The sequence below is a fragment of the Chitinimonas viridis genome, assembly GCF_030409555.1.
Taxonomy (GTDB): Bacteria; Pseudomonadota; Gammaproteobacteria; order Burkholderiales; family Chitinimonadaceae; genus Chitinimonas; species Chitinimonas viridis.
This window is the reverse complement of the sequence record NZ_JAUFPU010000018.1, coordinates 490,009-545,521: the sequence shown is the minus strand read 5'-3', so window position 1 is coordinate 545,521 and position 55,513 is coordinate 490,009. Positions and strand designations below refer to the sequence as shown.

General features: G+C 62.6%; 46 protein-coding genes, 2 pseudogenes and 2 riboswitches (1 of these 50 cut by a window edge). Of the genes and pseudogenes, 16 read left to right on the top strand and 32 right to left on the bottom strand.

The window, feature by feature from the left end; translation table 11 throughout:
• Positions 1–608: 608 nt before the first annotated feature.
• From hslU to thiC, 9 genes and pseudogenes are all read right to left on the bottom strand, one after another.
• Positions 609–1,934, bottom strand: a complete 1,326-nt coding sequence (gene hslU / locus QWZ03_RS15710) for an ATP-dependent protease ATPase subunit HslU (RefSeq protein WP_290333581.1) — start codon at positions 1,932–1,934, stop codon at positions 609–611.
• Positions 1,935–1,943: 9 nt separating this feature from the next.
• Entirely contained in the window at positions 1,944–2,477 is a 534-nt protein-coding gene (hslV, locus tag QWZ03_RS15705; protein ID WP_284195232.1) for an ATP-dependent protease subunit HslV, read from the bottom strand.
• Between the two features lie 281 nt (positions 2,478–2,758).
• Positions 2,759–4,015, bottom strand: a complete 1,257-nt coding sequence (locus QWZ03_RS15700) for an STAS domain-containing protein (RefSeq protein ID WP_290333578.1) — start codon at positions 4,013–4,015, stop codon at positions 2,759–2,761.
• Between the two features lie 144 nt (positions 4,016–4,159).
• On the bottom strand, positions 4,160–6,235 hold the full coding sequence (gene pbpC, locus QWZ03_RS15695) for a penicillin-binding protein 1C (protein WP_290333576.1): 2,076 nt from the start codon (positions 6,233–6,235) through the stop codon (positions 4,160–4,162).
• 154 nt (positions 6,236–6,389) lie between these two features.
• Entirely contained in the window at positions 6,390–6,713 is a 324-nt protein-coding gene (locus tag QWZ03_RS15690) for a rhodanese-like domain-containing protein (RefSeq protein ID WP_290333575.1), read from the bottom strand.
• 90 nt (positions 6,714–6,803) lie between these two features.
• Positions 6,804–9,386, bottom strand: coding sequence for a sensor domain-containing diguanylate cyclase (locus QWZ03_RS15685; protein ID WP_290333574.1), 2,583 nt, complete (start codon positions 9,384–9,386; stop codon positions 6,804–6,806).
• Positions 9,387–9,470: 84 nt separating this feature from the next.
• Positions 9,471–9,551: pseudogene (locus tag QWZ03_RS20925) on the bottom strand (SEC-C metal-binding domain-containing protein); the annotation flags it as partial.
• A gap of 81 nt (positions 9,552–9,632) precedes the next feature.
• Positions 9,633–10,442 (bottom strand): annotated as a pseudogene (locus tag QWZ03_RS15680) (DUF1186 domain-containing protein); the annotation flags it as partial.
• Positions 10,443–10,578: 136 nt separating this feature from the next.
• The gene (gene thiC / locus QWZ03_RS15675; RefSeq protein ID WP_290333572.1) at positions 10,579–12,495 is read right to left on the bottom strand and encodes a phosphomethylpyrimidine synthase ThiC; all 1,917 of its coding nucleotides are present in this window, start codon (positions 12,493–12,495) and stop codon (positions 10,579–10,581) included.
• A gap of 37 nt (positions 12,496–12,532) precedes the next feature.
• Positions 12,533–12,628: riboswitch (TPP riboswitch) on the bottom strand.
• 164 nt (positions 12,629–12,792) lie between these two features.
• On the opposite strand from thiC, the gene QWZ03_RS15670 reads away from it, so the two are divergent.
• Positions 12,793–13,443, top strand: coding sequence for a protein-L-isoaspartate O-methyltransferase family protein (locus tag QWZ03_RS15670; RefSeq protein WP_290333571.1), 651 nt, complete (start codon positions 12,793–12,795; stop codon positions 13,441–13,443).
• Between the two features lie 81 nt (positions 13,444–13,524).
• On the opposite strand, the gene QWZ03_RS15665 is transcribed toward QWZ03_RS15670, so the two are convergent.
• Both QWZ03_RS15665 and QWZ03_RS15660 read right to left on the bottom strand, forming a co-directional pair.
• Positions 13,525–14,388: a lysophospholipid acyltransferase family protein gene (locus QWZ03_RS15665; protein WP_290333570.1), complete on the bottom strand. Its 864-nt coding sequence runs from the start codon at positions 14,386–14,388 to the stop codon at positions 13,525–13,527.
• Entirely contained in the window at positions 14,385–15,254 is an 870-nt protein-coding gene (locus tag QWZ03_RS15660; protein WP_290333569.1) for a lysophospholipid acyltransferase family protein, read from the bottom strand. Before QWZ03_RS15660 ends, QWZ03_RS15665 begins: the two co-directional genes overlap by 4 nt.
• Before the next feature lie 90 nt (positions 15,255–15,344).
• Here QWZ03_RS15660 and metK point away from each other — a divergent pair, with 90 nt between their 5' ends.
• The 5 genes from metK to plsB all read left to right on the top strand — a co-directional run bounded on the left by metK (position 15,345) and on the right by plsB (position 22,380).
• Positions 15,345–16,514 carry a methionine adenosyltransferase gene (metK, locus tag QWZ03_RS15655; RefSeq protein WP_290333568.1) on the top strand — a complete coding sequence of 390 codons (1,170 nt, stop codon included), beginning with the start codon at positions 15,345–15,347 and terminating at the stop codon, positions 16,512–16,514.
• Between the two features lie 61 nt (positions 16,515–16,575).
• A riboswitch (S-adenosyl-L-homocysteine riboswitch) is annotated at positions 16,576–16,642 on the top strand.
• A gap of 63 nt (positions 16,643–16,705) precedes the next feature.
• Positions 16,706–18,124: an adenosylhomocysteinase gene (gene ahcY, locus QWZ03_RS15650; protein WP_308446981.1), complete on the top strand. Its 1,419-nt coding sequence runs from the start codon at positions 16,706–16,708 to the stop codon at positions 18,122–18,124.
• A 154-nt stretch (positions 18,125–18,278) separates the two neighbouring features.
• Positions 18,279–18,794: a GNAT family N-acetyltransferase gene (locus QWZ03_RS15645; RefSeq protein WP_284195219.1), complete on the top strand. Its 516-nt coding sequence runs from the start codon at positions 18,279–18,281 to the stop codon at positions 18,792–18,794.
• 78 nt (positions 18,795–18,872) lie between these two features.
• The gene (metF, locus tag QWZ03_RS15640; RefSeq protein ID WP_290333567.1) at positions 18,873–19,700 is read left to right on the top strand and encodes a methylenetetrahydrofolate reductase [NAD(P)H]; all 828 of its coding nucleotides are present in this window, start codon (positions 18,873–18,875) and stop codon (positions 19,698–19,700) included.
• Positions 19,701–19,857: 157 nt separating this feature from the next.
• The gene (plsB, locus tag QWZ03_RS15635; RefSeq protein ID WP_290333566.1) at positions 19,858–22,380 is read left to right on the top strand and encodes a glycerol-3-phosphate 1-O-acyltransferase PlsB; all 2,523 of its coding nucleotides are present in this window, start codon (positions 19,858–19,860) and stop codon (positions 22,378–22,380) included.
• A 145-nt stretch (positions 22,381–22,525) separates the two neighbouring features.
• Here the strand turns inward: plsB and QWZ03_RS15630 are convergent, their stop codons facing one another.
• Complete coding sequence (locus QWZ03_RS15630) at positions 22,526–23,269, bottom strand: pseudouridine synthase (protein ID WP_284195216.1); 744 nt, start codon at positions 23,267–23,269, stop codon at positions 22,526–22,528.
• A gap of 166 nt (positions 23,270–23,435) precedes the next feature.
• Here QWZ03_RS15630 and QWZ03_RS15625 point away from each other — a divergent pair, with 166 nt between their 5' ends.
• The 6 genes from QWZ03_RS15625 (at position 23,436) to metH (ending at position 31,639) form a co-directional block, all read left to right on the top strand.
• Positions 23,436–24,206 (top strand): tRNA threonylcarbamoyladenosine dehydratase, encoded by a 771-nt coding sequence (locus QWZ03_RS15625; RefSeq protein ID WP_284195215.1) that lies wholly within the window; start codon positions 23,436–23,438, stop codon positions 24,204–24,206.
• A gap of 55 nt (positions 24,207–24,261) precedes the next feature.
• On the top strand, positions 24,262–24,582 hold the full coding sequence (locus QWZ03_RS15620; protein WP_284195214.1) for a YciI family protein: 321 nt from the start codon (positions 24,262–24,264) through the stop codon (positions 24,580–24,582).
• Positions 24,579–25,010 carry a DUF4124 domain-containing protein gene (locus QWZ03_RS15615; RefSeq protein ID WP_290333565.1) on the top strand — a complete coding sequence of 144 codons (432 nt, stop codon included), beginning with the start codon at positions 24,579–24,581 and terminating at the stop codon, positions 25,008–25,010. Before QWZ03_RS15620 ends, QWZ03_RS15615 begins: the two co-directional genes overlap by 4 nt.
• 266 nt (positions 25,011–25,276) lie before the next feature.
• The gene (glnL, locus tag QWZ03_RS15610; protein WP_284195212.1) at positions 25,277–26,341 is read left to right on the top strand and encodes a nitrogen regulation protein NR(II); all 1,065 of its coding nucleotides are present in this window, start codon (positions 25,277–25,279) and stop codon (positions 26,339–26,341) included.
• Between the two features lie 15 nt (positions 26,342–26,356).
• On the top strand, positions 26,357–27,760 hold the full coding sequence (gene ntrC / locus QWZ03_RS15605) for a nitrogen regulation protein NR(I) (RefSeq protein WP_290333564.1): 1,404 nt from the start codon (positions 26,357–26,359) through the stop codon (positions 27,758–27,760).
• Positions 27,761–27,934: 174 nt separating this feature from the next.
• Entirely contained in the window at positions 27,935–31,639 is a 3,705-nt protein-coding gene (metH, locus tag QWZ03_RS15600; RefSeq protein WP_290333563.1) for a methionine synthase, read from the top strand.
• Positions 31,640–31,692: 53 nt separating this feature from the next.
• Here metH and QWZ03_RS15595 read toward each other — a convergent pair whose 3' ends face one another.
• The 5 genes from QWZ03_RS15595 to QWZ03_RS15575 form a co-directional block, all read right to left on the bottom strand.
• Positions 31,693–32,709 carry a substrate-binding domain-containing protein gene (locus tag QWZ03_RS15595; protein WP_290333562.1) on the bottom strand — a complete coding sequence of 339 codons (1,017 nt, stop codon included), beginning with the start codon at positions 32,707–32,709 and terminating at the stop codon, positions 31,693–31,695.
• A 354-nt stretch (positions 32,710–33,063) separates the two neighbouring features.
• Complete coding sequence (gene pssA / locus QWZ03_RS15590; protein WP_284195208.1) at positions 33,064–33,681, bottom strand: CDP-diacylglycerol--serine O-phosphatidyltransferase; 618 nt, start codon at positions 33,679–33,681, stop codon at positions 33,064–33,066.
• A gap of 191 nt (positions 33,682–33,872) precedes the next feature.
• Entirely contained in the window at positions 33,873–35,162 is a 1,290-nt protein-coding gene (locus tag QWZ03_RS15585) for a phosphoinositide-specific phospholipase C-related protein (protein ID WP_290333561.1), read from the bottom strand.
• A gap of 268 nt (positions 35,163–35,430) precedes the next feature.
• Positions 35,431–35,634 carry a hypothetical protein gene (locus QWZ03_RS15580; RefSeq protein WP_284195206.1) on the bottom strand — a complete coding sequence of 68 codons (204 nt, stop codon included), beginning with the start codon at positions 35,632–35,634 and terminating at the stop codon, positions 35,431–35,433.
• Between the two features lie 479 nt (positions 35,635–36,113).
• Positions 36,114–36,557, bottom strand: coding sequence for a PACE efflux transporter (locus QWZ03_RS15575; protein ID WP_290333560.1), 444 nt, complete (start codon positions 36,555–36,557; stop codon positions 36,114–36,116).
• A gap of 79 nt (positions 36,558–36,636) precedes the next feature.
• Here QWZ03_RS15575 and QWZ03_RS15570 point away from each other — a divergent pair, with 79 nt between their 5' ends.
• Positions 36,637–37,056 (top strand): hypothetical protein, encoded by a 420-nt coding sequence (locus QWZ03_RS15570; RefSeq protein WP_290333559.1) that lies wholly within the window; start codon positions 36,637–36,639, stop codon positions 37,054–37,056.
• Between the two features lie 118 nt (positions 37,057–37,174).
• A complete protein-coding gene (locus QWZ03_RS15565) occupies positions 37,175–37,546 on the top strand; it encodes a DUF6463 family protein (RefSeq protein WP_290333558.1) in 372 nt (123 codons plus the stop codon).
• A gap of 93 nt (positions 37,547–37,639) precedes the next feature.
• On the opposite strand, the gene mtgA is transcribed toward QWZ03_RS15565, so the two are convergent.
• The 14 genes from mtgA to QWZ03_RS15495 form a co-directional block, all read right to left on the bottom strand.
• On the bottom strand, positions 37,640–38,332 hold the full coding sequence (gene mtgA / locus QWZ03_RS15560; protein ID WP_290333557.1) for a monofunctional biosynthetic peptidoglycan transglycosylase: 693 nt from the start codon (positions 38,330–38,332) through the stop codon (positions 37,640–37,642).
• Positions 38,333–38,388: 56 nt separating this feature from the next.
• Positions 38,389–38,565: a zf-HC2 domain-containing protein gene (locus QWZ03_RS15555; RefSeq protein ID WP_290333556.1), complete on the bottom strand. Its 177-nt coding sequence runs from the start codon at positions 38,563–38,565 to the stop codon at positions 38,389–38,391.
• Positions 38,566–38,569: 4 nt separating this feature from the next.
• Positions 38,570–39,142 carry a sigma-70 family RNA polymerase sigma factor gene (locus tag QWZ03_RS15550; RefSeq protein WP_290333555.1) on the bottom strand — a complete coding sequence of 191 codons (573 nt, stop codon included), beginning with the start codon at positions 39,140–39,142 and terminating at the stop codon, positions 38,570–38,572.
• Entirely contained in the window at positions 39,139–41,052 is a 1,914-nt protein-coding gene (locus QWZ03_RS15545; RefSeq protein WP_290333554.1) for a diguanylate cyclase, read from the bottom strand. The genes QWZ03_RS15550 and QWZ03_RS15545 overlap by 4 nt, the downstream gene beginning before the upstream one ends.
• Before the next feature lie 92 nt (positions 41,053–41,144).
• On the bottom strand, positions 41,145–42,200 hold the full coding sequence (locus tag QWZ03_RS15540) for a DUF1176 domain-containing protein (protein ID WP_290333553.1): 1,056 nt from the start codon (positions 42,198–42,200) through the stop codon (positions 41,145–41,147).
• 104 nt (positions 42,201–42,304) lie between these two features.
• On the bottom strand, positions 42,305–43,204 hold the full coding sequence (locus QWZ03_RS15535; RefSeq protein ID WP_290333552.1) for a hypothetical protein: 900 nt from the start codon (positions 43,202–43,204) through the stop codon (positions 42,305–42,307).
• Between the two features lie 94 nt (positions 43,205–43,298).
• On the bottom strand, positions 43,299–43,787 hold the full coding sequence (locus tag QWZ03_RS15530) for a DUF3291 domain-containing protein (protein ID WP_290333551.1): 489 nt from the start codon (positions 43,785–43,787) through the stop codon (positions 43,299–43,301).
• Positions 43,788–44,004: 217 nt separating this feature from the next.
• On the bottom strand, positions 44,005–44,742 hold the full coding sequence (locus tag QWZ03_RS15525; RefSeq protein WP_290333550.1) for a hypothetical protein: 738 nt from the start codon (positions 44,740–44,742) through the stop codon (positions 44,005–44,007).
• Positions 44,743–44,806: 64 nt separating this feature from the next.
• On the bottom strand, positions 44,807–46,639 hold the full coding sequence (locus QWZ03_RS15520) for an ABC transporter ATP-binding protein (protein WP_290333549.1): 1,833 nt from the start codon (positions 46,637–46,639) through the stop codon (positions 44,807–44,809).
• 182 nt (positions 46,640–46,821) lie between these two features.
• Positions 46,822–49,608, bottom strand: coding sequence for a DUF3857 domain-containing protein (locus QWZ03_RS15515; protein WP_290333548.1), 2,787 nt, complete (start codon positions 49,606–49,608; stop codon positions 46,822–46,824).
• Between the two features lie 173 nt (positions 49,609–49,781).
• Positions 49,782–50,039 (bottom strand): hypothetical protein, encoded by a 258-nt coding sequence (locus QWZ03_RS15510; RefSeq protein WP_290333547.1) that lies wholly within the window; start codon positions 50,037–50,039, stop codon positions 49,782–49,784.
• 146 nt (positions 50,040–50,185) lie between these two features.
• Complete coding sequence (locus QWZ03_RS15505) at positions 50,186–50,995, bottom strand: alpha/beta fold hydrolase (protein WP_290333546.1); 810 nt, start codon at positions 50,993–50,995, stop codon at positions 50,186–50,188.
• A complete protein-coding gene (locus tag QWZ03_RS15500) occupies positions 50,988–52,034 on the bottom strand; it encodes a M14 family zinc carboxypeptidase (protein ID WP_290333545.1) in 1,047 nt (348 codons plus the stop codon). Before QWZ03_RS15500 ends, QWZ03_RS15505 begins: the two co-directional genes overlap by 8 nt.
• 62 nt (positions 52,035–52,096) lie before the next feature.
• Complete coding sequence (locus QWZ03_RS15495) at positions 52,097–53,176, bottom strand: CaiB/BaiF CoA transferase family protein (RefSeq protein WP_290333544.1); 1,080 nt, start codon at positions 53,174–53,176, stop codon at positions 52,097–52,099.
• A gap of 181 nt (positions 53,177–53,357) precedes the next feature.
• Between QWZ03_RS15495 and QWZ03_RS15490 the strand changes: the two genes are divergently transcribed.
• Together QWZ03_RS15490 and QWZ03_RS15485 are read left to right on the top strand one after the other, a co-directional pair.
• On the top strand, positions 53,358–54,065 hold the full coding sequence (locus QWZ03_RS15490) for a M91 family zinc metallopeptidase (protein WP_290333543.1): 708 nt from the start codon (positions 53,358–53,360) through the stop codon (positions 54,063–54,065).
• 73 nt (positions 54,066–54,138) lie between these two features.
• Complete coding sequence (locus tag QWZ03_RS15485) at positions 54,139–54,909, top strand: substrate-binding periplasmic protein (RefSeq protein WP_290333542.1); 771 nt, start codon at positions 54,139–54,141, stop codon at positions 54,907–54,909.
• 12 nt (positions 54,910–54,921) lie between these two features.
• Here the strand turns inward: QWZ03_RS15485 and QWZ03_RS15480 are convergent, their stop codons facing one another.
• Positions 54,922–55,513: the 3' end of a sensor domain-containing diguanylate cyclase gene (locus tag QWZ03_RS15480; RefSeq protein ID WP_290333541.1), read on the bottom strand. The gene runs 860 nt beyond the window's last position; the window shows 592 of its 1,452 coding nt (coding positions 861–1,452); its start codon lies off the right edge, out of view; its stop codon occupies positions 54,922–54,924.

The window sequence follows — 55,513 nt, the reverse complement described above, 5'->3', positions numbered from 1 at the left end:
ACAGTAGCGGTCTTCGCTGCGTCCTGGGCCAGGCTGCGTTCGATGCGGTGCTGCGACACATTGCCTATGCCTTGCAGGGTAACCAGCATGACCATGGCAACGGAGGCAGCGGTGGTCAGGCGAACGATCAGGTCTTGGGTCTGGGTCTTCATGGTGTAGCTCCTTGGTAGTGGCGTTGTGTTTCGATAGGCGTATCTTGGCAAAAGCCAGCACGCAAGGAACGCGGAAGGCGACGACATGTAGAAATCGTGGTGCGAATAGCTGGCAGGCGGGATAAATGACAGAGGGTGACCCTTGCCACCCTCTGTTTGCCTATCTGTTTGCGCGATGAAACGGCAGCGCCGAGTGCCGTCCTGCGCCAGGGTTACCCTGGCGCCTGCGCTGCCCTCACCACCCTGATATGAATTGAGTCCAAAACAGGCGCTGAAGCTCATTCAGAAAGATATCGAGCGTTAGCGAGGCTCCCGCGCGGCGGCGAGGGCGGGGGAGTTGGAATAAATCAAGGAAGAGCCTACTGGTTCAGACTGCGCAGGCGTTTAGCGCCAGGGTTGCCCTGGCGCCTGCACTGCCCTCACCATCCAGCAATGACCTGAATCCCTAACGGGCTCTCACAATACGTAGCGGGCCAGATCCTCGGACTGCGCCAACTCACCCAGACGGCTATCTACGAAAGCCGCATCTACCGTGACCTGGCCTGCCAGGGCGCCAAAGGCCACTTCTTCCAGCAGTCTTTCCATCACGGTGTACAGTCGGCGGGCTCCGATATTCTCGGTTTTCTCGTTGACCTGGTAGGCAATCTCGGCCAGCCGGCGGATGCCGTCATCGGTCCAGTCCAGCTGGACCGATTCGGTGGCCAGCAGGGCCTGGTATTGGCGGGTAAGGCAGGCGTCGGTGCCGGTCAATATCTGCTCAAAGTCGGCCACGCTCAGCGAATCCAGTTCCACCCGGATGGGGAAGCGCCCTTGCAGTTCCGGTATCAGGTCGCTGGGCTTGGCCAGGTGGAAGGCGCCTGAGGCGATGAACAGAATGTGGTCGGTCTTGATCATGCCGTACTTGGTGCTGACCGTGGTGCCCTCCACCAGCGGCAGCAGATCGCGCTGCACGCCCTGGCGCGACACCTCGCCGCCCTGGCCCTCGCTACGGCTGGTGACCTTGTCTATCTCATCGATAAAGACGATGCCGTTCTGCTCCACCGCAGCCAGCGCCTCGGCCTTGAGGTCGTCCTGATTGACCAGCTTGCTGGCCTCCTCGTCCACCAGCAGCTTGAGGGCGTCAGCCACCTTGAGCTTCTTGGTCTTGCGCTTTTGCTGTGCCATGCCCTGGAACATGCTTTGTATCTGGTTGCTCAGGTCTTCCATGCCGGGCGGGGCAAAGATCTCGGTGCTCATCTGGGCATCCAGCACTTCAATCTCGATTTCCTTGTCGTCCAGCTTGCCCTCGCGCAGCATCTTGCGGAATTTCTGGCGGGTTTCGCTGTTCTCCGGCGTGGCGGCCGGATGGATGCCGAACTGGGCTGGCGGTGGTGGCAGCAAGGCATCGAGCACGCGTTCTTCGGCAGCATCTTCGGCCAGCGCCCGTACCCGGCGGGTAGCAATATCGCGGGTCTGCTTCAGCGCCATCTCCACCAGGTCACGGATGATGCTGTCCACATCGCGGCCCACATAGCCCACTTCGGTGAACTTGGTGGCCTCCACCTTGATGAAGGGGGCATTGGAGAGTTTGGCCAGGCGCCGGGCGATCTCGGTCTTGCCCACACCGGTCGGGCCTATCATCAGGATGTTCTTGGGGGTGATCTCGCTGCGCAGGGGTTCGGCCACCTGCTGGCGGCGCCAGCGGTTGCGCAGGGCGACGGCCACGGCGCGCTTGGCCCGATGCTGTCCGACGATATGTTTGTCCAGTTCGTGGACGATTTCCTGGGGAGTCATCTGGGTCATAGCGTGGCCTTACAGCGTTTCGATCAGGTGGTTCTGATTGGTATAGATACAGATGTCGCCGGCTATCTCCAGCGACTTCTTGACGATGTCGGCCGGTGCCAGTGCCGTATTCTCGAACAGGGCGCGGGCCGCCGCCTGGGCAAAGGCGCCGCCTGAACCTATGGCAGCAATGCCTTGCTCCGGTTCCAGCACATCGCCATTGCCAGTGATCACCAGGGTGGCTGTCTTGTCGGCCACGATCAGCATGGCCTCAAGCCGGCGCAGCATGCGGTCGGTACGCCAGTCCTTGGCGAGCTCCACCGCTGAGCGGAGCAGATGGCCTTGGTGCTTCTCCAGTTTGGCTTCGAACCGCTCAAACAGCGTAAAGGCATCGGCCGTGCCGCCGGCAAAGCCAACCAGCACCTTGTCGTGATAAAGCTTGCGTACCTTGCGGGCGGTGGATTTGATGACCACGTTGCCCAGGGTGACCTGGCCGTCGCCGCCGAGCGCGACCAGATCACCGCGGCGCACCGAGACGATGGTGGTGCCGTCGAATTGCTGCATAGGGGGAATCCCGTTGGTGTGAAACGATAGTTTCTAAGATGGGATTGGCCGGAGAAAATGCAAGCACTGCGTGACGTTGGGTAGGAGGAGCCCGGATCGGTCTACGCAATGCACACCACCTGCGCCACGGCGGCGTAGCGATGAGACTCCCTGCCGGTGGGCGGCAGGGATACAGGCGCTAAGACTCTTAGAATAAGGCGCTAAGCCTAGTATCCGGTTGCTACAGCTAGGCCATACCCCGCGCTGCGCCAGAAGGGCGCGGGCTTAGGGGTCGCTGCAGGCTACTTCTTGCGGACTATCGTTGCGACATCCGAGATGCCCATGATGCGGAACAGCGCTACGATCAGCTCATTGGCGCCAAAGATGGTGACGCGCTTGGACTGGGCTGTGAGACCTACCAGCACGTTCATCAGCATGCCTGCGCTGACAAAGTCCACCCGTGGCACATGGGAGAAGTCGATGCGGACTTCGTCATGGCTGTTGGCGTAGGTATTGAGCGCAGTAAACACCGCTTCGGTGGCGGAGATGATGGCGCCATCAAAACGGTAGGCATCCAGCACCGGCTCAGGCGGCGGGGCCTCGGCACGCAGCTTGGCTTCTTCGGCAGCGACTTCGGCGACGGTCTTGGTCTTGGCGGTGGCATCCCAGGATGGCGGCGACATCTCATAGGTCACGGCGTAATCCACTGCCGTGTTCTCGAAATCTTCCTGCAAGCCCAGCAACTGGAATATCTCCAGCAGCAACAGCCAGTAGGGGGCCTCGTCGTCGACCTTGCGCATGACCTCGATGCGGGCCTTGAGCTTTTCCGCCAGGGCTGGGCCACCGGTGGGCTGGAACTTGGCTTTCTTTTTCTTGAATTTTACCCAGCGCGCCACGATGGCGGCGGCGGCGGCCGGTTCGATGTCTTCAATACGGCCGAAATCCAGCCTAACCGCCACACCGCCTTGTGTGTGCTTTTCCAGCTGATCCAGCAGGACTTCGATGCCGTCGGCTATCACCTTCTGCGGGAACAGGAAATATGGGCCGCCAGCCTTGGCTTGCGGCGTGGCCGCCGGCTTGGGCTTGCTGGTGTCTGTATCGCGCCAGACCGGGGCGCTGCGCTCGTAGACCACCACGAACTTCATGGCCAGTTCGTCGAACTCGGCACGGCGATTGCGCATCTGGTACAGGTCGAACAGCATCAACCAGGTATCGAAGGCATGCTGTCCTTCGGTGGTCTCGATATCGGCCGCCAGGATGCCGATGGCGTCGTCTATCTGGTCATTGGCGAAGCTGATGGCAGCCTGCTCCATGGCCGGAGAGAGCTGATCGCTGGATTCGACGACATCGATACGGGCGCCCGAGATGGTGGTCGGCCCTATGGTGGTGAAATCCAGTATCGGTAATTCGCGCTGGTCTTCGGCCTCTTCCTTGCTGGACGACGAACCACCTGCCTGTGCGCCGGGAGGCGGCGCTACAGGCTTGGGCTGGATAATGCGCGGCTGCCTGGGCAGCGGCTCATCCGGCTCTGCATCTTTTTTCTTGAAGAAGGAAAACACCACAGATTCTGACCCCGATTACCTGTGCAAAGCCGCACGGTGTGCCGATTCTACTGCTTGCGCCGAACGATGTTTAGCCCGGAATTGTATCAAAGTATGCTTATTGCATCATTTGTCGGCGTTTTTTGCCTTGATGACTCTTCTTTATCGGCCATATTGACCGCGTACTTGAAATATAACCTGCCTTTTTGTGCGCCCCTGGGCATCTTGCAGCGCCAGTTGATGCTTGCCTGGGTTGGGGGTCCAAGCCAGATCGGTGTCGGCGCGCCCAAGCTGCTGACCATCCAATGACCAGTGTAAGCCTTCTGCATTACTGGCACGTAACCATATGCGTTGCCGCGCAGCGGGGATATCTGGGTCCAGCGCCACGATCATGCCCTCTGCGGGGTAGACAATGGCTGGGCCCGGTTGGTTGCCGGTCAATTCCACCGTATCGGTGGCGGTGCCGGCCAGAAAATACTCCTGCCTGGGGGCTTCGACGGCAGGCAGGTAGCGCAACGTCCTTTGCTCCAGCCCGGCTGGCGGGCCGGGTGGCTCGCCTGGCTGGCCCAGCAGGGCGATGATGGCCCGCCAGGCCGGCGCCGCACCGCTGACGCCGGAGACATCCCACATGGCTTCGCCATCGGCATTGCCCACCCACACGGCTACGGTATGGCGGGCGGTATAACCCACCGCCCAGTTGTCGCGCATGTCCTTGCTGGTGCCGGTCTTGACGGCCGCCCATACCGGGGTGGCGAGCGCGTTGTCGAAACCAAAGGCGGCGGCGCGGGCGCTGCGGTCGGCCAGGATATCGCCCACCAGCCAGCTGGTGGCGCGGTCGCTGACCTGCCTGCCAGGCACGGGCGCTGCGGCAACCAGGCGCCAGGGACTGAGTTGGCCGCCGTTGGCCAGGCTGCGATAGGCATTGGCCAGGTCGATCAGCCTGACCTCGGCCGAACCCAGTGCCAGGCCGTAGCCATAGTGGGCAGCGGGACGATCCAGCTGCAACCCCAACTGCCTGAGCCGGCCGTGGAAGTCGTCCAGGCCCACCAGCAGCAAGGTGCGTACAGCCGGGATATTGAGTGAGGATGCCAGGGAAGTGCGTACGCTGACCGGGCCGCGAAAACTGCGGTCATAGTTCTGCGGCACATATTGGCCGGCCGGGGTGGCCAGGGCAACCGGGCTGTCGTCCAGCAGGGTGGCGGCCGTGATCAGCTGCCGTTCCATGGCCAGGCCATAGAGAAAGGGCTTGAGCGTGGAGCCGGCCTGGCGGGGTGCCAGGACGCCGTCTACAAAGCGGGCGCTGCCGCCGGCGCCGGGTGTGCCTACCCAGGCCAATACCTCGCCGCTGGCATTATCGAGTACCACGGCGGCGGCATCGCGCACATTGCGGCCGTACAGCTGCGCCAGTTGTTCGCGCAACTGGGCGCGGACCTGGCGCTGCAAGCGGGCATCCAGTGTGGTGCGCAATTGCTGGCCGGCCTGCGGCTGCAATTGGGGTAGCAGCTCGGGGCTGTCTGCGGGGCCGGGCAAGGGCTGCTGTGGCGCATTCAACACGGCCAGGGTGTAGGCGCGTAGTGCCGGGCAGGCCGGTGGCCTGGGCAGGCTCAGCGCCAGGGCGCAGGCCCGTTGGGCTACCCGCTCCGGTCTGGCATTGGGGGCGCGCAGCAGGCTGGCCAGGATCAGGCTGTCGCGTTGATCCAGCTCGCTGGGCGCCTTGCCCAACAGCACCCGGCTGACAGCATCAATACCTACCAGTTCGCCACGGAACGGTGCCAAATTGAGATAGGCCTCTAGTATCTCGGGCTTGTTCCAATCGGCTTCCAGGTGGCCGGCCACCCGCATCTGCATAATCTTCTGCCAGAGGCTGCGGCGGCCGTCGGCGGGGCTGAGGCTGTCGTCCAGCAGGCCGGCGAGCTGCATGGTGATGGTACTGGCACCACGGGTATCGCCACCGGCGGTATCGCGGGCAGCCCCAAACAGAGCCAGCCAGTCCACGCCGCCGTGTTCCTGAAAGCGGCGGTCTTCTGCGGCAAGTACGCTGCTACCCAGTTCGGCCGGCAACTGCTTGAGTGGCACCCATGCCAGCCGCCGTGCCTGCTTGTCTACCCGAGTCTGTTGCAGGGGCTGACCATGCCGGTCCAGCAGCAGGGCCTCGGAGCTACGCCATGCCTGCTGCACGCTGGTGGGCGGCGGCGGGACGGAGCAAGCGGCCAGGCCCAGCAGAACCAAGCCCGTCATAAAATTACGGAACCCGGGCTGCCAGGCACGGTCGGAGGCAGTGTTGCGCGAAGTGTTGCTCCGCTTCATCGCGTACTGCTCCTCGTATCCTGTCTCCCCAACAGGATAAGCTTGTCGGCGTGATCTTTTGATCGCGCCGCTTTTTTTGCGGTTTTCAGTAGCGTGCCATGGCGGGTTCGACAGCATCCGCCCAGGCGGCAACCCCGCCTGCCAGGTTGTAGATGTCGTCGAAGCCGGCACGCTCCAGAAAGGCAGCAACCTGATAGCTGCGCATGCCGTGATGGCAGATCACCACGGTAGGCCGCTCGGCGTCCAGTTCGGTAACGGTGGTCGGTATGCTGTTCATCGGGCGGTTTTCCGAGCCGGCGATATGGCATAGCGCGTATTCCCAGGCTTCACGTACATCCAGCAACAGGGGCGCCGGTGTCTGGGTATCGGCCAGCCAACTGGCCAGCTCGGTGGGGGAGAGTTGCTTCATGGCTTGTCTAGGTAAAGTGCGGCGAAGACCGTGATGTTAACCGGGCTGGCCGTTCGGGGGCACGCATTAAAAATATCCCGTACCACCAGCCTACTCCGCCGCGCTATACAGCTCGCCCTGGCCATCGCGCAGTAGCGCTGTCAGGTTTCGGCCGGCATTCTTGGCCTGGTATAGCGCCCGGTCTGCTGCCTGCAACAACTCGGTGGCGGCCTGGTCGGTGGCTTCCGCTGGCAATTGGGCCGGTAAGGCGGCGCAGCCAAAGCTCATGCTGACGGCGATGGGCTGGTTCTGCCATTGGGTGGCATCGCTCAGTATCAGGCGGCGCAGCCGGTCGGCCACCTCGGCGGCACCGTCCACATCGGTTTCAGGCAGCAGGATGGCAAATTCCTCGCCGCCCAGCCGGCCTACCGTGTCTATGGTGCGCTTGTTGTCGTCCAGCAGTTTCGACACATGTACCAGTACGGCATCACCGGCAGCATGGCCCAGGGTGTCGTTGATGGCCTTGAAGTAATCGATGTCGGCCATCACCACAGCCATGGGCCGCTGGCTACGCTGGCTGCGGCGGGCCTCTGCATCCAGCGCGGCCAGGAAATGCCGGCGGTTGGGTATGCCGGTCAGGGCATCGGTGGTGGCCAGCTTGCGCATCTCGGCCTCTGCCTCGGCCAGCCGGGCATGCTGCTCCCCAAGGCGGGCATAGACGCGGGCATTGGAAACGGCCACGCCCACATAGGCACTCAGGGTGCGGAAGATCAGCTGCTCACGGGCGCCGTAAGCATGTTCTTCGGCTGATTGTATTGTCAGCACGCCTACCAGGTCTTCGCCCACCAGCAGGGGGCCGAACCAGGAGGCGTGCATCTCGCGGGTGCCAGGGATATGGGAAGCCGCCCGCTGCCCGGCCGCGTATTCCAGCAGTATCTCGCGCCGCTCGCGGGCGCATTGGGCTGCCTTGGAGTTGGGGTCGTCCAGCGAGACACGCCGTTCCGGCATGGGTCGTCCATCCTCCACGCCGCGCCGTATCAGCAACCGGCCCTGCGCATCGAGTACCGACAAGCCTACATAGCTGACCCGTGCCAGCTTGCCCAGGTGTGCCACCAGGGTTTGCAGCACGCTGGAAAGATCGAGGTTGACAGTGATCTCGCGACCGATGCGGCCGAGATTTTCCAGCACCTGCAGCGAGGTGCTCAGCTCCTGCGCCCTGGCTGCTTCGGCCTCGGCCAGCATGCGCTGGTGCTGTGCCTCTTCGCGCTGCTGCTCGCCGCGATAGCGCATTTCCAGGGCCGCCATGCGATTGCTCAAACGGCGCTGCTCCGTCACCGCCAGTCGCTCGCGCGCCCGGCGCTCGTAACGCAGGGCCCGGGCGTAATCGCCTGCGCGCTCGCAGGCGCTGGAGAGCGCATCCAGTATCTCCAGCTGCTCCTTGTCATTGCCCTGCTTGGCGGTTAGTTCCAGTGCCCGCTCCAGATAGGTCATGGGCAGCTGCTGCTCATTGGGCCTGGGATGGTTGCAGTGTATTTCGGCCAGGGCACGATAGATGTCGGGCTGCCACATCGGCAGCTCATGCTGTTCGGCCAGCAGCAGGGCCTCCTGCGCCAGCGAGCGGGCTGTATCAACCTCGCCCAGCATGGCCTGCGCCCTGGCGGCGACCGTCATGGCGTCGATCACGCCGGCCCAGGCGCCAACGGGCCGTCCCAGCTGCTCGGCCCGTTGGGCGGTCAGCAGTGCCTGTTCGGCATGGCCGGCATCGAGTTCCGAATGCGATAGATAAGCGTGGGCCAGTACATTGCCACGGGATTCCGGTGCAATGCCCAGCCATTCCACGGCCTCCTTGAGCAGCAGCAGCGAGCGATCCAGTTGGCCGGTCTCCCGCGCCAGGCTACCCAGCAGTGCCAGGGCATCACCTATGGCCAACGGCCAGCCGGCCCGCCGTGCCAGGGCCAGGGCCTGGTCGGTCCAGGCATAGGCGTTGTCGTTGTCGTCGACATTGGAAAGCGCGGCCGCCAGCGACAGGCCTATGCGTATGCGCATATGCACCATGCCGGCCTGGCCTGCCTGTGTGGCCAGGGTCATCAGCTGGGCGGCGGCCTGCATCTGTTCGCCGGTATCGAACTGCCGCAGCGCTTCGGCCAGACCTAGCAGGGTCGCCACCGGCGCCGATGGCCAAGGCGCGAGTGCCCGGGCTTCGGCCAGGCGCCTCAGCGTGCTGTCGGGGGCGGCATAGACGCTGGCTTGGGCGGCCCAGGCGGCAGCAATACGGCTGCGTTCCAGGTCTTCCGTCAGACCATAGGCCTGGGCGGCCAGGCCGGCAGCGGCGAGGTTGCCCCTATTGTCGCCCCGCAGGGCGGCCAGCAGGGCGGACAGCATATAGCTGTCGCCTACCCCCAGTGCGTCGTGCGCAGCCTCGAAGGCGCTCTTGGACTGCGCCAGTAGTTGCGTGGACCGCTCGAACTCGGCCAACAGGCCCGCTACCTCGGCCCGCAGCAGATCCAGCCTGGCATGGAGTGGATGGCCTGGTGGCAGGGCGGCGGCGGCCTCGTCTGCAAGCTGCAGTGCGCGACGGCTGTCTCGCTGGCGTAAGAACCAGGCCAGCTCCACCCGCTGCTCCAGCAGAAGCTGGCCAAGGCTAAGGCGGGATTCAAGTGTGGCGACGTGGCTGTCGTCGGCGTAGAAGTCCATCTGCGCAATCTGGGTAGAGGTTGCATTGGGTGTACACCGGCCAGGCGTGCAATACAATCGCCATGCGCGGCCTACTCCCTGCTATCAGGCGTTTGCACCACAGCACTTCTTGTATTTCTTGCCGCTGCCGCAAGGGCAGGGGTCATTGCGACCCACCTTGGGCGCATCGCGCTTGAAGGGTTGCTGTGGCTCGCGCTCGGTTTCCTCATCCTCGTCGTCATCTTCATCGGGGTGGAAGCAGGCCCAGCGGCCGATCTCGGCGGCGATGTCGCGGGGGTAGCCCCAGCCATGGTCCAGTTCCTCGGCCTGACAGGTGGCCCAGTCGCGCTGCATCCGCTGCTGGGATTCCTCCAGTTGCAGGAAGGCGTCATCCACCAGGCCGTCTTCAAACCATTCGGCTACCTGCTCAGCCAACTCGGCGGCACCGATTTCTTCCATCGTTACTACCAGCTCCGACAGGTAGTCAGTTGCGCTGCCCTGTTCCGGCTGCAAACCTTGGTCCACCATCCGCTCGGCTTCGCGCTGGCTGGCTTCCGTCAGCCAGGCCAGCAGGCTGGCGCGTGGGTAATCACCCTCCAGCGTGCGCAAGGCCAACGCCCGCAAGGCGGCCGAACGACTCCAGAAATACGCCTGGCTGTCGTCTGCCAGTGCCTGCAGGGCGGCTTCGTCGCCGGGGCAGGTGGCGGCCAGGGCGCGTGGCAGTCCCTCAGTCAGGTGATCGCCCAGCAATTCCTCCAGCGTCTCGCCGTCCAGGCGAGTCATCGCCAGCAGCGGGGCGAATGCCGCAGGTTCGCGCAAGGCCGCCAGCAGGTGCATGGCATACAGGTGCAGCATCCAGCCTTCATCGTCGTCTGTGCGCTTGCCTGGCTGGGCCGCGCAATCGGCCAATTCGGCCACCAGGCCGGGGATAGCCACGGCAGGCTGGCGCAGGGCGGCAGCCAGCGCCAGCAGCGGGAATTCGCCGTGGTAATGGCTCAGTTGTGCAGCAATGGTTGGCCAATCCTGCGGCAGACGGGCTTCCTGTTCGGCGGTCAGGGCGGGTAGGGGGGCGGTCATTGGGGGTTCACAAGCTTTCTGATCAATAGGGGCAGGGCCAATAGGCCCGCTGCAGCTTTCAATTGTAGCCGGCCTGTCAAAGAACAAGGGCCGCATGCGCAGCCCTGGTTCCATGACTTGATGTTCGGTAGCCGCCTTATTCTTTGTGGTACACCTCGGCCCCGCGCTGCACGAACTCGATGGATTTCACTTCCATGCCTTTTTGCAGCGCGGCTTCCGCCGCAATACCCTGCTTCTCCGCAAAGTCGCGCACGTCCTGGGTGATCTTCATCGAGCAGAAATGCGGCCCGCACATGGAGCAGAAGTGCGCCACCTTGGCACCCTGCTGCGGCAGGGTCTCGTCGTGGTACTCACGGGCACGGTCCGGGTCCAGGCCCAGGTTGAACTGGTCTTCCCAGCGGAACTCGAAGCGGGCTTTGGATAGCGCGTTGTCGCGTATCTGTGCGCCGGGATGGCCCTTGGCCAGATCCGCAGCATGGGCCGCAATCTTGTAGGCCATGATGCCTTCCTTGACGTCATCCTTGTCTGGCAGGCCCAAGTGTTCCTTGGGGGTGACGTAGCACAGCATGGCCGTGCCATACCAGCCTATCTGAGCTGCACCGATGGCGCTGGTGATATGGTCGTAACCGGGGGCGATGTCGGTGGTCAACGGGCCCAGCGTGTAGAAGGGCGCTTCATCGCACCAGTCCAGCTGCAGGTCCATGTTCTCCTTGATCAGTTGCATGGGTACATGGCCCGGCCCTTCTATCATGGTCTGCACATCGTGCTTCCAGGCCAGTTGGGTCAGCTCGCCCAGGGTCTTCAGCTCACCCAGCTGCGCGTCGTCATTGGCATCCCAGCCCGAGCCGGGGCGCAGGCCATCACCCAGCGAGAAGCTGACGTCATAGGCCTTCATGATTTCGCAGATATCCTCAAAATGCGTGTAGAGGAAGTTCTCCTTGTGATGCGCCAGGCACCACTTGGCCATGATGGAGCCGCCGCGCGAGACGATGCCGGTCATGCGCTTGGCCGTCATGGGCACATAGCGCAGCAGCACGCCTGCATGGATGGTGAAGTAGTCCACCCCTTGTTCTGCCTGCTCGATCAAGGTGTCGCGGAACAGCTCCCAGGTCAGCTCCTCGGCCTTGCCGTCCACTTTCTCCAGTGCCTGGTAGATGGGCACTGTGCCGATGGGCACGGGCGAGTTGCGGATGATCCACTCGCGCGTCTCGTGGATGTGCTTGCCGGTGGAGAGGTCCATGATGGTGTCGGCGCCCCAGCGTATGCCCCAGGTCATCTTGGCGACCTCCTCCTCGATGCTGGAGGTGACGGCCGAGTTACCGATATTGCCGTTGATCTTCACCAGGAAGTTGCGGCCTATGATCATGGGCTCGCTTTCCGGGTGATTGATGTTGGCCGGAATGATGGCGCGGCCACGGGCAACTTCCTGGCGGACGAACTCGGGCGTGATGTCCTGCGGAATGGCCGCACCAAAGCTCTGGCCTGGGTGCTGGCGGGTCAGCAGCTCCACCATCCGGTCACCCAGCTTGCCGCCGGCCTGGCGCAGCGATTCGATATAGTCCTTGCGCTTGAGGTCTTCACGCAGCGCGATGTATTCCATCTCGGGGGTGATGATGCCTCGGCGGGCATAGTGCATCTGGCTGACATTGCTACCGGCCTTGGCGCGCAACGGTTTGCGGGTCAGCTCGAAGCGCAGTTCGTCCAGGCTGTGGTCGGCCTCGCGGCTGCGGCCGTAGTCGCTGCTCATGCCGTCCAGTTGCTCGGTATCGTTGCGCTCGGCTATCCATTGCGCCCGCAGCGGGCTCAGGCCGCGACGCACGTCTATCTTCACCGCAGGGTCGGTGTAGGGGCCGCTGGTGTCATAGACATAGATAGGCGGATTCTTTTCGCCGCCAAAGCTGGTCGGCGTATCGGTCTGGCTGATTTCCCGCATGGGCACGCGGATATCGGGCCGGCTGCCTTCTACATAGATCTTGCGGGAGGCCGGGAAAGGCTGGACCGAGGCTTCGTCGACGTGGGCCGTCTGGGAGAGGAACTTGCTGGGCGCGTTCATGCGGGCTTCCTATGAACGGCGCAGGGGCGGAGACGGGGCAAGCCGTGCGACGCTTCCCTACGCCGGTGTTAACCGGATCAGGTGCTGAGGGTTTTTCTCATCCGCCGATCTGGCGGAACCCCTAGCGTCTTGGCGCCCGGCCGCGGTATGGACCGTCTCCAGGCACCGTCATGGCTGCCAAATGCAGCCAGAGATCGTGTGAAGCTAAGGCAAGTATGAAATAATTACAAGGATTTGATACAACACAAGCAGTCGCCACCCGTCCGGTGGCGCCTTCGTCTGGAAAGGATGCACGAGATGGATTGGGATCAAGCCCGCTTCAATATGGTAGAGCAACAGATACGGCCCTGGGATGTGCTCGACCTGACCGTGCTCCAGCTCTTGTCTGTCGTCAAGCGTGAGGATTTCATCTCCGCCGTGCACCGCGAGATGGCCCTGGTGGACATGGAACTACCCCTGGCCCCCGGCCGCAAGACCTGGTCGCCCAAGCTGGAAGCCCGCGTGGTGCAGGAAGTCGCCTTGACCGGCAAGGAGCGTGTACTGGAGATAGGCACGGGCACCGGCTATGTCGCCGCCCTGCTGGGCAAGCTGGCCAAGCAGGTCTACACCGTGGAGAGCGACGCCGCCCTGGCCGCGCAGGCCGCTGAACACCTGGCTGCCGCAGGTATCCAGAATGTGACCGTGGAAACCGGCGATGCCGTACGTGGCTGGAGCAAGCACGGCCCTTACGACGTGATCGTGGCCACCGGCTCCTACCCCGTGGCGCCCGAGTTCCTGTTCGAACAACTGGCCGAAGGCGGCCGCCTGTTCGCCATTGTTGGCGACGAGCCCGCCATGAGCGGCACCCTGTTCCAGAAACAGGGCGGCTCGGTGGTCGCCACCAAGCTGTTCGAGACCGTGGTGGCGCCGTTTGCCAATGCACCGCAGCCGGCGCGGTTTGTGTTTTGAGCGCCTTGAGCCGACGCTTATCCGCTAGACATGAAAAGCCCGGCTTGCCGGGCTTTTTCATGTGCATGGCCAGTGCAGCGGCTAGTCCCCGTAAAACCGCGCCTCGCCCTCGGGCCGGGTCTTGAAGCGCTTGTGCAGCCAGAAATACTGTTCGGGCGCCAGCCGTATGCGGGCTTCCAGCTCGGTGTTCATGCGCAGGGCGTCGGCTACGGCGTCGTCGCTGGGGAAGTTGGCCAGTGGGGCGTCGAGTACCAGTCGGTAGCCGTCGAGTTCGCGATAGACAAAGCAGGGCACCACAGCGGCGCCGCTGACGCGAGCCAGGCGTGACATGCCGGTGATGGTGGCGGCCTTGACGCCAAAGAAGGGCAGGAATTCAGCGTCGCGGGGGCCGTAGTCCTGGTCGGGCAGGTAATAGAGCCGCAGGCCTTCGCGCAGGCCCTTGATCATGGGGCGTACGCCTTCGGTACGTACCACCAGCCTACCGCCGAAGCGGCCACGGATGGCGGCCAGGCGGGCATCCAGGCCGGCATTGCTCTGGCGGGTGTAGAGATCCATCATCGGCACATCGGCCGATAGCCGCAGTCCGCCTATTTCCAACCCGACAAAATGGCCGGCGAACAGGATGACGGGCTGATCCTTGAGGGCGTCGAGATGCTGCATGCCTTCGACCCGCACCAACTGGCGCAAGCGCGTCGCCGGGGCATACCAGCAGTAGCCATATTCCAGCATGGCCGTGGCCATCAGCTGGAAGTGACGGCGCAGCAGTTGCGCGCGCTCCGCGTCCGAGAGGTGGGGAAAGCACAGCTGCAGATTGGTGGCTCCAACGCGGCGGCGGCGGCCGGCCACGCTATAGAGCAGGCTGCCGAGCACCTTGCCCAGCAGGGCGACAGCGCGGAAGGGCAGCCAGTGCAGCAGCCAGAGGAAGACGGAGAGTAACCAGATCATTGTTTGTCTTGTTCTACAGCGGGCGGTGCGCCTGCCGGTTGTTTGTAGCGGTTGTAGCTCCACAGGTACTGGCTGGGGGCCAGCCGTATCAGGGCTTCCACATTGGCATTGAGGGTGGCGGCATCGTCCTGCCGGTCGCCGGTGAACTCGCCTTGCATGGGTTGGATACGGACTTTATAGCCACGGCCCCAGTCCAGCCGCTCGGCAAAGAAGAACAGTACTGTGGCCCCGGTGGCCTGGGCCAGCCTGGGCAGGAGGGTCATGGTATAGGCCGGCTTGCCGAAAAACGGTGACCACACGCCTTCGCCAGCGCCGGGCGCTTGGTCGGGCAGGATAACGGTGGCCTCGCCGGCCTTGAGTGCTTTCATCAGCAGGCGTACGCCGGCCCCGGTGGCTGGTGCCGTGCGCGCATTGTCACGTGCGCGGCCGGCCTGCATCAAGGGCTCCAGCCAGCGCAGCTTGGGCGGCCGGTACATGGCGGTGATGGGGAAGGGCAGCAGGCCGCTGACATAACGGCCGGCGATATCGAAGGCGCCCAGGTGTGGGGTGACGAAGATCAGCGGCCGGCCGGCAGCCAGGGCGGCCTCGGCGTGCTCCCAGCCCTGGCACTCGCGCACCAGCCGGCTGACGGCGTCGGCCGGCCGGCCCCAGGCAGCCAGTAGCTCCAGCGCCCCCTTGCCATGCTGGGCAATACTATTGCGTAACAAGTCGTTATAATCGCCCAAGCCGGACTGACGCAGGTTGTCGGCCAGTTGGCGGTGATAGCGGCGATCCAACAGCCATGCCAGCCAGCCCAGGAGAATACCCGCAGCGTGGAGGACCAGCAGCGGGAATCGGGCGAGGAACTTCAGTAGTAGAGTCAGCATCCACATCACATTTCAAATCTAATCCGCTTATTTTAGCGGGTTGCCCATTTCGCCGCCGATCTGGTGGCATAGCGACAAGAGGAAAAATCCATGCGCGAGTTCCTGTTCTCTTCCGAATCGGTTTCGGAAGGCCACCCTGACAAGGTTGCCGACCAGATTTCGGATGCCATCCTGGACGCCATCCTGGCCCAGGACAAGCACGCCCGTGTGGCCGCCGAGACCCTGGTGAATACCGGTCTGTGCGTGCTGGCAGGTGAGATCACTACCCATGCCAATGTCGATTACATCCAGGTGGCTCGCGAGACCATCAAGAAGATCGGTTACGACAGTTCTGATCTGGGTTTCGATTACAAAGGCTGCGCCGTGCTGGTGGCCTATGACAAGCAGTCGCCCGATATCGCCCAGGGGGTGAACGAGGGACAAGGCCTGGATCTGGACCAGGGCGCCGGTGACCAGGGCCTGATGTTTGGCTATGCCTGCGACGAGACGCCCACCCTGATGCCGGCTGCCATCTATATGGCCCATCGCCTGGTGCAGCGCCAGTCCGAATTGCGCAAGGATGGCCGTCTGCCGTGGTTGCGCCCGGATGCCAAGTCGCAGGTCACCCTGCGCTACGACGCCGATACCGGCCGTCCGGTGGGTATAGATACCATCGTGCTGTCGACCCAGCACCATCCCGATATCGCCTACGACGTGCTGAAAGAGGCGGTGATCGAGGACATCATCAAGCCGGTGCTGCCGCCCGAGCTGATCAACGGCGACATCAAGTACTTCATCAACCCCACCGGGCGCTTTGTCATCGGTGGCCCGCAGGGTGATAGCGGCCTGACCGGCCGCAAGATCATCGTCGACACCTATGGCGGTGCTGCACCCCATGGTGGCGGTGCCTTCTCGGGCAAGGACCCCAGCAAGGTGGACCGGTCGGCTGCCTACATGGGCCGCTACATCGCCAAGAACATCGTGGCGGCCGGGATTGCCCGCCAATGCCAGGTGCAGGTGGCTTACGCCATTGGTATCGCCAAGCCGGTGTCCATCATGGTGGATACCTGGGAGACCGGCAAGATCAGCAACGAGAAGATCGTCGAGCTGATCCAGCGCCATTTCGACCTGCGTCCCAAGGGCATTGTGCAATCGCTGGACCTGCTGCGTCCCATCTACGGCAAGACCGCGGCCTATGGCCACTTTGGCCGCGAAGAGCCGGAGTTCAGCTGGGAAGCGACCGACAAGGCGGCGGCACTGCGCGCCGACGCTGGTCTGTAATACGCTGATATATCGGCACCACACCCCAGCCAGTCTGGGGTGTTTTGTTTTATACTGCTGCCTTACCGGGGAGCGTTGCGAGATCGATCGATCCCAGGCCCGGTATCTCAAAACTGCGCTCACCTGACCAACCCCCGTGCCGGGCACGGGATGCAAACAGGTGAGAACCGCATCCCGCATTACCCGGCCACATGCACAAGGAATACGCTGTGGCTGACTTCAACGACTATGTTATTGCCGATCTCTCCCTGGCCGATTGGGGCCGCAAGGAGATACGCATCGCCGAAACCGAAATGCCGGGCCTGATGGCCATCCGCGAGGAGTTCGCCGCGGTTCAGCCGCTCAAGGGCGCTCGCATTACCGGTTCGCTGCACATGACCATCCAGACCGCCGTGCTGATCGAGACCCTGCAGGCACTGGGCGCCCAGGTACGCTGGGCTTCGTGCAACATCTTCTCCACCCAGGATCATGCCGCCGCCGCCATTGCGGCCACCGGCACCCCGGTGTTCGCCGTCAAGGGAGAATCGCTGGCCGATTACTGGGAATACACCCACCGCATCTTCGAGTGGGCGGACGGTGGCTACTCCAACATGATTCTGGACGATGGCGGCGATGCCACCGTACTGCTGCACCTGGGTGCCCGTGCCGAGCAGGATGAGACCGTGCTGAGCAAGCCCGGCAGCGAGGAAGAAACCATCCTGTTCGCGGCCATCCGCGCCAAGCTCAAGACCGATCCACACTGGTACTCGACTCGCTTGGGCAAGATCCAGGGCGTGACCGAGGAAACCACCACCGGCGTGCATCGCCTGTACCAGATGCACCAGCGCGGCGAACTCAAGTTCCCCGCCATCAACGTCAACGACTCGGTGACCAAGTCCAAGTTCGACAACCTGTACGGCTGCCGCGAATCGCTGGTCGATGGCATCAAGCGCGCTACCGATGTCATGGTCGCCGGCAAGGTGGCCGTGGTGTGCGGCTACGGCGATGTGGGCAAGGGCTCGGCCCAGGCCTTGCGCGCCTTGTCGGCCCAGGTATGGGTGACCGAGATCGACCCCATCTGCGCCCTGCAGGCCGCCATGGAAGGCTACCGCGTGGTGACCATGGATTACGCTGCCGACAAGGCCGACATCTTCGTCACCGCCACCGGCAACTACCACATCATTACCCATGACCACATGGCACGGATGAAGGATCAGGCCATCGTCTGCAATATCGGTCACTTTGATAACGAGATCGAAGTGGCGGCGCTGGAGAAGTACCAGTGGGAAGAGATCAAGCCGCAGGTTGACCATGTGATCTTCCCGGACGGCAAGCGCATCATCCTGCTGGCCAAGGGGCGCCTGGTGAACCTCGGTTGTGGTACGGGCCACCCCAGCTATGTGATGTCGTCCAGCTTCGCCAACCAGACCATAGCCCAGATCGAGCTGTACACCCGCCATAGCGACTACCCGGTGGGCGTCTACACCCTGCCTAAGCACCTGGATGAGAAGGTGGCTCGCCTGCAGCTGCGCAAGCTCAATGTGCAGCTGACCGAGTTGTCCGATGCCCAGGCCGCCTATATCGGTGTGCAGAAGCAGGGCCCGTACAAGCCTGACCACTACCGCTATTGATCGTCTCGCGCTGTACCGATGGTGCTGGCCTGGCTGTGTCACTGCCGCAGCGGCGCAGCCTGGGGTAGATTGCCCCCTGGCGCCTGGATCACAAAACCCCGCCAAGTGCGGGGTTTTGTTTGGCCAGCGCAAGCAAGCCTATGACGGAGCGACCATGCAATTGCACATACCCGTACTGCAGACCGACCGCCTTGAGCTGGTGGCGCCGGCTGAATCCCACCTAGATGTCTATGCAGCCATGTATGGCGACCCCGAGCTCATGGCTCATATCCGGGGCGGGCAAACGTTTGACCGGGCTGGCAGCTGGAACAAGATTGCCGTGGCGCTGGGGCATTTTCTGCTGCGCGGGTATGGGCTGTGGTCGGTACGCGAGCGCGCCAGTGGTGAGATCGTGGGCCAGGCCGGGCTGATCAACCCGACCGGTTACCCGGCCATGGAAATTGGCTGGCTGATACACCGGGACTACTGGGGCCGTGGCTATGCCAGCGAAGCGGGCCAGGCGGCGCTGTCCTATGCGCTGGAGGTGGTACAGGTGGCAAGGGTGGAGGCGCATATCGAGCCCGCCAACCTGGCCTCCCTGGCGGTCGCTCGCAAATTGGGCATGGTGGTGGATGGGCTGGCATCCAGCCCGACGATGACCATACTGGAGAAAACACGGTCTGCTGCATAAGAACATGCATCGAATTCATTAGCTGGCTTGTTTTACGGTGTTAGCATTCATTCAACGATTGCATTGATTGGGTATCCCATGAGCCAGACCTTCAGTTTCGAATTCTTCCCGCCCAAGACGCCCGAAGGCGTGGAAAAACTGCGCAATACCCGCCGCCAGCTGGCGCAGTTCAAGCCGGCCTTCTTCTCCGTCACCTTTGGTGCCGGGGGTACCACCCAGGAGGGCACGCTGGCTGCCGTGCGCGAGATACAGGCCGAGGGTTTTGCTGCTGCGCCGCACCTGTCCTGTGTCGGTGCTACCCGCGCCAATGTGGCCGAGTTGCTGCAGATCTACCGTAATGAAAACATCCATCGTATTGTCGCGCTGCGGGGCGATATACCCAGCGGCATGGTGGAGTTCGGTGAATTCCGCTACGCCAATGAGCTGGTTGAATTCATCCGCCGCGAACACGGCGACTGGTTCCATATCGAGGTGGCGGCCTACCCCGAATACCACCCGCAGGCACGTTCGGCCCATGATGATCTGGCCAATTTCGTGCGCAAGGCCCAGGCCGGCGCCAACTCGGCCATTACCCAGTATTTCTTCAACCCCGATGCCTACTTTGCCTTTGTTGACGAAGTGCGAGCACGCGGCGTAACCCTACCCATCGTGCCGGGCATCATGCCCATCAACAATTTCTCGCAGCTGGCCCGTTTCTCCGACAGCTGCGGGGCCGAGATACCGCGCTGGCTGCGGCTCAAGCTGCAGAGCTACGGCGATGACACGGCCTCCATCAAGGCGCTGGGCCTGGATGTGATCACCGACCTGTGCCGCAAGCTGCTGGAGGGTGGTGCACCAGGCCTGCACTTCTACACGCTCAACGCCGCCGGCAATGTTTCCACCATCTGGCAAAGACTGGGCCTGTAGCCCGCCCAGGCGCCGTATTGCTGGCGCCGCCGCCGAGCGTGGACACGTGAATAAGCTGCTAAGCTGAAGGTCTATGCAGCACCGTTCGACCGGTCAAGCATGCGCTTGGCCGGTTGGCGTTTATAATCGCTCGCTTATTCCAGAATTTCCTCGCTACATGCTCAAGTATCTCGGCCTCGACAGGCCTTTTTTGTTGCTCGCCAAAAAGCTGCTGTTCAGCGTGGTGCGTACCCACGTCATGTCCGACGGCTTGCAAAGCCTGGGCTTGTCGCCAGACAAGCCGGTGGTCTATGTGCTGCAGCGGCGCTTTCTCAGCAATATCCTGGTGCTGGACAAGGAAGTCAGCGCAGCGGGCCTGGCCTCGCCCCTGGCCGAGCTGACGCACCAGGGCGTGCGTGAGTCGCGGGCCTTCTTCTTTACCACCCGGGCAGAGCGTTGGTTTGGCCGCAGCAGCAATGTCGGCTACTCGCCTCGGCTGGCCCGCCTGGTGCAGGCAGCACGCAATCGTGCCGACTTCGATGTGCAACTGGTGCCAGTCAATATCCTGTGGGGCCGCACGCCCGACAAGGAAAGCTCGATCTGGAAGCTTATCTTTTCGGAAAGCTGGGCGCCCCGTGGCAGCCTGCTGCAGCTGTTCACGATCCTGCTGCATGGTCGCCAGACGCTAGTGCGGTTTGGTCAGCCCATTTCCTTGAAGGAACTGGTGACCGACACCGAGGATGAGGAGCGCGCGCTGCGCAAGATCGCACGGGTGTTCCGGGTGCATTTCCGGCAACAGCGCGAAATGGCCATCGGCCCCGATCTATCGCACCGCCGCACGCAGGTTGAAGGCTTGCTGGAGACCGAGTCGGTGCGGGCCGCCATTTCAGCGCTGGCCGCCGAGCAGGGGGGCGGGGCGAGCGCCATGCTCAAGGCCGAAGAGAAGGCCCGCCACTACGCCTGGGAGATTGCTGCCGACTATAGCTACCCGGTGGTGCGGGTATTCCATCGCTTCCTCACCTGGGTGTGGACACGCCTGTACGACGGCGTTGAGCTGAGCAACTTCGAGACGGTGACCGGCGTCGCGCCGGACCATGAAATCGTCTATGTACCCTGCCATCGCAGCCATATCGATTATCTGCTGCTGAGCTATATCGTCTACCAGCAGGGCTTGATGATTCCGCACATCGCGGCGGGTGCCAACCTCAACCTGCCTATCGTCGGCGGCATATTGCGGCGCGGCGGGGCCTTCTTCCTGCGGCGTTCGTTCAAGGGTAATCCGCTGTACGGTGCGGTGTTCAACGAATACCTGCATATGGTGATTGCCCGCGGCAATCCCATCGAATACTTCGTCGAGGGCGGCCGCAGTCGTACCGGACGGCTGCTGCAGCCGCGCCCCGGCATGCTGGCCATGACGGTGCAGAGCTTCTTGCGTGATTCCAACCGGCCCATCGTTTTCATCCCGGTATATATCGGCTACGAAAAGCTGTTTGAAGGGCGCAGCTATGTGGGCGAGCTGATGGGCAAGCCCAAGCAGAAGGAATCGCTGTTCAGCCTGCTGATGAGCGTGCGCGAGCTGAAGAAGAACTTCGGCAAGGTGCATGTGAATTTTGGCGAGCCCATCAAGCTGGCTGAAGTATTGGGGCAGTCCCACCCCGAGTGGCGCAATGAACCGCCGCTGGAGGAGAGCCGACCGGCCTGGTTTACCCAGGGCATACGCGAGTTGGGCCAGCGTATCGCCGATGGTCTCAATAGCGCTGCCGTGGCCAACCCGGTCAACCTGGTCAGCCTGGCCCTGCTGGCCACACCGCGCCATGCCATGGATGAGGATCAACTGGTGGCCCAGCTGGATGGCTACCGCCGCCTGCTGTCTGCCGTGCCCTATGCTGCCCGTTCGCAGCTGACTGCCATGGATGGCCGCGCCATGGTGGATCATTGCGAGAAGCTGCGTCTGATACAGCGCCACCCCCATGCCCTGGGCGATGTCATGCACTTCTACCCGGAAGACGCAGTGCTGTGCAGCTATATGCGCAACAACGTGCTGCATTGCGTGGCGCTGCCGGGCCTGATTGCTTGCCTGTTCTCGCGCAATGCCAGCCTGAGCCGCGAGCAGCTGGCCAACCTGACCCGTACCGTCTATCCCTTCCTGCGGGCCGAGCTCTACCTGCGCTGGCAGCCCGATGAACTGGAGGCGGCGTTGGACAGCTATCTAGCTGCCCTGGTGGAGATGGGCTGGCTGTCCAGCAGCCCTGGGCGCGAGGGTATCTTTCATGCACCCAACCTCAATAGCGATGAGTACGCCCAACTGGCCTTGCTGGGCCAGGCGGTCAGGCCGGCGCTGGTGCGCTATTTCATCTCGCTGTCAGTGCTGACCCAGCAGGGCAGTGGTGTGGTCAGTACCGACGAGCTGGAAGGCCTGTGCCACCTGCTGGCCCAGCGGCTGAGCTTGCTGCGCGAGTTCAATGCGCCAGAGTTCTTCGACCGGGCCATTTTCCGTACCTTTATCACAACGCTGAAGCAGGCAGGCCTGGCGGCCGAGGACGAGGCCGGCAAGCTGACCTTCAATGGCGCGGTGCGTTCGGCTGCGGCTGAATCACGCTATGTGCTGTCGCCAGACGTGCGCCAAAGCGTGCTGCACCTGACCCGGCTGGACCGCCCCACGGTGGAGCAGGCCTTGGCCAGGTTGGCCAGCAAATCCTGATACACTGGCCGCACCAAGCAAAAGAGACGCCTAGGCGTCTCTTTTGCTTGGTGTTCAAGTGCAGTGGGGTGCGCCGAGGCGTAACAGCGGGTGTCAGCCTATGCCGGTACCGACCCTACACCGTTGGCGAGGGCACGCCAGCCCCTCAGAATTTCTCGAATGGTCCCAGGTAGCGCCATTGGCCCATGGGTAGGTCGGACAGCGGAATGCGGCCTATGCGTATGCGCTTGAGGCCGATGACCTTGAGCCCCACCAGCTCACACATGCGGCGTATCTGCCGCTTCTTGCCCTCGCGCAGTACAAAGCGCAGCTGATGCTCGTTCTGCCAGCTGACCTTGGCGGGCCGCAATGCCTGGCCATCCAGGCTCAGGCCATGGTTGAGCAGCTTCATGCCGGCTTCGTCGAGCTGGCCTTCCACCCGCACCAGGTACTCTTTTTCCACCTTGGTATCGTCGCCTATCAGGGCCTTGGCCACGCGGCCGTCCTGGGTCAGTACCAGCATGCCGGTGGAGTCGATATCGAGGCGGCCTGCCGGTGCCAGTCCATTGAGGTGGCGGCGCGAGAACTCAATGCCGGAGCGGTCGCCCACATAGCGGTTCTCCGGGGTGATCAGCAGCGAGGCGGGCTTGTAGCCTTGTTCGGCCTGGGCCGAGACAAAGCCTATCGGCTTGTTCAGCAGTATGGTGACGCGCTGGGTCTGTGCCAGGGCGGCGCGCTTGTCCAGCTCGATGCGCTGGGTGGGCAGCACCCGGCTGCCGAGCACATCGACCACGATGCCATCGACCTTGACCCAGCCGCGTTCGATGTAATCGTCCGCTTCGCGCCGCGAGCATAAGCCCAGTTCGGCCATGCGTTTGGATAGGCGTAGGGTTTCCTGCGCGTCGGTCATGATGGTGTTCCCTGCACTAAAACCCTATTTTAACCCCGGCTGCGGTGACTACCCAAGGAAGCCGGCGAATATGTCGCCGCCAGCGGCAGCGTGGCCCGGCGGCTTGCGGTGGCCACAGCTTGGATGCCGGCACGATATTCCCGCTATCACAGGGTAAAATACCGCCATGGAAAGCTCTGATGATCTGGAATACCAACGCCGTTTTGGCGGCATTGCCCGGCTGTATGGCGCCGCGGGCCTGGCGCGCTTCGAGGCGGCGCATGTTTGCGTCATCGGCATCGGTGGGGTGGGCTCCTGGGCCGCCGAGGCGCTGGCGCGCAGTGCGATAGGGCGCCTGACCCTGATCGACCTGGACCATATCGCACCTTCCAATGTGAACCGCCAGCTGCATGCACTCAGCAGCACCCTGGGGCAAGCCAAGGTCGAGGCCATGCGCGAGCGCATTGCCGAGATCAACCCGCGTGCCCAGGTGGCCGTGGTGGATGACTTTCTGACGGCCGACAATCTGGCCAGCCTGATTGCACCGGGGCGGTTTGACTACGTGGTCGATTGCATGGACCAGTTGCGTGTCAAGGTGGCACTGGTCGTGCATTGCAAGCGGCACAAGATACCGTTGGTGGTGTCGGGCGGGGCCGGCGGGCGCTTGGACGCCAGCAGGGTGGCCATAGCCGATATCGCCCAGACCAGCGGCGATGCCTTGCTGTCCAAGGTGCGTGCCGAACTGCGCCGCAACCATGGCTACCCACGCGAGGGCAAGAAGTTCGGGGTGGAAGCGGTGTACTCCACCGAGCCCATCATCCGGCCCAAGGCCGAGGCATGCGAACCGGTCTCTGGCGGGCTTAGCTGTGCGGGTTATGGCTCGGCCGTGGCGGTGACGGCCAGCTTTGGCATGACCATGGCAGGACGCGCTTTGGTAAAGTTGGCGAACCTGGCTTGAGCTTGACTGTCATAGCCCATGCTATGATCGCGAATATTCTTGCTACGCCATTGTCATGCAGTTTCTCTACCTAATACGCCCTACACGTACCGACATGCTGCGCACCGGCCTCACCGAGGCCGAGTCTGCTGCCATGTCCGCGCACTTTGCCTATCTGCAGTCGGCCCAGGCCGAAGGCCGGCTGATACTGGCTGGCCGTACTCTGGAGGCGGATGAACGCGGTTTCGGTATCGCGATCTATAACGCAGCTGATGCGATCGAGGCAGCGGACTTTGCCCGCCACGACCCCGCTGTGGCGGCAGGCGTGGTACAGGCCGAGGTTTACCCTTACCGGGTGGCGCTGATCAGCGCCGAGAACGTGGAGGCTGGGGCATGAAGCGCTATCTGATTCTGGCATTACTGGCCATGCCGGCCATGGCCGATATCTACAAGCATGTCGATGCCGAGGGCCGCATCACCTATTCGAACGTGCCCATCAAGGGTGCCAAGAAGCTGGATCTGGGCCCCATACCACTGAGTGTGCCGGCACCGCGCAGCAGTGGCGGCGGCAAGTCCAGCGGCGGCAGCAATGCCCGCCAGCCTACCCCAGCCAGTTTCCCTCGCGTGGATGCAGCCACCCAGCATAGCCGCGACCAGACCAAGCTGCAGATACTGCAGGACGAACTGGGCAACGAGCAACGCCTGCTAGCCCAGGCCAAGCAGAAGGCGGCCGCCACCCCTGCGGATACCAAGCAACGCGACAATGTGCTGATGCACGAGAAAAACATCGAAACCCTGCACAAGGAAATAGCCAGGGTGAAGTGAACAGCGGCCTGCGGGCCGCTTTTTCATGGGCGGTATCTGGTCGCCAGTCACGATCCCTGCCCTGAATTGGGGCGGTTCACTATAGCCCGCCTGTTTATGCACTAAAATGGTGCAGTGACCTGCCCGTTTTTTGTGCCTGGGCGGCGCACGCCGGTGGTTTGCCAGCTGGATTTAGGTAAGCCATTGATTCAGTTTGGCCTTTGCAAAGACCTAGGGCGTGGCCCAGTAATTGCTAAGACCCAACCAATGCTTAGCTGAATGACGCCATGTCCCACCCTGCCTTCCTAGGCCTGGAGTTGCTGGAAACCGCCGTAATGGTGCTGGATACCGCCCGTACGGTGCGTTACCTCAATCCTGCTGCCGAGACCCTGTTTGAGCTGCCGGCGCGCGAGACGGTGGGGCGGCCGCTGTCGGCCTGTTTTTCGGAGCCGGCCGAGATACTGGCGGCGCTGGATGCGGCCGAGAAGCAGAATGCCAGCGTGACCGAGCATGATGTGGCGCTGGCCGTCAGGCTGACCAATACCATCCATGTGGCGTTTACCGTGCGTGAGGTGGAGTCGCCCCCCTATACGGTGCTGGAGTTCCGCCAGACCGACCAGCAACGGCGGATTGCCAATGAGGAGCGGCTGGCGGCGCAGCAGCAGGCGAATCGGCAGCTGATACGCAATCTGGCGCATGAGATCAAGAACCCGCTCGGTGGCATACGGGGGGCGGCGCAATTGCTGCGCAAGGAGCTGCCCGACCCGGCCCTGCATGAATACACCAAGGTGATTACCGACGAGGCCGACCGGCTGCAAGGGCTGCTGGACAGGCTGTTGACGCCGCACCGCTTGCCGCAACTGGGTGAGTTGAATATTCACGAGGTACTGGAGCGGGTGCGCAGCGTGTTGCTGGCCGAGTATCCCAATGGCCTGGCTGTGCGGCGTGATTACGATACCAGCGTGCCGGACCTGTATGGCGACAAGGAGCAACTGATACAGGCGGTACTCAATATCGTGCGCAATGCGGCCCAGGCCATGCATGGCGCTGGGCAGATCGTACTGAAGACCCGTATTGCCCGGCAGGTGACACTGAACCGGCGGCGCTTTCCCCTGGGATTGACGCTGGAGATCATCGACAACGGCCCCGGCATACCCGAGCACATACGCGAGACGATTTTTTACCCGCTGGTGTCGGCCCGTCCCGGTGGCACCGGCATAGGCCTGCATCTGGCGCACACCTTTATCCAGCAGCACAACGGCACCATCGATTTCGAATCGCAGCCGGGCCGTACCTGCTTTACGCTGACCTTGCCGTTGAACGGCTGGACCCCGCTGGATGCCAGCAAATAACAAGATGACCGCTACATGAAACCTGTCTGGATCATTGATGACGACCGTTCCATCCGCTGGGTGTTCGAGAAGGCACTGGGCCGCGAGGGCATTGCCTTTCACTGCTATGCCTCGGCCAGCGAAGCAGTCGATGCCCTGCGGCGCGAAACCCCCTCGGTGGTGGTCAGCGATATCCGCATGCCCGGTGAATCGGGGCTGGATTTACTGGCCCAGCTGAAGGAGCGCTTTCCTCGGCTGCCGGTCATCATCATGACGGCCCATTCCGACCTGGAAAGTGCGGTGGCGGCGTTCCAGGGAGGGGCGTTTGAATACCTGCCCAAGCCGTTTGATGTGGACCACGCGGTAGAGCTGATACGCCGGGCCATGGACGAAAGCCTGAAGCAGGAGGTGGTCGATGCCCCGCTGGAGGAAACCCCGGAGATACTGGGGCAGGCACCGGCCATGCAGGAGGTGTTCCGCGCCATTGGCCGCTTGAGCCAGTCGGCTGCGACCGTGCTGATCACCGGGGAATCGGGCGCCGGCAAGGAGCTGGTGGCGCGTGCCCTGCATCGCCATAGCCCCCGCGCCAGCAAGACCTTTGTGGCCATCAATACGGCGGCCATCCCCAAGGATCTGCTGGAAAGCGAGTTGTTCGGACACGAGCGTGGCGCCTTTACCGGTGCCCAGGCCCAGCGCACCGGCCGGTTCGAGCAGGCCGAGGGTGGCACGCTATTCCTTGATGAAATCGGCGATATGCCGCCCGAGCTGCAGACCCGCTTGCTACGGGTGCTGTCGGACGGCTATTTCTACCGTGTGGGCGGGCATGCACCCATCAAGGCCAATGTGCGGGTGATCGCCGCGACCCACCAGGCCCTGGAAGAGCGGGTCAAGGCCAATCTGTTCCGCGAGGATCTGTTCCATCGCCTCAATGTGATACGGCTGCGCCTGCCAGCCTTGCGCGAGCGGCGCGAGGACATACCGCTGCTGGCCCGGCATTTCCTGGCCAAATCGGCCCGCGAGCTGGGGGCCGAGGTCAAGCGCCTGACTGAGGATGCCATGCGCCTGCTGGCCGGGTTTGATTTCCCCGGCAATGTGCGGCAACTGGAGAACCTCTGCCACTGGATTACCGTGATGGCCCCCGGCCAGGCGGTAGGGGTGAACGACCTGCCGCCAGAACTCAAGGGCGAGGGGGCAAGTGGCGGTGGGGTGGGCGATTGGGTGACGCAGCTGGCTGCCGAGGCAGACCGTCGGCTGCGGGCCGGCGAGCGGGGGTTTATCGACGACCTGACACAGCTGTTCGAGCGCACCCTGATATTGCGGGCGCTGGCGGCTACCGGCGGCAAGCGTATCGAGGCGGCCGAAAGGCTGGGGCTGGGGCGCAATACCCTGACCCGCAAAATCCAGGAACTGGGGCTGGAGCGCGAAATCGGCGGTGAGTGACCACGAGGTGCGGATAACAAAGTATGAACAAAGGCGCATGAGGGTATGCGCCTTTTGCTTTTTGGGGGACGTCTGCATGAATTGCATTCATATGCTTAGTACCCTTTGGCCGCCGGAGGGGCACGCCCGGCGTGTTAGAATTTGCGCCTTTCCCTCGCAATATCAAACGCTTCCATGACCTCACGCCGCACCCAGCTGACCGACCTGTTGCAACAACGCATCCTGATACTGGATGGCGGCATGGGGACCATGATACAGCGTCATCTACTGGACGAAAGAGGCTACCGGGGCACCCGTTTTGCCGACTGGCCCAGCGACCTCAAGGGCAACAACGACCTACTGACGATTACCCGCCCCGACATCATAGGCGGCATCCACCAGGCTTATCTGGATGCCGGCGCCGACATCATCGAGACCAACAGCTTCAACGCCACCAGCATCGCCATGGCCGATTACGACATGCAGTCGCTGGTGCATGAGCTGAACTTTGAGGCAGCCAGGCTGGTAAAGGAATTGTGCCAGGCGCAGACGGCCCGTACGCCGGAGAAGCCGCGCTTTTGTGCCGGGGTGCTGGGGCCGACCAACCGTACTTGCTCCATCAGCCCGGACGTGAACGATCCTGGCTATCGCAATGTCACTTTCGACGCCCTGGTCGAAAGCTATACCGAGGCCATTGATGGCCTGGTGCTGGGGGGCGCCGATCTGCTGCTGGTCGAGACGGTGTTCGACACCCTCAACGCCAAGGCGGCGGTGTTTGCCATCCATCAGTACTTTGATGAGCGCCCCGGCGTGGAGCGGCTGCCCATCATGGTATCTGGCACCATTACCGACCAGTCTGGCCGCACCCTGACCGGCCAGACCACGGAAGCTTTTTATAACTCTTTGCGCCACGCCGATGCCATCAGCTATGGCTTGAACTGCGCGCTGGGGCCGGATCTGTTGCGCCCCTATGTGGAAGAGATCGCCCGGGTGGCCGAGAGCTTTGTCTCGGTGCATGCCAATGCTGGCCTGCCCAACGAGTTCGGTGGCTATGACCTGTCACCCGAGGTGATGGCCGTACAGGTCAAGGAGTGGGCCGAATCGGGCCTGGTCAATATCGTCGGTGGCTGCTGTGGCACCACGCCTGAGCATATAGCCGCCATTGCCCAGGCGGTGGCGCAGGTCGCACCGCGACCGTTGCCTGAGATCGAAGCCAAGGCCAGGCTGTCCGGCCTGGAGCCTTTCAATATCGGCGACGGTGATCTGTTCGTGAACGTAGGGGAGCGTACCAACGTCACCGGCTCGCGCGCTTTTGCCAAGCTGATCCTGGCTGGCGACTATCCGGCTGCGCTGGAGGTGGCCCGCCAGCAGGTGGTGAACGGTGCCCAGGTCATCGACATCAATATGGACGAAGGCATGCTGGATGCCGAGAAGGCCATGGTGACCTTTCTCAACCTGATTGCTTCCGAGCCTGATATCAGCCGGGTGCCCATCATGATCGACTCGTCCAAGTGGACGGTGATCGAGGCGGGCCTCAAGTGCATACAGGGCAAGGGCATCGTCAACTCCATCTCGCTGAAGGAAGGCTACGAGGAGTTCGTCAAGCACGCGCGCCTGGTCAAGCGCTATGGCGCAGCCGTGATCGTGATGGCCTTCGACGAAGCTGGCCAGGCTGATACTTATGCCCGCAAGGTCGAGATCTGCGAGCGCAGCTACCGTGTGCTGGTGGACGAGGTCGGGTTCGATCCGGCCGACATCATCTTCGACCCCAATATCTTTGCCGTGGCCACAGGCATAGAAGAGCATGCCAAGTATGGGCTGGACTTCATCGAGGCGACCGGCTGGATCAAGCAGAGCCTGCCGCACGCCAAGATATCGGGCGGCGTCTCCAATGTGTCGTTCAGCTTCCGCGGCAACAACAAGGTGCGCGAGGCCATCCACGCGGTGTTCCTCTATCACGCCATCCAGCGCGGCATGACCATGGGCATCGTCAATGCCGGTGCGCTGGAGGTGTATGAGGAGGTGCCAGCGGAACTGCGCGAGGCCATCGAGGATGTGGTGCTGAACCGGCAGGCACGGGATGGCGGCGATACCACCGAGAAACTGATCGCCCTGGCCGAGCGCTTCAAGGGCGATGCGGCCCAGGCCCAGGGCGAAGACCTGGCCTGGCGTAGCGGCAGCCTGCAGGATCGCATCACCCATGCCCTGGTCAAGGGCATCACCACCTATATCGTCGAGGACACCGAAGAGGCGCGGCTGAGCCTGCCACGGCCCATCAATGTGATTGAAGGCCCCTTGATGAACGGCATGAACCATGTGGGCGACCTGTTCGGCTCGGGCAAGATGTTCCTGCCCCAGGTGGTCAAGTCGGCCCGTGTCATGAAGGCGGCGGTTGCCTATCTGGAGCCTTTCATCGAGGAAGAGAAGCGGCGCCTGGGCATATCGGATTCGTCGGCCAAGGGCCGTATCGTGATGGCCACGGTCAAGGGCGATGTGCATGATATCGGCAAGAACATCGTGGGCGTGGTGCTGCGCTGTAACAACTACGAGGTGATAGACCTTGGGGTCATGGTGCCGGCGCAGAAGATATTGGATACCGCCCGCGAGGTGAAGGCTGACATCATCGGCCTGTCCGGCCTGATCACCCCTTCGCTGGAGGAAATGGCCCACATGGCCAAGGAGATGGCGCGCCAGGGCTTTGATATCCCGCTGCTGATCGGTGGCGCCACCACCTCCAAGGTGCATACCGCCGTCAAGATATCGCCCAACTATGGCCACCCGGTGGTCTATGTGCCCGATGCCAGCCGTGCAGTGGGCGTCTGCTCCAACCTGCTGTCAGAAGACCTCAGCGCACCCTTTGTGCAGAAGGTGGCGGAAGAGTACGACAATATACGCACCATCCATGCCAACAAGGGCAAGCTGGATCTGCTCAAGCTGGCTGATGCCCGCGCCAATGCCTTTGCGGTGGACTGGGCTGCCTATACGCCGCCCCGTCCACGGCAGTTGGGGGTGATGCGATTCGAGCACTACCCGCTGGCCGAGATTGCCGAGTACATAGACTGGAGCCCCTTCTTCAATGCCTGGGAACTGTTTGGCAAGTACCCGCGCATCCTGGAGGACGAGGTAGTCGGGGAATCGGCCCGCAGTCTGTTTGCCGAGGGACAGGCCATGCTGGCGCAGATGATTGCGGGCGACTGGGTGCAGGCGAACGGCGTGATCGGCTTGTTCCCAGCCAATAGCGTGGGTGACGATATCGAGTTGTACGACCCCGCCAGCGGCGACAAGCTGATGGTCATGCATTGCCTGCGCCAGCAAAACCGCAAGGCGGAAGGCAAGCCTAACTGGTGCCTGGCCGACTTCGTGGCACCCAAGACCTGCGGCAAGGCGGATTACGTGGGCTTGTTTGCCGTTACCGCTGGACTCAATATCGATCCTCATGTGAAACGCTTTGAGGATGCCAACGACGACTACAGCGCCATCATGGTCAAGGCGTTGGCCGACCGCCTGGCCGAGGCCTTTGCCGAGCTGATGCATACCAAGGTGCGGCGCGAGCTGTGGGGCTATGCCGAGGGCGAGCAGCTGGACAACGAGGCCATGATAGAGGAGCGCTACCAGGGCATACGCCCGGCGCCCGGCTACCCGGCTTGCCCCGACCACACCACCAAGACCGACCTGTTCCGCCTGCTGGGTGCCGAAGGCATAGGCATGGAGCTGACCGAGGGTTATGCCATGTTGCCCACCGCCGCAGTCAGCGGGCTGTATTTCAGTCATCCCCAGTCGCAGTACTTTGCCGTGGGCAAGCTGGAGAAAGATCAGGTCGAGGATTACGCCGCACGCCGTGGCGTCAGGGTGGAGCAGGCTGAGCGCGATCTGGCACCGAACCTGGGGTACAACGCCTAGGCGGCGCCGCGCAGACTATCCATGGCTTGACCTGGGCGGTGGCTCGGCATGGCTCAGCCCGGTGCCGGGCCGTCCGAATCGCCAGCCTGCAGCTCGGGCTGGCACAGCATCTGCAGTTCGCTGAGTGGATGGCCGCCCGCCAGCAGGCGGCTCATCAGCGTGGCCATGTGCTTGCCGGTGCGGTGCTGGGTGGGCTGCACCACCGATGTGATGTGCTGGGTCAGCAGGGTATCGGGCGGGATGCCGTCGTAGACGATGACGGAGATATCCCGGCCCATGACGATGCCGCGATCCAGCAGGGCGCGGACGGCGCCCACCCCCGCCAGGTTGTTGTCCACGATGACGGCGCTGGGGCGCTGGTCCTGGTCCAGCAGGCCCATCATGGCCTGATAGCCGCTGCGGCGCGCCAGGCCCGCCTGCAACAGCCATTGGCTGGCGACCGGCAGGCCTGCCTCGGCCATGCCGCGTAGAAAGCCGGCGTGGCGTTGATGGGCGAAGTTGTAGTGCAGCGAGGCGTGGATATAGCCGATATGGCGATGGCCCAAGCCGGCCAAGCGCGCCACTGCCAGCACGCTACCGGCTTCGTTGTCGAAATCGAACCAGGGGTAAGCCTGGCAGTCGGCGCTGCGGCCGTAGGCGAGAAAGGGCACGCCCGCCTGCTGCAGATAATCGATGCGCTCGTCCTGGCAGAGGGTGCGGGCCACGATAAAGGCATCGACCCGGCGCCCATGCACCAGCCTGTCGTAGGTATCGAGCTCACCCTTGTGGGTGGCCGAGGCCAGCAGCAGGTCCATATTCACTTCCATCAGGCCTTCGGTCAGGCCAGACACCACCTGCAGAAAACGCGGGTCGGCCACATCGTCGGCTTCCAGCGGGTAGACGATGCCGATGGCGTTGGCACGCCCCATGGCCAGGCTGCGCGCGACCGGATTGGGCTGGTAGCCCAGGGCCTGGGCAGCCTCCACCACGCGTTGCCGCGTTTTGGCGCTGACGTCGGAATAGCCGTTGAGTGCGCGGCTGACGGTAGTGGCGGAAAGGTTGAGATGGGCGGCGAGGGCTTTGAGATCCATGGCGGTGCAACGTTATCACGGCGGCGCGCTGGGCTGCACAAACGGTTGCCACAAAAAAAGCAGGCGCGTAGCAAGCTGTGGTTTAAGCAGCCAACTAACCGCGCCAGAGAGGAGTGAACAGCAAAGCAGCCCTGGGGGCTACTTCAAAAAAAGTGTCGGACATACCCTGTTGGGGTATTGCCATGGGGATTCCCACGCCGGTGGTAAAACACCCAAAGCGGTTTGGATGATAACCCAAAACGCTTTGGTAAGTAAGCTACATTTTAATGGCGGTTTTTACAGGGTAAACAGGTAGAGAAATAACAACAAAGCCCCGCTTGTCGCGGGGCTGTCGGGGTTGCGGCGGGTAGCCGATCAGAGCTTGGGGATGCGGATGCGGCTGATCATCAGCGAGCCGGAAATAGCAAACATCAGTACCAGCGGATGGAAGCGGAAACCGCCGATATGGTAGACGCCGAACCACAGCTCCGTGCCCAAGGCGCCCTGCCAAACAGCGACGGCCAGCACCCCCACCAGCAATAGCGAGGTGGGGATGGGGGTGCCTTCGAAGTACTTGACCTTGTCGCCACCATCCGAAAGTTTTTCTGCAGTGACGTTGTAGCGGGCCAGGCGCGATACGCCGCAGGCGACAAAGAACAGCAGCACGATGCGATCGAACAGGCCTTGCATGCCGCAGCCATAGGCGATGACGGCCGGTGCCACGCCAAAGGAGATCACATCGGCCAGCGAATCCAGTTCGCGGCCCATGGCCGAGCTTTGCTGGCGCCAACGGGCGATGCGGCCATCCAGCACGTCGAACAGCAGGGCGAAGGGGATCAGGCCGCAGGCGAAGTAGAGGTGCAGGACATCGTGGGTCTGCAGGTAGGTCATGACCGCGAACAGCGAGCCTACGCCACAGAAGGCGTTGGACAGGGTGAACCAGTCTGCCAGGTGGAACTCGCGGATCATCGAAAAGGGTTTGGGGCGATTCATGGTGCTATCCAAAGGCAATATGCCGGGCATGGTAATGGAAAGCGTGCAATTGTGGCGAACGGGAAGTCATGTGATTTTGACGGTTGCGCCGGCTGGCCTATCTATCAACCGCTTGGTGCCAATCGCAAAAGGGCCGGCAGTTGTCTGCCGGCCCCTCAGGTAAGGGGCCATCAACCCCTGCCGGGCTGGGCTTACTGGCTGCGCCGCCAGCTTCCCTCGTTGCCCTCGTCGGTGTAATCCACCCAGACCGAGGCGTAGCCCGCTGCCGCTTTGGCCTGCTTGAGGGCTTCGTTCTCCAGCGGGGTCGCGGGCATGGCGAAGCGGTAGGCGCCGCCGGTCTCGTTGCTGCATGTCAGCCGGCCATCCTGCCAGCGGCCCTGGCTGCGGCTGATCAGCCAGCCGTCGCCATGCAGCTGCTTGCAGGCAAAGGGTTTGGCCTGGCCGCAACTGGCATCGTTATAGCGGCCGTTGTACCAGTTCTCGGCACAATGCTCGCCGCCGCCCCAGTTGTTGGGCTCGTTCACATCCCAGCTCCACACCAGCCTGGCCAGGCGGCCATCACCGGGGGTGAGCATGTCAAAGCCGAACAGATTGGCACCACAACGCATCAGGCCCTCGGTGACCTCGGCGTCTATGCGCATCTTGGGTGCGAACACATCGGCGATTTTGGTGCGGTCTTCATTGAAGCGTACCAGTAGCCGGCGGAAATCGGCGGCGCCAAACTGGGCCGAAGTACAGCTGGGGTAGCGCTGGTACTTGTCCTGATTGTCGGTGGGGTAGCCACTTTCGCTGGTGGCGCCGGTAAACACCCAGCGATTGAAATGGGCCGTGTCCTTGCAGCCATCGGTAATGATCAGCACCCGCTTGCCGGCATTGAGCACGGCCTGTTTGCTCATGCTGGCGGGTATGCCTTGGCAGGCACCGCCGGGGGGCTGGTAGACATCGTTGCCCAGTATGTTCTGGATATGTCGCTGGGCATCGTCGTAGTCGCCACCATTCAGATGGCTTTCCAGGTAAAGCAGCAATGCCTCGGGGTCGTTGCGGGTTTCATCCAGCCAGCGGCGTATCTCGTTCAGACCATCGACAAAGGGGCGGTCGCCAGGCGAGCAGCCGACATTGTTGCCACCGGCATGGCACAGCAGGATGTCGTTGCGCCACTGCCAAGGCCAGCCCCGCATGTTGAAGTAGGAATGGATATCCAGCTCCAGCCCACGGGCTCCCATACGCAGCTGGTCGTAGATGCTATGGATATGGTTGGGATCGTAGTAGCTCACCGCATTGGTGTAAGCCTTGCTGTTGTATGAGTTGTGCGTGGCCGGCCAGAGCGCCTCGCCTATCGGCGCCTGCCGGTCTATCCGCTCCTGCAGACGCAGTGCCTTGCGCACCCAGCTGTGCTGAAAGTCATCTACCTCTCCAGCCAGCAGCGGCAGTGCCATGCAAGTGGCCAGCGCGCCGGCCAGCCATGTACCCAGCTTTACCATGTTGTCTCCTTTGTTGTTTTGACACGGTCAAGCAAACGCTTGGCCGAAACATTGTTTTAGCAGAGAACGTGGACAATGCGATGACAGCGGAGAGGGTGTGGCTATGCCGCCTCACAAGGCGAGAGGGGGCATCCACACGACGCTGCCTGCACGCGCAGGGCGAGCAAGCAGCAAAAAGCCGACCCCGGCTAGACCGGAATCGGCTTGTCTTGCCACGGTGGTGCTGCCACCGTTGGCGGGTACTGCGCTGATCAGCCTGGTTGGCGGATCAGTTCACCGTGCGGTTGGCTGCACGGGTACCAGGCAGGTAGGCGTTACCGAAGTAACGGGCACTACCCTGGCCCAGACGGGACTGGAAGCTGACCTGGAATTGGCGACCTACGCATTCCACGGCCAATACTTCAAAGCGGATGGACTCGCCGTGACGATCCTGGACGAAATGGTCGCCGGCCTTCAGTTCTTGAACTTTCATACTTGTTTCCTATTTTTTGTTTTTTGTAGCGCACCGGTGCGTTGCCGGGCTGCATTGCAGCTAGACCGTGTGTTCCAGGCCGAGTTCAATTTCGACAACATGGGACGAACGCGATCAGACCCTATCCATGGGTGGCGTACTACGCCACGGCCACGGCAGGCCATGCACTTGCGCCGCTGATATGGACCAAGCCATATCGGGTCAAATTAGCCAGAACGAGACGGTGTTATCGTAATGCTCGATTGTTACGAGCAGGTTTCGTTTTGGCACGAACCTTCATTACAGCAGAAGTGGGTGCGGATTGCACCATTCGATAAACAAGCAGAAGACATCAGGGAAGGCTGTTCCACGCGTTGGAACATGGCCTGAGAGAACGGCTTGAAGTACTGCAAAGTAAGGCAAACAGCCGGATTGATCCGACTGAAGGCCAAACTTTAACACAATGCATTTGGGCTTGTAAAGCTAAGTGTTTGTTTTTATTAAACGGCGTGTGTTGCGGCTGCGGCTTGTGCCGAATCGGGTACGCCGAACACCCGGTCAAAGCCCCACTGGAAGGCGAAGGCGTAGAAGAAGAAAAACACGAATAAGGCGATGTCGGCGAACAGCGCCTGTATGAGACTTATTTGCAACCACCAGGCCATCAAAGGTACCAGCAGGATCACCAAGCCACCCTCGAAACCGGTGGCATGCAAGGTGCGCCGCCAGAAAGTACGCTCGCGCCGCGACTGCCGCCGCTCCCAGGCTTCGAACAGCAGGTTGAACAGCATATTCCAGCCCAGCGCCACGGTTGAGATCATCAGCGACAGGGCTGCTGAATGCGCCAGCTGCTGCTGGTACACCAGGGCCATGGCCGGGGTGATGAACAGCATGGCAATGGCCTCGTAGCTGATGGCCTGGATGATTTTGCGCAGCGGGCCTTGCATGGTTATGGGGCGATTCCGATATGCAGGGTCGTGCGTACAAGCCTGCTTCGGGCCGGGTACGGCCGTCAAAGGGGAGTGCATGCAGATCAAAGTGGGCACGGATTACGAATGTGCCGAGATTACCTTATTGGAGAAAACGCCGCAGGGGACCATACACGCGGGGGATGCCCGTGTGTCCGTCAGTGTCCGGCTACAGGACTTTGCGGGTAGGCATGACGCAGTCTGGCTGGAGGCCGATGCGCTGCAGGCATTTGTGGTGGATTTGCGCGCGCTGGAGGCGCGTCGGCAGGGGGTGGCGACCTTGCGTAGCATGAGCCCGGATGAATTCGTCCTGACCCTGCGATCCCGCGATACTCTCGGACATCTGGTGGCGGAAGTGTGTTTGGTCAGGCATCAGTACAGCAGTGGGCCGGCGCCGTGGCGCACCCTGGTTTCAGGTGGTTTTGAGCTGGAGCCTGGCGCGTTGGCGGATATCACCGAGGGGTTCGCTAGCTTGTAATGGCTTGCCTGGCCGGGGGGCCATGCCCCATAGTTGACCGCGCTGTGAGCATACACAGGCTCGGCTGGCTGCTAGCGCAGCATTGCCTTTATGGATACCCATACCCAGGAGGAAGCAGATGAAGCATTGGATAGGTCGCTGGCTTATCGGCGTCGCCGTCATCCACACCGTGTTTGGCGTTGCGGTGTTTGGCAAGGAACTGCTGGGCATTGTGCAGCGCGGGGTCTTCGACACCGTGGGCACCGACCCCATGACGGGCGCAGTGGTCTGGTTTGTGCTCTTTGGTGCCGTGCTGTTCATTTGCGGGCAAGCCGTCTCCAGGTTGGAGGCAAGCTTGCCAGCGGGACTGCCCAAGGGTATGGGCTGGAGCTTGCTGGCATTGGGCGTGCTGGGCGTGGTACTGATGCCGGCATCTGGATTCTGGCTGGTGTTCCCGCCGGCCATCGCGATCCTGGTCAAGCGGGGTGGCATGAAGCCGGCGCTGGCATAGCGGCGGGGGCGTGGATTAAATCGGCGTAGCGCCTACTGCCTCAGGTTGCGCTACCCGTCACGCCCAACAATGACTTAAGTCCGTAACAGGCGCTCAAGGAACATCGGCGTAGGCCATGCGGCGCTGGATGATGGCGGCTTTGCGCAGCAGGCGGCGATGGTTGCGGTTTTTGTCGAAGTAGCGCGGGTTGGGCACCATGGCGGCCATCTTGGCGGCCTGGCCGGCGCTGAGGTTGGCCGCGCTGGTCTTGTAGTAATGGCGGGCGGCCGCCTCGGCACCAAACACGCCATTGCCCCACTCGATCACATTCAGATAGATCTCGAAGATGCGCTGCTTGTCCATCACCGCCTCCAGCATCAGCGTGATGGCAGCCTCCTCGGCCTTGCGGAAATAGCTGCGCTTGCCGCTGAGGAAGAGGTTCTTGGCCAGTTGCTGGCTGATGGTGGAGCCGCCGGCCGAGATACGGCCCTTCTTCTGGTTCTTCTCCCAGGCGGCCTGCATGCCTTCCCAGTCAAAACCCTCGTGCTCCAGAAACTTGGCGTCTTCGCCAGCCACCAGCGCCCGTTTCAGATTGGGCGAAATCTTGGCGTAGGGCACCCACACATGTTTGAGCTCCGCATCCGGGTTCTTGTCTTGCAGCACATCAAGTTGCTGATCCATGAACGAGGTTTCGGACGGGTTGTAATACTTCCACCACACCACATGGCCGAACAGCCATAGCTGGTAGGCCAGCAATAGCAGGATAAGAACCAGCAGGGCACGGCCGATCAGGCGTAGGGGTTTCATGGCGGCCGATTATAGCGGGATGGGGTGGCTGTCGGTGCAGCGCGGCAGCGCAAGACTCAGGGCTTGGATTTGGGCTTCTGCTGGTTGACCTTGCGCAAGAAGGCCGCTTGGCGCGAGAAATCGCTGCAATAGTGGCAGATGAACAGATGCAGCCTTAGCCGCAGGCGCTCGCCGGTGCTCAGCGGCCTGTCCATGGATTCGGAGATATAACGGGTGGCTTCCTTGCAGTTCATGCGCTTAATCTTCCCGGCCAAACCAGTTTTTTTCCAGGCACAGGCGCAAGCTCATGCGCGCCCGGTACAACAGCACTGAACAGTTGGTCGCTGTGATATCAAGGTTCTGACAAATTTCTTCTATCTCGTGGCCCAGCGACTCTCGCATGGCGAATACCATGGCGGTGCGCTTGGGCAGGCGCTGGGCGCACTCTTCGTAGACTCGCCAGAAGTCTTGCTGTTCCAGCGCGGCTTCGGGGTTGGCCCAGGTGCGTGGGCCGTCGCTGCCCCAGTGGCCGGTCTTGTCGAACAGGCTGTCAAAGTCGCTCAATTCGCCTTCATCATCGAGCTTGTCGTCCAGTTGGAACGGGTCTCGGCATAGCTTGCGCTGGGCGTCGATGATCTTGTGCTTGAGTATGCCGGTTAGCCAGGTCTTGATGCTGGATTGGGCGGCAAAGCCGGATTTGGCCTGTATGGCTGCCAGCAGGGTGTCCTGCACGGCTTCTTCGGCGGCGGCTTCATCACGCAGGCGGTACAGGGCATAACGCAGCAGATAGTCGCGGAACTCCGCCAGCTGGCGGTCATCGGGCGTAGTCAAAGGTTGTCGGCTTCCACGCGGTTGCGGCCATTGGCCTTGGCACGATAGAGGGCGGCATCGGCTGCAATCAGCAGCGACTGTAATTCCTTGTCGTCTTCCTGCATCTGCGCCGCGCCCACGCTCACCGTGAACTCGATCAGGGTGCCATCTTCCAGGGTCAGCGGTGCATTTTCAACTGCTTCGCGTATTCGCTCGGCGGCTTCGATGGCGTGCTCCAGATTCGTTTCGGGCAATACCGCCACAAATTCCTCACCTCCCAGCCGCACCGCCAGGTCGCCCTGCCGCAGGGTAACCTCCAGCAGGCGGGCCAGCCGTACCAGCACCTCGTCACCCACCGCGTGGCCATGGATATCGTTTACCTGCTTGAAGTGATCAATGTCTATCATCAGCAGGGAGAACGGACGCCGGTGCCGTCGTGCCAGCTCGAAGGTCTCGCTGCCGCGCTCGAAGAAGCGACGGCGGTTGGCCAGGCCGGTCAGGGAGTCGGTACCAGCTTCGTGGCTCAGCCGGGTTTCACGCACATGGCGGCTGGTCACGTCGATCAGGCTGACCAGCACATCGTCGCCTTCGCTGTCGCCATCACCGTCCAGCACCGTGGCCGACAGGATGACCCAGCGCTCGCTGTCACCATTGCGTACGGCGTACTCCAGCTCACGCAGGGTGGTGGCTTCGTGCAGGGCCTTGCGGCAGGCGCGCCACTCCTCCGGCCGTACAAACAGCTCGGCCAGCTCCTTGCCGGCCATGTCCTCGGCGGCCATGCCAAACAGCAAGCCCATGTCTGGGTTCACATAGCGTATGCGGTCATGGGTAAAGTCGATCAGGCCCAGTGCGCAGGGCGAGGCTTCGACCATGCTGCGCATGCGGGACTCCTGGGCTGCCAGCCTGGCCTCGCGCTCGGCCAGCAGCTTGGCATGCCGGCCGCTTTGCCACAGCAGGTACATGAGCCAGCCACCAAAGGCCAGCAGGCTGATCATGCCAAACACGCACACCAGCAAGGCGGCCCGCCATTCCGCCAAGTAATCCCGCTCCGACAGGCCCACGCCCAGGATAAAAGGGTACTCTGCCAGCTTGCGCACCCCCGACAGGCGTCGCTCATTATCAAGTGGCGATACCACGAAGTAGGTCTGGTCACGCAGCCCGCTAGGTTGCATCTGGCTGGGCTGCACCTGGGTGCCCAGGCTGGCACGATCGGTCAGAGGTTCGCGAGCGATCAGGCGATACTGGGTATCCATCAGGATGACCGAACCATATTGGCCCAACTCAATACCTGTCAGGTGGCGTTGCCAAGCATCCAGGTGCACGCCGGCCACCACGATGGCGTGCAGCTTGCCCTGGTCATCGAGTACTGGCCTGGCGAACACCGTGCCTAGCTTGCCCGTTGTGCGCAGCGTATAGGGCGGCGAGATGACCAGCCGCAGGCTGGGGTTGGCAATCAGTTGCCGGATGAAGGGGAGGTCGGAAAAGTTGTCGCCACGGTTGGCCTTGGCCGAGTAGGCTACCCGGCCTTGTGGATCCAATATGGTCAGTACGGTCACATGGGGCAGGCGCTCCGGCTTGTGCCGCAGCATCATGATGGCTTCAAAACCCGTCGGCTCGCTCCACTCCAGTGGCGGCGCCATGGGCATGCGTGCCGCATCGCGGGCAATATCGTCCAGCATCAGATCGATCTCGCGATTGGTGGCCAGTACTCTTTGTTCCAGCAGGCGGGCGGCATTGTCTGCTTCGGCTGCCGCCCTTTGCCCGGCGCTCTGGTGGCTGTTCTGCAACCACCAGATCGTCATCGACGCTACCAGTACCAGCAATAGCGTGACACCCGCCATGGCCAGCCGGGTGCCGCGCGGTAGCGCGTGGTAATAGTAGGCAATCAGTCGCTTGGGCACAGTCAACCAGTCATGCACGGGACAGGACATCTACATCCTAGAGCCTGGCAGCAGTGATTGCATCCACGTATGGCGGATAGCGGCATCGTGCAGGTCATGTTGCCGGTTAGCTGGTCAGCGCATCATGGTTTGCGCGGCAGGATCGTGGTGTCCCACAGCAGGGGCCAATCCATCAGCGCCATGCCACCGCAGCGGCCCTGGTGGCTGTAGTGGCTCAGCAGAAAATGGCTACCGTTGAACACCCAGCTGGTGCTATCGCCGCAGTCGCCTAGGCCCCGGCCCTTGCCATACTGGCTCAGCGTCTGGCTGGCGCTGTCATAGCTGGCATTCATGACCCAATAGCCCGGCTGCAGCAAGGTGCCCAGGCCAGGCAGATTCACCCGCACCGGCCTGGCCTTGCCCTGCCGTTGGGTACGATACACCACGTAGGAGGTGTTGTAGGCGCCCTGGCCGCACTGCAGCAGGACGATGGCCTCGCGGGGGGAGAGCGCCGATACCTCGCCATCGGGCTGGGTATTGCCCTCCATCACGCAGTCGGGTTCCAGCTTGCGCACGGCATGCAGCAGGCGGGCAGCTTCCTCGTCGTCCACGGTAGGGCTACCCGGCGCGCCTGGGCGCAGCACGGGCAGGGCTCGGGCCGGTGGAATGCTGCTGGCGGGCTTGTTGCCAACGCGCAGCAGGGCATGGCGGCTGCCCAACCGGCCCTGTGCTTCGTCTACCAACAGGAGCGAGGCGGCCAGGCCGTCGGCATTGAAGTTGGCCAGCACTTCGCCCTGGCTGCCGGTCAACGCCAGCGTCTGCTTGCGGCTGATGGCCGCCAGCAGCTTGCGTGCTGCAGCATCGTCCAGGCTATGGATTTCTGCGTAGTCGTCGGCTTCCTGCTGTAGCGCCCATGCCTCCGAGGACAAGGGCAGGCCACCCAGGCGTAGTGGCTGTGGCGGCACTTTGCCGGTGGTCTGAAAGCCCAGTGTCAACGAGGTCTCGCCCGCCGGCCCGGGCGCCTGCTCCAGCAGCATCACGGTGGTGCCCGCGTACTGGTCAAAGCCCTTGGCTACGCAGTGACCGCTGTTGCTGCAGGCCACCAGCCAATCCTTGAACTCGCGGTAAACCGGCAAGGTGGCGGCTTGGCTGGCCAGATGGGTGGCGGCAAGAGCGGCAATCAGCAGAGTAGGGCGCATGGGGGCAGTGGTGTGTGGGTGATGGGCGACGCTGGGCATCACGCGTCGTCGCGATACAGTCTGGCTGCTTGGACGCTAAGGCCTCTGGAAGCGCCCTGGCGGGTTCAACAGCCAGGGTCGTCGGGAGCAATGTAGTTGAAAGCACCGGCCTCGCCTACCAGCTCACCCGCCTGGGCCAAGCTGGAGAGATAGAGCACCAGCTTGCCGCGTGCTTGGTCGTGGTCCAAAAGCAGGTCCAGCCGGCCATCGCCGTCCAGATCGCCGGCCCAGTGCAGATAGCTCTTGGCTAGCAGCGGCATGCCGCCATCAATGCCAAAGGTTACCTCGCCCAGGTTCTGCTTGCGGCCATAGGCGCGCAGTTCCAGCTGCGATTCGGTGGGCTGGTTGGTCTCGCCGTGGCGCTCAGGCTCGTCGGCCAGGACGGGCACGATGGTGGCGCTACCTTTGTCCAGCTTGATGCGAACGGTCTCCGAGCCGGTTCCCTTCTTCTGGCTGACCGGGTACGCATCCATGCCCTGGTGCAGCCAGGTCTTGACCGGGCCAGATGCCAGCTTCAGTGCCACCTGGGCCGGCTTGGGCTTGAACAGCGCCAGCAGCACAGTGTTGCCGGCCGTAGCGGCATCGGGCTGGTCCAGCTGGTAGGGTAGCGGCGACCAGCTCAGGTACTGGCCGGGCATGGACGGCCCATCATAAGTAGGGTGCTTGAGGTGGCGCAGGCTAAGCTGCGTCGCAGTCAGCGTGCAGGTATCCTGGCAGGCCAAGGCCCACCAGCCACTGCCGGCCTTGAAATGGCGGCCCGCCAGATGCTTGCCGGCCGGCCATTGGGCGGCGGTCGCATCGGCAGGGCGGGACAGGCGGCCATCCATCAGCACGATGGCACCGTTGGTGGGGTCGGGGTGGGTGGCGCTGGGGTCGTAGCCCCGCTCTGTGTCGTCGGCCAGGGTAAGGGTGCTGGTCAGCAGCAGGCCAAGCAGGGCGGGGCGGTACAGAAGTGTCAGGGGCATGGTAGCCAGGGGCTCAAAGGGTTTGCGGCAACGGCCACCATGATAAAGCCTGCCACCCAAGGGGCAGGCGGTGTTAGTACCATGCGCTGTTGCGTCAGGCTGTGGCTAGCGCCGGTTTGGGGTAGGCCAAGGCTAAGCCAGTGGGCGAGTAGCGCTGCTTGAAGCTGAAGGCATGGGGGCTGGGGCCGTGCTCGCCCAGGTATTCCAGCCTGGCTTTGGCCTCGGCCACCGTGGGCAGTTCGCCCGCCTTGACCCACCACAGCGCCATATGAGGCAGGCCCAGCTTGGCCTTGATATCCTCAAACCAGCGTTTGCGCGCGGCAAACACCTCGGCGTGGGCGCTGCGGTAGGTATAGGCGTGCAGGGCCTCCACGCTATCCCATACCGACATATTGAACAGCACCAGCTGGTCGCCAAACTCCTGCGGGTAGCCCGCGTCGGTCTGGTAGCGCCAGACAAAGCCGGGGCTGGCCTCGGCCAATGCATTGATTTCGGCAATGCGCGCCACAAAGTCCGCCATCAGGGGCGCGTCTATGGGCTCGCGTGCATAGGCGAGGTTGACCTGGGCAAGGTGGTAGGACATGGGGGCACCGGGAAGTGGGGATAGGTAGAGGGTGGGGGTAGTACTGGGGAAATCAAGGTGTCTGCGGCACTATTCTCTGCAGCACTTTGAGTTGCGAATGAGGCTGCTTCCAAGCTGGCGTCGCCCAAGTATGCAAGTTGAGCGGTGGCATAACCGTTGGTAATGATCATAATTTATTTGTACGTATGAAGTGTATTTGTACAATGCGTGGGTTTGATTAGTTGGCTAGTTTTTCACGTAGTATATTGCTGATGGCCTGTGTTGAACTTTCTAAAGTGTAAAGAAAAATATCACTTCTGGGGTTGTCAGGTGTATACAGAATTTCTCTGCCACTTTTGTCTACTTGAATTATGCTGGGAGTGTAGGTTGGGTCCACTTCCATTCGCATGTCTTTGAGGAGTTGGTCGGATTCATACTTTAGTCGACGGCCATGTTGAAATAAGTTATGGAGTTCCTCTTCCAGTGCGTAACCTTGGCTGCCCCAAAGGGCGCAGGCTTCATAAAGATCTTCAGATAAGTTAGTTTCGGCGTGCCTAACTTTGTCTTGACGCAGTGTGTAAAGTTGCTCGTAGCAATAGTATTTTTCCCATTCTTTGGTCAAGTGTTCTTTGGACTTGTTTTCGGGAAGAGTCAAGTCGTAGTTGCTGATATATGCCCTAAATTGTTTTATTGAAATTCTGTATCGGTGTGTGTTTGTCAATATCCGTTTTGCTAGGTCGTGGTCGGCCTGTCCCTTGAGCTGTGCTTTCCATGTTGATAGTCCTTCGTATGCAATATACAGTCCCAAGGCTGTCATTGTTATGGTAAGGAAGCTGTTAGTTGTCTCGGTAGCTTTCCCTGGGGTGGTCGTGCATATATAAGTGATATGTATTAATGAGATGAGAAGTGTGTAAAGCAATAAGTATATGAGGATTTTTTTGGGTATTTTTTTGAGTTCAGGGATGAGTTTCATCATATGGGTTGTTCTCGCATACAGGGTTAGTATTGGTGGTTGATGGGATTTCAATTGTTTGCCAGAATTAACCACTCTCCTCGCCCAAGAATCCCCCACTCTGGTGCGCCCATAGCCGCGCATACAACCCGCCCTGGGCCAGCAACTCCGCATGGCTGCCTTGTTCCACTATCCGGCCTTCGTCCATCACGATCAGCCTGTCCATGGCGGCGATTGTGGACAAGCGATGGGCAATGGCCACCACGGTCTTGCCTTCCATCAGGCGGTAGAGGCTGCTCTGGATGGCGGCTTCCACTTCGCTGTCGAGTGCGCTGGTGGCTTCGTCCAGCAGCAGGATGGGGGCGTCCTTGAGCATGACGCGGGCGATGGCGACGCGTTGGCGCTGGCCGCCGCTGAGCTTGACGCCACGCTCGCCCACATGGGCCTCGTAGGCGGTGCGGCCCTTGGGGTCGGTCAGGAGTTCGATGAATTCATGCGCTTCGGCGCGGCGGGCGGCAGCGATCATCTGTTCGTCGCTGGCATCGGGGCGGCCGTAGAGCAGGTTGTCGCGCACTGAGCGGTGCAGCAGCGAAGTGTCCTGGGTGACCATGCCGATCTGGCGGCGCAGGCTGTCTTGCGTGACCTGGGCAATGTCCTGGCCGTCGATCAGGATGCGGCCCTGCTCCACGTCGTAAAAGCGCAGCAGCAGGTTGACCAGGGTGCTCTTGCCGGCGCCGGAGCGGCCCACCAGGCCCACTTTTTCGCCGGGGCGGATGGTGAGGTTGAGATCCTGCAGCACGGCCTTGCTGCCGCCGTAGGCAAAGTGCACCTGCTCGAAGCGGATTTCGCCCTGGTTTACCTGCAGCGGCTGGGCGCCCGCCTGGTCCTGGATGGTGATGGGGCGGGCCAGGGTGCTGATGCCATCCTGTACGGTGCCGATCTGCTCGAACAGGGCGGCCATCTCCCACATGATCCAGTGCGAGATGCCGTTGAGCCGCAGGGCCATGGCGGTGGCGGCCGCCACGGCGCCTATGCCGACCTGGCCATGGCTCCATAGCCAGAGGGTGGCACCGGCCGTGCTGCCTATCAGCAGCATGCTGAGGATGTGGTTGATGACCTCGAAGCCGCTGACCAGCCGGTTTTGCTGGCGGGCGGTGAGCATGAATTCTTCCATGGCGTGGCGGGCAAAGGTGGCTTCGCGCTGGCTATGGGCAAACAGCTTGACGGTGGCGATATTGGTGTAGGCGTCGGTGACGCGGCCTGTCATCAGGCTGCGGGCATCGGCCTGAGCACTGGCCACCTTGCCCAGGCGGGGGACAAAGAACCACAGCGTCAGCCCGTAGGCCAGCAGCCAGCCCATGAAAGGCAGCAGCAGGATCAGGTCGAAGCCGCCGACCACGGCCACCATGGTGATGAAGTAGATGACCACGAACACCAGGATGTCGCAGACGATGACCACGGTATCGCGCACCGCCAGTGCTGTCTGCATGACCTTGGCGGCGACCCGGCCGGCGAACTCGTCCTGGTAGAAGCCCATGCTCTGGCCCAGCAGATGGCGGTGGTAATGCCAGCGCAGCCGCATGGGGAAGTTGGCAAACAGGCCCTGGTACTTGCACATGGCCTGCAGGGCGATGACCAGGGGGCTGGCCAGCAGGATGCCGCCCAACAGCAGCAGGTTGCTGCGCTCCTTCTGCCATAGCTCGCTGGGGGCGGTGGCCGAGAGCCAGTCCACCACGCTGCCCAGCATGCTGAACAACAGGGCTTCGAAGGCGCCGATGCTGGCCGTGAGCAGGATGATGGCGGCAATCAGCCCACGCATGCCGCGGGTGGCGGACCAGACGAAGGGGAAGAAGCCATGGGGCGGTTGGGAAGGTGGGGCGTCGGGGTAGGGGTTGACGCGGTTTTCAAACCATTGGAACACGCTGCGGCCTGCACTTTGGGATGGTGTGACTGAGGCGGCAGTGTAGCAAGGGTGGGGCGGGTACGGCATCCACCAGGGTGGGGATGGCGGCGCTTGCAGGTGCACGCTGCTTGGCGGCGAGTGCGCCGTGCGGCCGGCGGTACACCCCGCCCCCGAAAAGGGAGAGCGGGGTGAACAGGCTCTTACTGTCCCAGCCGCCGCAACTGGATGCGGGCCTGGACGGTTTCCTCGTAGCTGGGCATGCCATTGTCGGCCACCCACTGGAAGGCCTTGCGGGCTTCCTCGGGTTTTTGCTCGGCCAGGCGCTGCAGGCCGATGTAGTACCAGGCTTCCGACAAGGCCAGATCACGTTCATCGGCCGGCAGGCTCTGCAGCTGCTTCAGCAGGGTCTCGGGGCTGATCAGGCCGGCCTGCATGCCCAGCAGCGGGCGGGGCCAGGGGCCGTTGGGCAGCTGCTGGGCATACTGCAGGGCGTCGGCGGGTATCTCGCGTCCGGCCAGTTTCAGCAGGGCCAGCTGGTTGACGGCCACGAAGCCGGGCAGGGCGCCGTTCTCCTCGCGCATGGCCTGGCTGTAGCGCGCCATGTCCTGCAGTGCCTTGTCGGTGTCGCCAGCGTAATAGCGGGCCCAGGCAAGGTCCTGCATATCGCTGTCGTCATCGGCCAGTTCGCCGGCCTTCTCATGGGCGGCCACACTCTCGGCGAACCGGGCGTCCTCGAGCAGGGCGCGGGCCTGGCAGCGCTGGGCGGCCACGCTCTTGCGGAACTGCCGGACCAGCGATTCCACGGCCTGTACCTGGCTGCGTGCGGCCTTGTTGTCATTGAGTTGGTTGACCGTCAACAGGGCATGGCAGAGCGTGGCGATGTCTTCCTCGCTGCTGGGCCGGGTCTTGGCGGCTTGGCCGACGATCTGTTGGGCATCCTGGCTGGTGGATGTGCCATCCAGCGCCCGCATGGACAGCTTGCCGTCACGCTGCTGGTTGGCAAAGTGCGCATCCACGTTGAAATTGCCGCTGGTGTAGTTGGTCAACTGCTTGGCCTGCTGCTGCAGGTCGGGTACGTCCTTGGCCGCCACGCTGTCGACCTTGACTTGGTAGTCGAGCAGGTAATCCATGCTGTTGCCGCGTACCGAGTATTCCTCGGCGGCGCGGAAATAAGGCGTATCGAGCGTGGTGTTCTGCGGATCCTTGTTCAGACGCACGCTATCTGGCCATTGCAGTCGCAGCCGGTAACGGGCAGTGAAGGTGCCGCGTGCCAGTTGCAGCGGGTAGTTGCGGACTATCTTGTCCGGTATGCCCAGCGAGCCGCTGATGATGCTGCTGTCGTACTCGATGCGGTAGCGGCCATCCTTTAGCTGCAGCGGCTTGGGCAGCTTGAAGCGGGCCTTCAGATAGAACTTGTTGCTGGCGACATCGTCGCGGTACTCGGGATCGGCGGCCAGGGTAATGCCGGGGTATTGCTTCTCGTAGATGGCCAGCAGGTCTCGCTTGAACTCGGTGCGCGACATGCTGGGAAAATTGAGCCGGGCCGATTCGGCATGGCTGTCGCTGAAGGTCTCGTTGGTTTCCAGGGTAGCGTCGCCATCAAAGCTCTGGATGACGATGCGCTCGTCCCGCTCGAACCGTATCGCGCTATTGTCGCGCTCGGGCAGGGTGCTGAGCGTGGTGGTGTCGGCTGCCACCAGCAGGCCCTTGGCGCCGGGCAGCGGCAGGGCCAGCTTGTCCAGCGGCGAGGGCTGGCCGGTGCGGGTGGGGTCGACATGGTAGGTCTTGCCGTCCACTTGCAGTTGCACGATGACATGGTCGAACAGCGTGGGCGAGGCCATCATACGGCCGGGCAAGAGCGGGGCCTGGGCCGATACCAGCAAGGGGTGGGCGGTGATGCCCATGGCGCGCAGCAGGGTGACCAGCAGATAGGTCTTGTCCTTGCAGTCGCCATAGCGGCGCTTGATCACCACATTGGGGTCTTGCGGCTTGTGCGAGTTCTCGCCGATGGAGACGCTGAAGTAACGCACTTCATTCTGCACCCAGCGCAGCGCAGCGGCAGCACGCGCAGCCGGGGTGGCTTCGGCATTGAACTGCTTCACCAGCGCGGCCAGTGCCGGGGTGGTCTTGGGCTCGGGGAACAGGCCGGTGGCCCAGCGCGCCACTTCGTTCCAGTCGCGGTATTCGCTGAACTGCAGGAAACGGGCGGGGAAGTATTCTGAGGGGATGCCGCCTTCGTACTCCAGGGCCTCCACCCCACGTGCCTCGAAGCGCAGGCGCTTCATGCCGTTGTAGTCATCTACTTTGGGGCTGATGGCATCGGTGCGGAAATCACCAAACTGCTGCCAGCGCACCGGCCGCTGCGCCGGGTAGAAGACAGTCAGGCTGCGTAGTTCCACCGGGTCGGCGCTATCCCAGGAGTAGTCCTCGGTCAGGCGGTTGCCAAATACCGGGTTGCTGCCCTCGATGCTGTAGGTCAGCCAGAGGGTATCGCCCAGGCGGACGTCTTCGACCAGCAGTTGTACCGTGCTGGCACCGGTGTACATGCCTTGCTCCAGTGCCTGCTCGCGCTGCAGCAGGCGCGCGTTGACGGTGCGGGTATGGTCCAGCGGCTTGTCGTCGCGCAGTATGGTCAGGCGGTGCAGCTTGAGCTTCTGGTAATCGGGGTAGTAGGTCAGCGAAAGCTGGCCGATACGATCGAGCATATTGCGGTCGTTGACCTGCACGGCGCGGTTGATCAGGGTGGCCTGGGTGGCGCCGGCATAAGACTGGGTCTCGGCTAGCCTAACTACCAGCGGGTCTTCGCGCCGGGTGGCGGGAATCTCGGCCAGGGGTTGTGCCCATTGGGGCAGTGGCGCACCCCGGCTGAAGCTGCGGGCCAGGATATCCTGCTCGCGGGCCGGGTTGGCGGTGGCTGCGTAGGCGTGCAGGGGGGAGGTGTAAGCAACGCCCAGCAGGGCGGTCAGCAATAAGCCATGAAATCGCATGCGTATGAAACCAATACTCAATCAATGAAACAACAGGGAGAGGTACGACGGGGCATGGCGGTGGTGGCCTATCCACCTGGAAACAAGGAACAGGCGCAGCCAGCCCCTGCTACGGCCCCCGGATGCCCGTGGCAACAGCAGGGTAAGTTACTGATTATATTGCAAGTGACAGGTCAGTAGCGTTTCAGCTTGCAGACCACTTTGACGTAGCCCAGTTCAAGCTCCAGCGCGTAGGCTTCCTTGGTCACCACCATACTCAGCACATCGGTGGAGAAGTTGAACATGGACTTGAGATAGGCCTTGAGATCGTCTTTGCTGGCGTGCGCTAGGCCATTTTCGCGGCCTTGCAGAAAACGGTCGATATGGGTCAGTACGCTGGCGATTTCCTTGCGAGCGTCGTCGGCGGGAGAGAGTTCGAAGTCGAGGATCATGATGGCGACAGGGTAGGCTGGTGGTGGGTCTGGCCCCCGGCTTGCGCCTTGCACCACACCGGTGCAACACGCGGCAGCATATGCCGTGGGCGGATAAACGCTACCCATAATGCCTGACCGGCCTTGCGGGTAGCACCGGGCTAATCCTACCGCGCTCCGGGGGGCGCTGCGTACTCCCCTGGTTCTATTGCCAGTGCTGGTTCGGCCTTATGTCGTGCCCAGCCAGCCACCTGCTGGGCCAGCCAGAGCGGGTCGTCCAGCGCCAGATCGTGGCCGGCATAGGGGTGTAGCCGTAGCGGCCAGCCGCTGGCCTGGGCCAGCCGCTGCGAGCAGCGTGGGTGTACCAGCTGGTCTTCTTGGCTGTTCAGCAAGAGTGCCGGGCAGCGGGGCCAGGCTGCGGGGGGTCGGTAGCGGGCGGCCGCGGCCAACTGGCGCAGCAGGTTGCTGGCCGAAACGGGACAGGCTTGCTGCCACTGCTGCCAGTCGTGCAGCACCGCCTGGCGCCGCACCGGCAGATTGCTGGTGATCTGCAAAATACCGTGCTCACGCATTGCCGCGTCTTGCCACAGCAGGCGCAGCAGCGCCGGGTAGCGCTGCCAGCGCAGTCGTTGCCAGGGGGCAGCCAAACCCGCCAGGCTGGTGTTCACCAGCGCCAGCCGCGCCACCTCCTCGGGATGGCGGGTGGCCCATTCCAGCGCCACCATGCCGCCCAGCGAGATCGCCAGCACCTGTACCGGCCCATGGCTCAAGGGCGTGGCCAGTTGCAGGCGCAACTGGCGTAGCTGCCCCGCAATGCTGCTGGCGCTCGGTTGGCGCCATAGCCGGCCATTGCCGGGCAGGTCCGGGGTGTAGATACGGCTGCCGGTTGCAGCCGCCAGCAGGCCCGGCAGGCTACCCCAGTGGCGTGCCTCCCGCCCCAGCCCGCGTAGCAACACCCAGGGGTGAGGCTCAGGCATCGCGATACCATAGGTGCATGGCGTCCATGCGGTGGCGGGCACTGCGCAGGTGGCCGGCCAGCCAGCGCTGCTCGCTGCCGGCCAGGCGGGTCAGGAATTCCATGAAGGCAAGGTGGGTGCGCATCACCCGCTGCTGCCTATGCGGTGCCACCGGATTGAACACCCCCAGGCGCGAGAACAACTGGCGCGGGTTCTTGCGTACCCAGTTCCACGAACCCATCTCCAGCGTCAGTGGCAGGAACAAGCCTTGCCCCAGCTGGCGCGACTGCAGGTAGAGGTGGTCCCACAAATCCCCATGGGTCAGGTACTGCCGGCTTTGCGGCTCGAATACATAGCGATGGTGCGGGTAAGCCTGGTCGAACAGGGTCTTGAGGGTGTAGATCTCGCCCAGTACATCAATAGGCCGGCGGCTGCCCGCCAGGGGAAACCAGATACGGTCGCGCAGCCCAAAGCCGGAATGGCAATCCAGCGCCAGCGCCAGCGGCCGTCCCAGCATCTCGGCGGCCACCACCTCGCACAGGGCCTGGCTTTCGGGAGCCATGTCCTCGCCATCGGGGCCACGATACCAAGGCAGCCAGCCGCCCAGGCGATGCCCGCCCACCAGCCAGGCCACCGGCTCGCTGGCATTGATGGGGGCATTGCGCATCAGGTCTATCCCGGCCGGGTTGGCGCGACGCCGCTGCAGCATGCCGCCAGGGTTCACCAGCGGCATGAACAGCAGCCGTACCTGGCTCAACTGGTGTTCCAGTAGCGGGTCCCAGCGCAGCCGCATCAGCAGGTTGTGGATAAAGGCCAGCACCACCTGGGTGCCTATACGCTCCAGCCCATGCACACCGCCAAAGAAACCCACCACCGGCGCATCCGGCCGCTCGCTGCCCATGCTCAGCAGCTTGACCGGCAGGGCATGCCCACCCGCGCGCACCTCAGCCACGGTCTGCGCCCGCAAGTAGCCCTGGCCATGCGCGATCAGGCGCTCCAGTTGGGCAAGTTCGGGCAGGCGGTCATAGAGCATGGCGGGCGGGTCGGCAGGGGGCTGCATCCCAGCATAGCCAGCCTGTGGGCCGGTGGCCGTGACGGTTTTCTTACAAGTCCCGCCTCGGCCTATCCGACCAGCTTGGGGACGATGCCCGGCATCCGTATCACCTTGCCATCGGGCAGGGTCAGGGGGATGAACATCTCGCGGGCGTGGAAGTGTGGGTTGGCCAGCATGTCGGCCACCGAATAGACCTTGGATGCGGGGACTTCGGCTTGCTTGAGGGCGGCCATGACTTCGTCGTGGCTGTGGCGGCCTACCCACTGGTCTATCACGGCATAGATCTCGTCACGGCGGGCATCGCGGCCGGCGTTGTCCGCCAGGTCGGGTGCTGCCGCCAGATCATGGCGGCCTATGGCGCGCATCAGCCGGACAAAGATGGCATCGCCATTGGCACCGATGGTGATATGCCGGCCATCGGCGGTGGTATGGGTGTTCGAGGGCGTGATGCCGGGCATGATGTTGCCGCTGCGTTCGCGGATAAAGCCGTCGTGGTCGAACTCGGGCACCAGGCTCTCCATCATGGCGAACACGGCCTCGTACAGCGCCACATCGACTATCTGCCCCCGGCCGCCGTTGACCTCGACCTGGCGCAGGGCCATCAGGGCGCCCATGACGGCGTAGAGCGCCGCAATGGAATCGCCTATCGACACCCCGGTGCGTACCGGTGGCCTGTCGGCAAAGCCGGTCACATAGCGCAGGCCGCCCATGGATTCCCCCACCGCGCCAAAGCCGGGCAGATCGCGATAGGGCCCGCTCTGGCCAAAACCGGAGATACGCACCATCACCAGCCTGGGATTGAGGGCCGAGAGGGTGTCCCAACCCAGGCCCAGTTTCTCCATCACGCCGGGGCGGAAGTTCTCCACTACGATATCGGCGCCGGCACAGAGCTCGCGGGCGCGCTGGCGGTCGGCATCGAGCTTGAGATTGAGGGTGATGCAGCGCTTGCCACGGCTCTGCACATACCACCACAGCGATGTACCCTGGTGCAGCCGCCGCCAGCGCCGCAAGGGGTCGCCCTCGGGCGGCTCTATCTTGGTGACTTCCGCGCCGAAGTCGGCCATCAGGCGGGTACAGAACGGCCCGGCGATCAGCGAGCCAAGTTCGACAACCTTGACGCCAGCCAGGGGTTGCTTGGGGTCTGCCATGGAATGCACTTTCAACAGTGGAGCGGGAAGGAGCAAGTGACCGTGCCGGTGCCGAGGGTAGCGGATCGGGCGGCGCGGCACGCCACAGTTTGCCATTACTGGCGTGAACGTCTAGATAGTTCATTGACGGACCGCGTTCATGGCCATGGTGGCCATGGCCGATGGCCAGGAGGAGCGCAGGATGAACCGACACGGAGTCACCCCAGATTTGCTTGCAGCGGGACGCGCAGCGCTACGGCCTGCCGACCGGGGTGTGGCAAGCAGCACGCATGAGCGATTTACGGTGCGCCGTGGCGGATTGTCCAATGTCGAGTTTGCCGATTTCACAGTGCAGACCCGCCGCGCCATGGCCAAGCTGGATACCAAGTACACGGCCAACCGGATGTTTACTGAAACCAATGCTACCTTGCGGGCCAGTCATGGCTGGGTGGATATACAGCGCTCTGCCAACGTGAATGATGCCGAAGCCCAGGTGGCCAACCGGCATAACCCCAACCTGGGCCTGTATCGGCAAGCCAATGGCCAACGTGGTGCCGGCGGCATAGGCACCACGGTCAACTGGAATCCGGACAATTTGGTGGTCGGAGCCGAGCGGCGGCCCAATTTCATTGGGCTGGGCCATGAGTTGGTGCATGCTTGGCGCAATGCACATGGGGCGACCATGTTTCGTCGGTCTGCATTGGATGAATTCAATGCCCTGCCGGCGCAAAGGCCGGCAATGCGGCAGGCCAGGATAGTCGCGACGGGTACCGATGAAGGCGAAACCGTGGGCCTGATGCGCCGGCCAGGTGAGTGGATGCCCAGCGAGAACCATATCCGGCAGGAGCATTTCCTGCTGCAGCGCCTCGACTATGGCGATTATTTCCAGGGTGGGGTCAGGCAGTTCTAGCGTTATTCCTTCACTCAGCACGGCGCAGGATCGTTCTGTTCATCTATATTTCTCTGATACCCGGAGGAATACCATGACCTCGCTGCGCTGGCTGATCTGCCTCCTGCTGACGCTGCCCGCCTTGGCCGACAAGCCCGCCAGCGTCACTTTGTGCTTCGAGGATCAGGAGAATCATCCCTGGATATTGCCTGGGCCCAGTGGCTATGTGATCACCATGGTGGAGATGGTCGGCCAGCGCAGCGGCCTGCATGTGGTGCTGGTGGCCAAGCCCTGGAAGCGCTGCCTGGCAGAGATGCAGCAGAACGTGGTCGATGGCGTGGTCAATGCCAGCTTTGTGCCGGAGCGGCTGGAGATGGGGGTCTACCCCATGCGGGATGGCAAGCCTGACATCGACAAGCGCATGCTGGAAATCACCTACTCCTTGTATCGGCCCAAGGGGGGCGAGCTGAATTGGGATGGCCGCCGCTTCAGCAACCTCAAGCGTGGCATTGCCGTGCAGTATCGTTTTTCCATCATCGGTCCCTTGCGGGCAGCTGGGGCGAACGTGCTGGAGTTGTCCAAAGACGCTGAGGATGTGTTGCGACAGGTGCAACTGGGCGTGGCTGACGGCGCGGCCTTGCTGACCCATAACGGCGACCGCTTGTTGCAGGTCAACCCTGAGCTGGCTGCTAATTTGGAAAAAGTAGGTCCGCCGCTCGACCGGCGCCCCAATTTCATCATGCTGTCGCGCCGGTTTGTGGCCCAGCACCCGGCGTGGGCCCAGCGCCTGTGGGATACGGTGGCGGTGGTAAGAGAGTCGGCTGAATTCAAGCAGGCTGTGGTGCCCTGGATGCAGAAACCCTGAGCTATCGCCGCCTCAGGATGCCTCCATGATGCGGTCGCGCCCGCCGGATTTGGCGTGATACAGCGCGGTATCGGCGCGGCTAAGCATGGCTTCCACGCCCTCGGGCGGGCGCAGTACGGTCAGGCCCATACTGGCGGTGACCGCGATGGCTTGGCCGTCGATCTGCATAGGCGAGTCCCGCAGGTTCTCGCGCAAGCGCTCTGCCAGCGCCAGGCCGGGTTCCAGGCTGCTTTCCGGCAGCAACACCACGAACTCCTCGCCGCCATAGCGCGCCACCACATCGGAGCCACGTGCCGTCTGCCGCAGCAGGCTGGCAAAGTGGCTCAGCACTTTGTCGCCGACTAGGTGACCATGGCTGTCGTTGATGGCCTTGAAGTGGTCCAGATCCAGCATCAACACCGCCAGCGGCCGCTCGAAGCGGGTACTGCGCTCGACCTCCCGCTGTGCGGCCTCATAGAAGGCCCGGCGGTTGAGCAGGCCGGTAAGGGCATCGGTCTGAGCCTGGTGGGCCAGGTCGGCATTGAGCTTGAGCAGTAGTGATGTACGTTCTGCCACCCTGGCTTCCAGGCTGCGCTTGTGCTCGCGTATCTCGCTCATCAGTGCG

What these genes read in the sequence shown, in the direction of transcription:
- hslU (WP_290333581.1), bottom strand. Translation starts at nt 1,934, where the DNA reads ATGACCCAGATGACTCCCCAGGAAATCGTCCACGAACTGGACAAACAT.
- hslV (WP_284195232.1), bottom strand. Translation starts at nt 2,477, where the DNA reads ATGCAGCAATTCGACGGCACCACCATCGTCTCGGTGCGCCGCGGTGAT.
- pbpC (WP_290333576.1), bottom strand. Translation starts at nt 6,235, where the DNA reads ATGACGGGCTTGGTTCTGCTGGGCCTGGCCGCTTGCTCCGTCCCGCCG.
- QWZ03_RS15690 (WP_290333575.1), bottom strand. Translation starts at nt 6,713, where the DNA reads ATGAAGCAACTCTCCCCCACCGAGCTGGCCAGTTGGCTGGCCGATACC.
- QWZ03_RS15685 (WP_290333574.1), bottom strand. Translation starts at nt 9,386, where the DNA reads ATGGACTTCTACGCCGACGACAGCCACGTCGCCACACTTGAATCCCGC.
- thiC (WP_290333572.1), bottom strand. Translation starts at nt 12,495, where the DNA reads ATGAACGCGCCCAGCAAGTTCCTCTCCCAGACGGCCCACGTCGACGAA.
- QWZ03_RS15670 (WP_290333571.1), top strand. Translation starts at nt 12,793, where the DNA reads ATGGATTGGGATCAAGCCCGCTTCAATATGGTAGAGCAACAGATACGG.
- QWZ03_RS15665 (WP_290333570.1), bottom strand. Translation starts at nt 14,388, where the DNA reads ATGATCTGGTTACTCTCCGTCTTCCTCTGGCTGCTGCACTGGCTGCCC.
- QWZ03_RS15660 (WP_290333569.1), bottom strand. Translation starts at nt 15,254, where the DNA reads ATGCTGACTCTACTACTGAAGTTCCTCGCCCGATTCCCGCTGCTGGTC.
- metK (WP_290333568.1), top strand. Translation starts at nt 15,345, where the DNA reads ATGCGCGAGTTCCTGTTCTCTTCCGAATCGGTTTCGGAAGGCCACCCT.
- ahcY (WP_308446981.1), top strand. Translation starts at nt 16,706, where the DNA reads ATGCACAAGGAATACGCTGTGGCTGACTTCAACGACTATGTTATTGCC.
- QWZ03_RS15645 (WP_284195219.1), top strand. Translation starts at nt 18,279, where the DNA reads ATGCAATTGCACATACCCGTACTGCAGACCGACCGCCTTGAGCTGGTG.
- metF (WP_290333567.1), top strand. Translation starts at nt 18,873, where the DNA reads ATGAGCCAGACCTTCAGTTTCGAATTCTTCCCGCCCAAGACGCCCGAA.
- plsB (WP_290333566.1), top strand. Translation starts at nt 19,858, where the DNA reads ATGCTCAAGTATCTCGGCCTCGACAGGCCTTTTTTGTTGCTCGCCAAA.
- QWZ03_RS15630 (WP_284195216.1), bottom strand. Translation starts at nt 23,269, where the DNA reads ATGACCGACGCGCAGGAAACCCTACGCCTATCCAAACGCATGGCCGAA.
- QWZ03_RS15625 (WP_284195215.1), top strand. Translation starts at nt 23,436, where the DNA reads ATGGAAAGCTCTGATGATCTGGAATACCAACGCCGTTTTGGCGGCATT.
- QWZ03_RS15620 (WP_284195214.1), top strand. Translation starts at nt 24,262, where the DNA reads ATGCAGTTTCTCTACCTAATACGCCCTACACGTACCGACATGCTGCGC.
- QWZ03_RS15615 (WP_290333565.1), top strand. Translation starts at nt 24,579, where the DNA reads ATGAAGCGCTATCTGATTCTGGCATTACTGGCCATGCCGGCCATGGCC.
- glnL (WP_284195212.1), top strand. Translation starts at nt 25,277, where the DNA reads ATGTCCCACCCTGCCTTCCTAGGCCTGGAGTTGCTGGAAACCGCCGTA.
- ntrC (WP_290333564.1), top strand. Translation starts at nt 26,357, where the DNA reads ATGAAACCTGTCTGGATCATTGATGACGACCGTTCCATCCGCTGGGTG.
- metH (WP_290333563.1), top strand. Translation starts at nt 27,935, where the DNA reads ATGACCTCACGCCGCACCCAGCTGACCGACCTGTTGCAACAACGCATC.
- QWZ03_RS15595 (WP_290333562.1), bottom strand. Translation starts at nt 32,709, where the DNA reads ATGGATCTCAAAGCCCTCGCCGCCCATCTCAACCTTTCCGCCACTACC.
- pssA (WP_284195208.1), bottom strand. Translation starts at nt 33,681, where the DNA reads ATGAATCGCCCCAAACCCTTTTCGATGATCCGCGAGTTCCACCTGGCA.
- QWZ03_RS15585 (WP_290333561.1), bottom strand. Translation starts at nt 35,162, where the DNA reads ATGGTAAAGCTGGGTACATGGCTGGCCGGCGCGCTGGCCACTTGCATG.
- QWZ03_RS15580 (WP_284195206.1), bottom strand. Translation starts at nt 35,634, where the DNA reads ATGAAAGTTCAAGAACTGAAGGCCGGCGACCATTTCGTCCAGGATCGT.
- QWZ03_RS15575 (WP_290333560.1), bottom strand. Translation starts at nt 36,557, where the DNA reads ATGCAAGGCCCGCTGCGCAAAATCATCCAGGCCATCAGCTACGAGGCC.
- QWZ03_RS15570 (WP_290333559.1), top strand. Translation starts at nt 36,637, where the DNA reads ATGCAGATCAAAGTGGGCACGGATTACGAATGTGCCGAGATTACCTTA.
- QWZ03_RS15565 (WP_290333558.1), top strand. Translation starts at nt 37,175, where the DNA reads ATGAAGCATTGGATAGGTCGCTGGCTTATCGGCGTCGCCGTCATCCAC.
- mtgA (WP_290333557.1), bottom strand. Translation starts at nt 38,332, where the DNA reads ATGAAACCCCTACGCCTGATCGGCCGTGCCCTGCTGGTTCTTATCCTG.
- QWZ03_RS15555 (WP_290333556.1), bottom strand. Translation starts at nt 38,565, where the DNA reads ATGAACTGCAAGGAAGCCACCCGTTATATCTCCGAATCCATGGACAGG.
- QWZ03_RS15545 (WP_290333554.1), bottom strand. Translation starts at nt 41,052, where the DNA reads ATGTCCTGTCCCGTGCATGACTGGTTGACTGTGCCCAAGCGACTGATT.
- QWZ03_RS15540 (WP_290333553.1), bottom strand. Translation starts at nt 42,200, where the DNA reads ATGCGCCCTACTCTGCTGATTGCCGCTCTTGCCGCCACCCATCTGGCC.
- QWZ03_RS15535 (WP_290333552.1), bottom strand. Translation starts at nt 43,204, where the DNA reads ATGCCCCTGACACTTCTGTACCGCCCCGCCCTGCTTGGCCTGCTGCTG.
- QWZ03_RS15530 (WP_290333551.1), bottom strand. Translation starts at nt 43,787, where the DNA reads ATGTCCTACCACCTTGCCCAGGTCAACCTCGCCTATGCACGCGAGCCC.
- QWZ03_RS15525 (WP_290333550.1), bottom strand. Translation starts at nt 44,742, where the DNA reads ATGATGAAACTCATCCCTGAACTCAAAAAAATACCCAAAAAAATCCTC.
- QWZ03_RS15515 (WP_290333548.1), bottom strand. Translation starts at nt 49,608, where the DNA reads ATGCGATTTCATGGCTTATTGCTGACCGCCCTGCTGGGCGTTGCTTAC.
- QWZ03_RS15510 (WP_290333547.1), bottom strand. Translation starts at nt 50,039, where the DNA reads ATGATCCTCGACTTCGAACTCTCTCCCGCCGACGACGCTCGCAAGGAA.
- QWZ03_RS15505 (WP_290333546.1), bottom strand. Translation starts at nt 50,995, where the DNA reads ATGCCTGAGCCTCACCCCTGGGTGTTGCTACGCGGGCTGGGGCGGGAG.
- QWZ03_RS15500 (WP_290333545.1), bottom strand. Translation starts at nt 52,034, where the DNA reads ATGCAGCCCCCTGCCGACCCGCCCGCCATGCTCTATGACCGCCTGCCC.
- QWZ03_RS15495 (WP_290333544.1), bottom strand. Translation starts at nt 53,176, where the DNA reads ATGGCAGACCCCAAGCAACCCCTGGCTGGCGTCAAGGTTGTCGAACTT.
- QWZ03_RS15490 (WP_290333543.1), top strand. Translation starts at nt 53,358, where the DNA reads ATGAACCGACACGGAGTCACCCCAGATTTGCTTGCAGCGGGACGCGCA.
- QWZ03_RS15485 (WP_290333542.1), top strand. Translation starts at nt 54,139, where the DNA reads ATGACCTCGCTGCGCTGGCTGATCTGCCTCCTGCTGACGCTGCCCGCC.